We start from the raw sequence: 57,671 nt of genomic DNA, 5'->3' as shown, positions 1-57,671 counted from the left end.
CAGGCCATGCTGATCGCCGCCCGCGCGGTACAGGGTGCGGGTGCGGCGATCGCGGCGCCGACGGCATTCGCGCTGGTGGCAACGACTTTCGCGCCCGGGAAGGCGCGCAATCAGGCGATCGCGATCGTCGGCTCGATGGTGGGCATCGGATCCGTCGGCGGTCTGGTGGTCGGCGGCGCGCTGACCCAGCTGTCCTGGCGCTGGATCTTCCTGATCAATGTGCCGATCGGCACATTGATCATCCTCGGTGCGCTGTCGCAGCTCGCCGACACCGAACACCATCGGTCCGCACTCGATATCCGTGGCGCGGTGCTCGGCACCGTGGCCTGCGCCTCGATCGTGTTCGGCGCGACCGAGGGGCCGGAAATGGGCTGGGGCAGTCCGGCGATCATCGGCGCGCTGGTGGCGGGCGCGGTGCTGCTCATCGTCTTCGTGGTCGTCGAACGCACCGTCGAGGATCCGCTGCTGCCGTGGTCGCTGTTCGACAGCCGCGACCGGGTCACCACCTTCGCGCTGATCTTCCTGGCCGGTGGCGTGCTCGGTGCGATGACGTTCTTCGTCGCGCAGTTCCTGCAGAACGTGCTCGGCTACGGTCCGCTGGTGGCGGGTGTCGCATCGATTCCGTTCACCATCGGCATCGGCGTCGGCGGCGCGCTGGCCTCCAAGGCGGCGCTGCTGATCGCACCGCGCTGGCTGCTGTGCGGTGCGGCGTTCGTGCTGGCCACCGGGCTGTTGGTCGGTTCGCAGCTCAATGGGGGCGTGAGCTATTTGACCACGCTGCTTCCGCTGTTGATCGTGATCGGTTTCGGGGTCGGCGTAGCGATGGTGCTTGCGCCGCTGTGCGTGCTCGTCGGTGTGCCGCCGTCCGATATCGGCCCGCTGTCGGCCGTGGGGCAGATGTTCATGAATCTGGCGACGCCGGTGTTCATCGGTCTGCTCACCCCGATCGCAGCCTCGCGCACCATGTCGATGGGCGGCCGCGCCGGCACTGCCGCGGATATGAACGAGGCCGAGATCTTCGCACTGGGCAGCGGGTACACGCTGGTACTCGCGGTCTGCTCGCTCGTCGCCGTCGCGGCGGGCTTCATCGCGCTGACGTTGCGTTTCACGCCGAAACAGCTGGCCGAGGCCCAGCATGCGCAGGAGGAATCGCAGCGGACCGGATCCATGCCGGTCGTGCCCCGGACCGGGCCGCTCCCGGTCATCCGCCGGTCTGACTACAGTGGCTGACTGTGCCAGACAATCCCGCCGCGACGACGCGCTACCCGGTAACGCGGCGGGCCTTCGGGTTCGCGATCCTCGTGTTGAGCGGGTTGCAGCTGATGGTCGTGCTCGACGGAACCGTGGTGATTCTCGCGCTGCCCCGACTACAGGACGAACTGGGACTATCCAGCTCGGGTAGCGCCTGGATGGTCACCGCCTACGGTCTGCCGTTCGCGGGGTTGATGCTGCTCGGCGGCCGGATCGGCGACTCCTTCGGCCGCAAGCGCATGTTCATCGTGGGAGTCGCGCTGTTCACGCTGGCCTCACTGTTGTGCGGGCTCGCGCAGAACGAGGGAATGCTGATCGCGGCCCGCGCGATCCAGGGCACCGGCGCGGCACTCGCGGCCCCGACCGCACTCGCCTTGGTGGCGACCACCTTCGCACCCGGCCGGGTGCGCAATCAGGCGATCGCGATCTTCGGCTCCATGATGGCGGTCGGCTCGGTTGGCGGGTTGGTGATCGGCGGCGCGCTCACCGAGGTGAGCTGGCGGTGGATCTTCCTGATCAATGTGCCGATCGGTGTGTTGATCCTGTGGGGTGCGCTGTTCCAACTGCGCGACACCACCCACCATCGACTACCCCTGGACGTGCGCGGTGCGGTGCTCGGCACGGCGGCGTGCGCGTCCTTGGTGTTCGGCGCGACCGAAGGACCCGAATTCGGTTGGGACAGTCCAGTTATCATCGGGTCGCTGGTGGCCGGTGTGGTGTTGCTGATCTGCTTCGTCTTCGCCGAGCGGTGGGTGCGCAATCCCTTGCTTCCCTGGTCGCTATTCGATCATCGCGACCGGAACGCGACATTCGGCGCGATCCTGCTGGCCAGCGGAGTGCTCGGCGCGACAACCTATTTCGCGGGTCTGTTCGTGCAGAATGTCGTCGGCTACAGCCCGTTGGTCGCCGGGCTGGCCTTCATCCCGTTCACGATCGGCGCGGGCATCGGCACCGCCCTCGCCTCGAAACTGGCGATGACCGTCGCACCGCGCTGGATATTGAGCGGTGCCGCCGTGGTCATGGTCGCCGGACTGCTGTTCGGCTCGACCTTGGATCGGGGGGTCCAATACGTGCCCACGCTGCTCGTGCTGTTCATCGTGATCGGTTTCGGGATCGGCGTGGCCGTGGTGATGGTCCCGCTATGTGTGCTGGTCGGCGTCCCGCCCGATAACATCGGCCCGCTCACGGCGATCGGCCAGATGTTCATGAATCTGGGCACGCCGATCGCGATCGGACTGCTCGCGCCGGTCGCCGCCTCACGCACCCTTTCGCTCGGCGGCAGCACCGGCAAGCCGACGGATATGACTGCGGCCCAACTCGATGCCCTCGGCAGCGGTTACGCACTGGTGCTCTTCGTCGCCGCGATCGGCGCGCTGCTGGTCGGTCTGGTGGCGCTGACCTTGCGCTACACCGCCGCCGAGGTCGGGCGGGCGCAGCATGCGCAAGAGACGGCCAAGCAGGGGTGAACCTGCTCGGCCGGCAGTTCAGAGGCGGCCTGCGACCTTGCGCGGGGTCACCCGGACGATCACGCGGGGTCCGTCGTTGACGGAGGCGGGGTTGAATTCGACGTACGGGAGTCCGTGGTAGTGGTTCGACAGCTCGTTCGGGAGTGTCTTCTCCGGATCGGGCGTCAGGGTGGCGGTGCCGCGAATCTCCGCGTACACGTAGGGATTCTCGGGCGGATTGATCATTACCGTGATGCGCGGGTCGCGGGCGAGATTCTTGCCCTGCTGCCGATCCACGGTGGTGGAGAACAGCAGGTCGTCGCCGTCGCGCTTGAGCCAGATGACGGTCAGATGCGGTTGTCCGTTCGGCCCGATCGTTGCCGCGGTCGCATACACCTTCGCCTCGTCCAGATACTTCTTCAACTCATCGGAAAGCACAGCACTGGTCATGCCGCAGTGAAACGCCCGGCCGATCAAGAACATTCCCGAGTCATCCGCGGTCGGCGCCGGTCGCGGGTTCGATGATCGACATATCATCGGTCCAGCCCGCGCGGCGTGCACCCGCGATGAATTGCAGCTCGTTACTCAGCTCAACCCACGTGCCCGTCGGCAGTCGTCAGCACCTGGTCGAGGATCGCCAGGCCCTCCTTCGCTTCGGCCTCGCCGATGACGCACGGCGGGACCACATGCAGCCGATTGAAATTGACGAACAGCAGCAGACCCGCCGCCTTCGCCGCGGCGACGGTTTCGGACATCGCATCGCTGGTGCCGCCATATGGGGCGAGCGGTTCGCGAGTTTCCCTGTCCCGCACCAGTTCCAGCGCCCAGAACACGCCCGCGCCGCGCACCTCACCGATGCTGGGATGGCGTTCGGCGAGCTCGCGCAGGCCCGGACCCAGGACTCGGTCACCGATATCGGCGGCGTTCTCCACGATTCGCTCGTCCCGCATCGCGTTGATGGTGGCGACCGCGGCCGCCGTCGCCAGCGGATGACCCGAGTAGGTGAGACCGCCCGGGTACGGGCGATCGTCGAAGGTCGCCGCGATGGCCGGACTGATCGCGACGCCGCCCAGCGGCACGTAGCCGGAGTTCACCCCCTTGGCGAAGGTCAGCAGGTCGGGCATGACACCGTCGAAATGCTCGATGGCGAACCACTTTCCGGTGCGGCCGAAACCCGACATCACTTCATCGGCGATGAAGATGATGCCGTACTTATCGCACAGCGCCCGGACACCGGCCAGGTATCCGGGCGGCGGAACCATGATTCCCGCTGTGCCAGGGATGGATTCGAGCACGATCGCGGCGATCGTGCTCGGCCCCTCGAACACGATGGTCTGCTCGAGATGTGCCAAAGCGCGTTCGGCTTCCTCGGATTCGGTGCTCGCGTGGAATTGCGAGCGATACCGGAACGGGCCGAAGAAGTGGACGATGCCGCTATTGCCGTGGTCATTGGGCCAGCGCCGAGGGTCGCCGGTGAGGTTGATCGCGGTCTCGGTGCCGCCGTGATAGGAGCGGTAGCGCGCGAGCACCTTGTAGCGCCCGGTGTGCAGGCGCGCCATCCGGACCGCATGCTCGACGGCATCGGCGCCGCCATTGGTGAAGAAGATCCTGTTCAGCTCGCCCGGGGTGCGCTCGGCGATGAGCCGGGCGGCCTCGGAACGGGCGTCGTTGACGTGCTGCGGCGCCACGGTGCACAGTTTGGCGGCCTGTTCCTGCACCGCGGCAACGACTTTCGGATGCTGATGACCGATATTGGTGTTCACCAGCTGCGAGGAGAAGTCGAGCAGACGGTTGCCGTCACCGTCCCATACGTAGCAGCCCTGGGCCGCGGTGATGGTCATCGGCGTGAGCTGCGCCTGCGCGGACCAGGAATGGAAGACGTGGCGGCGGTCCAGCTCGTAGGCGCGCGCGGCGGCCTGCCTGGCTTCGTCCGGTGTCAATCCGTTCGGAAGGGTCATCGGCGAGTTCTCCTGCGTAACTTGGGGTCTGGCTACTTGTTCTGGGGGAACCCGAGTTCCAGGCCGCCGTGGCTCGGATCGAGCCAGCGCGTCGTGACGGCCTTGCCGCGGGTGAAGAAGTGCACGCCCTCGGTGCCGTGTGCGTGCGAATCGCCGAACAGCGAGTTCTTCCAGCCGCCGAAGCTGTAGTAGGCCATCGGAACCGGGATCGGCACATTGATGCCGACCATCCCGACCTCCACCTCATTGTGGAAGCGCCGGGCCGCGCCGCCGTCATTGGTGAAGATCGCGGTGCCGTTGCCGTATGGGTTGGCGTTGACGAGATCCAGCGCCTCGTCGTAGCTGTCGACCCGCACGACGGACAGGACCGGGCCGAAGATCTCGTCGGTGTAGACGCTCATCTCGGTACCGACGTGATCGAGAATCGTTGGCCCGAGCCAGAATCCGTCCGCCTCGCCGTCGGCCTGGACGCCGCGTCCATCGAGAACGACACTGGCCCCGGCGGATTCGCCCGCGTCGATATAGGAAGCGACGCGATCGCGGTGCTCACGGGTCACCAGCGGCCCCATATCGGTATTGCGGGTGCCGTCCCCGGTCTTGATGGTCTTGGCGCGCTCGGTGATCTTGGCGACCAGTTCGTCGCCGACGGTGCCGACCGCGAGCACCACGCTGATCGCCATGCAACGCTCACCCGCGGAGCCGAAGCCGGCATTCACGGCGGCGTCGGCGGCCAGATCCAGATCGGCATCGGGCAGCACGACCATATGGTTCTTCGCGCCGCCGAGCGCCTGCACGCGCTTACCGCTGGCGGTTCCGCGCTGGTAGACGTACTTCGCGATCGGCGTCGAACCGACGAACGAGACGGCCTTGATATTCGGATTGTCGAGCAGTTCGTCGACCGCGACCTTATCGCCCTGCAGCACATTGAAAACCCCTGCGGGCAAACCGGCCTCGTGCCACAGCTCGGCCAACCACAGCGACGAGGACGGATCCTTCTCGCTCGGCTTGAGCACCACGGTATTTCCGGCGGCGATCGCGATCGGGAAGAACCACATCGGCACCATCGCCGGGAAATTGAACGGCGATATCACCGCGACCGGGCCGAGCGGCTGGCGGACGGAGAAGATGTCGACCTTCGTCGACGCATTCTCGGTGAACCCGCCCTTGATCAAATGCGGGACACCACAGGCGAATTCGACCACCTCGAGACCGCGGGTCACCTCACCGAGCGCATCGGAGTGCACCTTGCCGTGCTCGGCGGTGATCAGCTCGGCCAGCTCTTGCTTGCGCTCGTTGAGCAGTTCGCGGAACCGGAACAGGATCTGCGTTCGCCGCGCCAGCGAGGTATCGCGCCAGTCCGGAAACGCCGCCCTGGCCGATTCGATCACCGCCCTGGCGTCCTCGACGCTGGCCAGCGCGACCCGTCCGGTCACCACTCCGGTCGCCGGATTCGTCACCGGGGCGGTCGCCGAACTCGCGCCAGCGAAGGGTTTGCCGTCGAGCCAGTGCGCGATTGTCTGCATATCTCCTCGATTCGATGCGTGAGCGTTCGTACCGGTTGGCGTTTTCTACCGCTGAGCTGTTCGGTGCCGATCCACCGTTGTTCCATTGTGGTCCCAACTCTGCACCACGGACCGGCCATTTCACCCCGACGATCTGTACGCGATTTCGGAATTCGTATTACGATTCGTCGGGTGTTGCTCTCCATTGCCGATGTACTGGCCATGCCGGTGGTGCGCGCGGGGGAGCCGCAGGTCGTTGGCGGGGGAACGCTGGAGCGGCCGGTGCGGTGGGTGCACGTCAGTGACCTGCCGGATGTCGCCGAATTGTTGGTCGGCGGCGAGCTGATGCTGACCACCGGATTGGCATTGACCGGTGGTGACGAATCGACGGTCGCGTATCTGCGTTCGCTGGCCGCGGCGGGGGTGGCCGGGCTGGTCGTGGAGCTCGGCGAGGCCGTGCCGGAGTTGCCGCGGGTGGTCGTGGAGATGGCCGATGAGCTCGAGCTGCCGGTGATCGCGCTGCACCGCGTCACTCGGTTCGTGGAGATCACCGAGGCGGTGCACCGGGTGATCGTGGCCGATCAATACGCCGAACTGGAGTTCGCGCGCACCGTGCACGAGACGTTCACCGAGTTGAGCGTGCGCCGGGCCTCGCTGGCCGAGATCGTCAAGACGGCCGCCGGCATGCTCGATTCCTCGGTGGTGCTCGAGGACCTGGCGCACCGGGTGTTGGCGCTCACCGCCCGGCACACCACCACCTCGGCGATCCTGGAGAACTGGGAGACCACCTCGCGCCTGCTGCCCGACGGCTGGGATGTGGTGGCGGTCGGCCCGCATACCCAGCGGTGGGGTCGGCTCATCCTGCGCTCGAGTCGGGTCGCGACGCCCCGCGCCCGGATGGTGCTCGAGCGCGCCGCGCAGACCCTGACCCTGCACCGGATGATCGACAAGGACCGCTTCGGCCTGCATCGACAGGCGCAGACCGGCCTCATCGACGATATGGTCAACGGCCGTGTGCTCGACGAGCGCGATGCCCAGGCCAGGGCCGCCGCGCTCGGTCTGCTGACCCGCCGGGTGAATTACGTTCCGCTCGCGATAGACGTCGCGGCCCTTGCCGAAACCGATCAGGTCGCCAGGCAGCGCCGCAGCGCGGGCGTGCTGGACGCGGTCACCCACGGTCTCGGCCTGTCGAAGGCGACCGCATTGACCGCGGCCGAGCACGGCGATCGGGTCGCCGTGGTGCTCGCGGTCCCGCGCGGCGCCGATCTCGATGACACCCTCCGTGCCGTATGCGCGGCGATCACCGCCGAGGTGCGGCGGGTGGATGGGGTGCATCGCGTGGTCGTCGGCGTTGGCGCCCAAGCGGATTCGCTGCTGGATACCGCGCGCGAATTGGTGCATGCGGCGCACGTCGCCGAGGTCGCGTTATCGCTGGAGTCATCGGTGCCGCGACCGTTCTACCGCAGCGGCGATGTCCGGTTGCGCGGACTGCTCTCGCTGATCCGCAACGAACCCGGAGTGCAGAGTTTCGCCGAAACGGAGCTGAGTGCGTTGCTGCGCTATGACATTCGGCATGCGGCCGATCTGACGCGCACATTGCGCCAGTTCCTCGACGTGGCGGGCAATAAGACCGAACTGGCGAAGCGACTCAATATCAGCAGACCGACCCTCTACGACCGGCTCGCCCGCATCGAGCGGATCCTCGACATCGACCTCGAGGACGGCGAATCGCGCACCTCGCTGCATACCGCACTGCTCATTCGCGACCTGTCCGCCAACTCCGACAAGTTCTAGGCGGTTCTCGAGGAAACCCACGAGCGTTGAAAGGTCTTCTGACGCAAGGGAACCCGAGGGTCTAGCCTACCCTCGGGTTCCTCGGTGCCACCCAATTCGCGCACCGGATCGGTGGGATCGGATCAAACTCACTGCGACGCGTCCTACGTTTGGACCATCTCCGCATGTGGCGCGGAGAACGGGGGTTGAACCCGCATCTCGTCGCTCCGTGTCCTTTCCTCGTGACCGGGTGATCGGCGGCGAATGCTCAATCTGGAGCGAGAGTCTGAGTTTCCGGCTGCCTCTACCACTTGGGCTGATCCTTTCGAGCGACCTGCAAGCAGTCGCTAGCGCTACCGGGCCTGTGCCCGGAGCGGGATTCGAACCCGCACTGACACCGTGTATTCAGGCTTATCTTCAGTTTGAGTTTGCGCTCTTGCGCTTCCCCCGCACACCGGCGGGGGAGTCTGTGGGGTCGAGGGCGATTATTCGCCCCCGACCGGTCTCAGCCGAACAGGTAACGGAAGATCACATCACCGGTATTGCGGTCGGTGACCTGCGCTCCGTTGGCCTCCTCTCGGGCGAATTTGACTGCCTGCTGGAGCTTTTCGATGCGTTCGACCAGCTCGTTGACCCGGCGGGCGGGCAGCGCGCCGGAGAACTTCACCGTGGTCCAGTAGCCGATCGCGATGTCCTCGTAGTACACCTCGACCTGCGCCGGGTGCTTCTCGGTCGCCTCGGCCTTCACGTGGTTGCGCGGCACCTTCTTGGTGCGAATGGTGCGCACGGCATCGGTGCGCCAGGTGTCGGAGGAATCGTCGAACGCCCAGGCCTCGGCGGCGTCGAGTACCGGCAGCTTCTTCACGAAGGTGTGCAGATCGGCCAGCTGCTTCTCCAGGAACAGCAGGTACGAGACCGGAACGGCGGCCAGCAAGGTCTCCTCGTCCACCCGGACGTCGGCCTTGGCCTCGCAGTTCGCCCAGTCCTTGGTCGCGGTCACGTCGAATAGCCGGGTCAGCGTCGCGGCCGTCTGACGCAACACCTCCTCCGACTTCACCTGCACGCGCGTCGACTCGGGCGGAAGCTGCTCGCCCTCTTCATCTTTCGGCTGATACGTGCGCGCGATACCGGCCAGCAACCCCGGCTTCTGCAGCTGATTCTGGGTATCGGCCAACTCGCGCAGCGCGCCGCTCTTGACGCCCTTCTCCACCGCGATGATCTGATTCAGCTTCGTCATCTCTACCTCCCCGGGCGCACTCGTACGCCGTCACATTCGTTGCGCGGCGCCTCTTTTCGGATTTCCCCCGCCGCTCGCGGCAACAGTACAGACCGATCGTCTCGTGCGCATCCGAGTTTCGCGCCCGACGCGTGGACCGGCCGATAACGGTGACGGGAACATCCATGGCGTCGACGGGGTTGGGACGGGCATGACGACACTCGGATTGATCGGTAGCGGCAATATCGGGGGCACGCTGGCGCGACTGGCCGTTGCGGCCGGACTGGACGTGGTGGTGAGCAATTCGCGGGGGCCGGAGACGCTGGCGGACCTGGTGGCAGAACTCGGGCCGCGGGCGCGGGCGGCCACCGCGGCGGAGGCGGCCGCGGCGGGCGACATCGTCGTGGTCACGGTGCCGTTGAAGAACTACCGTCAGGTTCCGGTCGAGCCACTGGCCGGCAAGGTGGTGATCGATACCAACAACTACTACCCGGACCGCGACGGCACCTTCCCCGAGCTCGAGGCCGGGACCGCCACCAGCAGCGAACTGCTGCAACAGCACCTGCCGAGCTCGAAGGTCGTCAAGGCCTTCAACAACATCTACTACCCGCATCTGGCCGCCCTCGCCCGGCCGTCGGGTGCCGACGACCGCACGGCCCTGCCCATCGCGGGTGACGACGCCGATGCGAAAAAGGCCGCCGCCGAACTGCTCGACGCGCTCGGCTACGACATCGTCGACTTCGGTCCACTGAGCGAGAGCTGGCGTTCCCAGGTCAACACCCCGGTATACGGCAACCCCTACGCCGCAGCCCTCCCGTTCTGGGAGCACGAGGCCGCCCCCGCCCCCGCCGCCAAGATCACCGCCGCCCTCGCCGCCGCCGAGCGCTGACCGCGCTCCGAGCGTGGCACATATCCAGTGAACGCCGCACATAGGTCGTAACTTGTGCGCGGCGTTCACTGGGTGTGCGCCAACAAAGTTGGGCGTTATGCACAGGGTGCGTGTTGTCCACAGTTCGGCGGTTGGGGCTTTCGGGGGGAGGGGGTGGTCGGGAGGATCGGGGTGTGGAGTTACCTCGAATTGTTTCTCGGCGGGCGGCGTTGGATGCGGGGTTCACCGGGCGTGAACTCGGTAGGCAACCCTGGCAGCGGGTGTGCCGCGGGCAGTATGTGAGCGAGGTCGATATTGGCGAAATGAGTACTGAGCAACGGCATCTGGTGCTGACCGGTGCTGTCGCCGCGGGCTCCAGCTCCGCCGCCGTCGTGAGTCATATCTCCGCGGCTGTTGTGCACGGGCTCCCGGTATGGTCGATTCCATTGGCCCGAGTTCATTTGACCCGCGATCGAAGAACCGGGGCACGCACGGGGGCGCGGGTCATGGTGCACGCTACGTCCATCGAGTCCGATGAAGTGGTGCAGATCGGCGATATGCGGGTGACAAATGTGGCGCGCACGGTCGTTGACCTGGCCCGGAGCGTCCCCTTCGAACAAGCCGTCGTAGTCGGTGATGCCGCACTGCGCCTCGAGCGAACCACCCGTGCCGAATTGGCGGAACAACTGTTGCGGGCGAACGGTCGTCCTGGTTGCCCGGCCGCCCGCCGTGTCGTCGAATTCCTCGACGGCCGCGCCGAGAGCCCCGGCGAATCGCGAAGCCGGGTTGTTTTGCGCACCGCCGGTCTCCCCGCACCGGAGCTACAGTCGACCATCCTGGATACCACCGGTGGATTCGTTGCCCGAGTCGACTTCTTGTTCCCAACCCTTGGCGTCATCGGCGAATTCGATGGAATGGTCAAGTACCGCAAAGACTTCCAGAGGGGTGGGCCCGAATCCATTGTGATCGCGGAGAAACTTCGCGAGGATGCCCTGCGCGCACTCGGCTGGATTGTCGTCCGCTGGACCTGGCCTGATCTGAACACCCCCGACCGCTGGCTGACCAGGCTGGCCCGAGCCGCCAACATCGCCCACCGCACCCACCGAGGCGGCACCTGGCGCTCCGCCGAACGCATCTGAGTAGGCGCAGTTCGTGGGCGACCATCACCGCAGTGTTGGCCATGAGGCGGCCGAGCATTTCGGCGGTGCGGGCCGGGACCTCCGCCGGATTGGGCAGCGTGTGGTTACGCCGACGGCACATAGTCAGTGCACGCCTCACATAGGTTGCAACCTATGTGAAGCGTGCGCTGGGTCTGTGCTCGCCTCAGGTGATGATGAGCAGTTCGGTGGGGGAGGCGATTTCGGTGCGGAGGCCGGATTTGGTGGCGATGCGGGCTACCGCTCGGATGTCGGTGGGGTCGGCGCGGGTGAGGACGAGGGCGCGGGCGAGTAGCCCCTTGTGGTGCTTGTTGAAGTGGCTGACCACGGTTCGCGAGCCGTCGGGGTGTTCGGTGAGGACATTGGCGGTAATGGCATCGGGGACGCGGCCGAGCTGCTGGTAGGTGCCGGAACGCAGGTCGATGACCAGTTCGCCGGCCGCCTCGGCGTGCAGTGCGTCGGGCAGGACGTCGCGCCAGATGGCGGAGAGAGTTGGGAGGCCGGGCAGTTTGGAACCGCCGGAGAGACGGTAGGCGGGGATGAGGTCGTCGGCGCGGACTGCGCCGAACAGTGCCGAGCCGATGCCGAGTCGGGCATAGGCCTTGGCGCGTTGGACCTTCGTGAACGAGCGAGCGTCGAGGGCGTCGTAGAGGACGCCGGTGTAGCGCTCCAGCGCGGGGCGAGTGGCCGAGGTGCGCAAGGTCGCATTGCGGGCGATCTCGGCATCAGCCCCCTTACCGAGGCCGAGAACCGCACGCGAGGCGTCCGGGTCGGCGGCCAACTTGACGACCTCGTCGATGAGCCGGTCGCGCACCGCCGTGAGCTGCGGCATCGCCAGCGACTCCAGCTCTAACGGCGCATCGGTTCCGCCATCGGACTTGGTTTCGGAAGGGGGCAGCAGCACCAGCACGAGCGGATACGGTAATGCCTTGCAGACATCGCACGGCCAGCGACTACCCTGTCGTTCCGTGATCACCCGCCTCTCCCACCTGTTCCTGCGTACCCTGCGCGACGATCCCGCCGACGCCGAGGTGCCCAGTCACAAACTCCTCGTCCGCGCCGGATATGTGCGGCGCGTCGCCCCGGGCGTGTACTCGTGGCTGCCGCTGGGCCTGCGGGTGCTGCGGCGGGTCGAGGAGGTCGTGCGGGAGGAGATGAACGCCATCGGCGCGCAGGAGATATCGCTGCCCGCGCTGCTGCCGCGCGAGCCGTACGAGACCACCAACCGGTGGACCGAATACGGCGACGGCCTGTTCCGGCTGCAGGACCGCAAGGGTGCGGACTATCTACTCGGCCCGACCCACGAGGAGCTCTTCGCGCTGACCGTGAAGGGTGAATACAACTCGTACAAGGACCTTCCGGTCACGCTGTACCAGATCCAGACCAAATACCGCGATGAGGAGCGTCCTCGCGCGGGCATCCTGCGCGGGCGCGAGTTCATCATGAAGGACTCGTACTCCTTCGACCTCGACGAGGACGGACTCAAGGCCAGCTACAACGCGCACCGCGAGGCCTACCAGCGCATCTTCAACCGGCTCAATGTCAAGTACGTCATTGTCGCGGCCACCTCCGGTGCGATGGGCGGTAGCGCGTCGGAGGAATTCCTCGCGGACAGTCCGGTCGGTGAGGACACCTACGTGGTGTGCCGGGAGTCCGGGTACGCCGCGAATGTGGAAGCGGTGGTCACGCCCGCTGCCGAATCGCGGCCGATCGAGGGCCTGCCCGCGGCGGTCGTACACGACACCCCGAACACCCCGACCATCGCGACCCTGGTGGATTGGGCCAATCAAGCGGGCATCTCCGACCGTCCCGTCACCGCCGCGGACACCCTGAAGAACATCATGGTGAAGCTGCGCCACCCGGACGGTAAGACCGAACTGCTCGGCATCGGCATTCCGGGTGACCGCGAGGTCGACGACAAGCGCCTGGGCGCGTCGGTCGAACCCGCCGAGGTGGAAATGCTCACCGAGGCCGATTTCGCCGCCAACCCGTTCCTGGTGAAGGGCTACATCGGCCCGAAGGCATTGCAGGCCAACGGTGTTCGCTACCTGGTCGACCCGCGCATCGGCACCGGAACCAGCTGGATCACCGGCGCGGACGAGCCGGGCAAGCATGTCGTCGGCCTGGTCGCGGGTCGCGATTTCACCCCTGACGGCACCATCGAGGCCGCCGAGGTGCGCGACGGTGATCCCTCGCCCGACGGGCGTGGCGTCCTGGTGTCCGCGCGCGGCATCGAGATCGGCCACATCTTCCAGCTCGGCAACAAGTACACCGACGCCTTCGAGGTGGACGTGCTCGGTGAGAACGGCAAGCCGGTGCGGCTCACCATGGGCTCCTACGGCGTCGGCGTCTCCCGCATGGTCGCGGTGATCGCCGAACAGCAGCACGATGAGAAGGGCCTGCGCTGGCCGCGCGAGGTCGCGCCGTTCGATGTGCATGTGGTGATCGCGAATAAGGACGAATCCTCGCGCGAGGGCGGCGAGCAGGTCGCCGCGCAGCTGGATTCGGCCGGACTCGACGTCGTACTCGACGACCGCAAGGCCTCGCCCGGTGTGAAGTTCAAGGATTCCGAGCTGATCGGCGTGCCGGTTGTCGTGGTCGTCGGCCGCGGCTGGGCCGAGGGCAAGGTCGAGATCCGCGATCGCTTCACCGGCGAATCCGTCGAGGTCCCGGCCGACTCGGTAGTCGAATCGGTGCTCGCGCAGGTGCGCGGCGGACGGTAGGTTCCGCCCACGGCAACGAGTGGACAGGCCCGGGCGACTGCGGCGATGCTGATGACCACAGCAGCTCAGTCGACCGGGCTTCTCACGTTCGTCCGGACCTACGGTTCCGTAGGCATGATTCGTGGCTATGCGTAATCGCGGACCCGCTCCACGCTGCTGTTACCCGCTGGTAAGTTAGCGGCATGACGAGCACCGACGCGTTGTTGTTCAACCCCGCCACCTATGACCCGAAGCAGTTCGACGCCGAGACGCGGCGGCTGCTGAAGGCGACCATCGAGTGGTTCGAGTCGCGGGGTAAGCGGCAGTTGCTGGCCGATGATGCCGATGCGGTGTGGGTGTCGGAGTTCCTCGAGTTCGTCAAGAAGGAGAAGCTGTTCGCGACCTTCCTGACGCCCGCCGCCTATGCCGACGGCGACGAGAACCGGCGCTGGGACGCGGCCCGCAATGCGGCGCTGTCGGAGATCTTCGGGTTCTACGGCCTGGCGTACTGGTACGCCGAACAGGTCACCATCCTGGGCCTCGGCCCGATCTGGCAGAGCGATAACGAGGCCGCCAAGAAGCGCGCCGCAGACGATCTCGCCGACGGTCAGGTGATGGCATTCGGTCTGTCCGAGCGCGACCACGGCGCCGATATCTACAACACCGACCTGATCCTGACGCCGACCGAACCGGGCAGCGCGGACGCCGAGGCCGGGATTCTGTTCCGCGCCAACGGCGTCAAGTACTACATCGGCAACGGCAATGTGGCGTCGATGGTGTCGGTGTTCTCCCGCCGCGCCGATATCGAGGGCGCGGAGGGCTACGTGTGGTTCGCCGCCGACAGCCGCCACGACAACTACGAGCTCATCGACAATGTCATCCACGGTCAGTTGTACGTCAGCACCTTCGCGCTGCACGACTATCCGGTGACCGCCGCCGACATCCTGTCCACCGGCCCGGAGGCCTTCTCCGCCGCGCTGAACACCGTGAACGTCGGCAAGTTCAACCTGTGCCACGGCAGCATCGGCATGGTCGAGCACTCGTTCTACGAGGCCATCACGCACTCCAACAACCGCATCCTCTACGGCCGGGCCGTCACCGAATTCCCGCATGTGCGAACGAATTTCGTCGATGCATACGTGCGCATCATCGCGATGAAGCTGTTCAGCGACCGGGCCGTCGACTACTTCCGCAGCGCCAGTCTCGAGGACCGCCGCTACCTGCTGTTCAACCCGATGACCAAGTCCAAGGTGACCTCCGAGGGCGAGACCGTCATGACGCTGCTGCTGGATGTGCTGGCCGCCAAGGGGTTCGAGAAGAACACCTACTTCGCGCAGGTCGCCCGTTACATCGGCACGTTGCCCCGGCTCGAGGGCACGGTGCATGTCAATGTCGGCCAGATCCTGAAGTTCATGCCGAACTACCTGTTCAATCCGAAGGACTATCCGGAGGTCGGCACCCGCCTCGACGCGGCCGACGACGAGTTCTTCTTCCGGCAGGGCCCGGCCCGCGGCGCGGGCAAGGTGCAGTTCGCCGACTGGACCCCGGTGTACGACAAGCACACCGACATCCCGAACGTCGCCCGCTTCTACGAGCAGGCCCAGGCCCTGCGCACCCTGCTGACCACGGCCGCCCCCGACGCCGATCAGCAGAAGGACCTGGACTTCATGCTGACCATCGGCCACCTGTTCTCCCTGGTGGTCTACGGCCAGCTGATCCTGGAGCAGGCCGCCATCATCGGCCTGGACCGCGACCTGCTCGACCAGATCTTCGACTTCCAGATCCGCGACTTCAACGGCCACGCCACCACCCTCTACGGCAAGCCCTCCGCCACCCCTGCCCAAGAAGCCTGGGCCGCCTCCTCCCTACGCCCCCCGGTCACCGACCACGCCCGCTTCAACCGCATCTGGACCCAGGTCGCCGCCTACGACGGCACCTACGAAATGCACCCATAGCCCCAACCCCGCCCGGCATGGGTTGGCCTGCCGCGCACGGATTTGCTCGCCGCGCACATATTCGCTGACGAATTGTGCGCGGCGCGCTAGGAAGTGCGCGCGGTGGTGCCAGGCCATGCCAGGGCAGGCGACGGTGGGTCAGTCCAGGAGCGATTGACAGGTCGTCAGGACACGAATGCGCATTTGGTGAGGACGCCGACGCATCGGGCCGAAGGCGCTACGAACTGCGCCGATAGCACCTGCCGCGCCATATTCGCTCGCCACGCACGAGTCTCGACGTGCACGGGGTTCGCTTGCCACGCACGGCTTCGCCCGTCGCGTATGGGTTCGCTCGCCGCGCACGTCTTCGCTGACGAATTGGTGCGCGGCGCGCTAAGGAGTGCGCGGCGGTGTCAGGCCTTGCCGGGGAATGCGATGGTGGGTGGGTTGGCGCCGAGGATTGATTGCCAGGTGGCGAGGCGGAGGGCGCATTCGGTGAGGGCGTCGACGCCCATTCGGCGGAGGGGGTCGGAGTTGCCGTTTTCGACGACCGAGCGCCAGGCGACGGCGGTGTCGGTTTCCACCGTGACGGCCAGGTTCGCCGCGGGAATCGGGTCGTTCACCGGGGACGGCGTGGTGTAGGCCGCGTCCGGTGGCGGCACCGTGACTCCGGCGGCCTTCAGCGCATCGATGGTGCTGTCGCGGCGAGCACGGTGCGCCGCGGTGTCTTCCGCGACCAAGCGAGTGCGCTCGGCGGAGGCGTAGGCCGCGATCACCCCGTAGGCGTAGACCGCCGCGTACTCGGCGCGCAATGCGTCGAGCAATGCTTGGCGTTCGGCTTCGGTCATGCGCGCACTCCTGCCCGAGCGAGGTGAGCCGTGCGCATGGCAGGCATCACGGTTCGGCCTGCGGGGTCGGTCGTTTTCGCGCTCGTACGGTCGAGCAGGGCTTCGCGTTCGGCTTCGGTCATTCGCTCGTCTCTGCCTGGGGGAGTGGTGTCGTGCGCACTTCGGGCAAGGCTCGGCGTCCGGCACGTCTCATGCCAGCAAAACCCCCGCCTGGGCCGCGCAGGCCGCGCTGATGGAGGCCAATAGGCCTGCGCGGTAACCGGATTGGGTGCGGGCGAGATCGCCTGCGGACTGCTGTGACTTGGTGAGCCGGGTGCGGAGCTCATCGATACTCGGTGGCTGGGTGGGTGGTGCTGCCGTACCGGATGCGGCGGGAGCGGCCGCCGAGGCGGATGGGGTGAGTTCGCGGGTGCGGTGGGTCGGGGTGGTGCCGTCGCCGTAAACGCCGATGACGCGGTTGATTTCGGCGCGCAGCGCGTCGGCGTGTGCGGTGCGTTCGTTGGCGATCACGGTCAGCGCGGCGTGCCGCTGCGGCGTCACCGCGATCGCCGCGGTCGCGGCCGCGGCGTCGGAGCGCGCCAGAACCTCTTGTGCGGCAAGCGGATCGGGCTGGTAAACCGTCTTATCCGTACATCCGGCCACCGCGCCGATGGCTAGCGCGCCCACCGTTGTGCCGCCTGCCAGCCGCAACGCGGTCCGGCGGTCGACGATGCTCGGGCGCGCGGCGTCAGCGTTGCTGTGCCGGGATTGGTGCCGGTCGACGGGGATGCCGGAAGTGCACCCGGCGCGCGGCGGGGCGGGGAGGCGGATGGGCACGGCACCATCGTGCCAGATTCGCGCGGCACCGCCGACCAAGCGTCTACCCCGCGACCGTCCGGACGGACGCCGTGCGTCGACCGGACGGTCGGCGCGACACCCGCCGCGCCGTGTCGCAGGCGCGTGGCCAGGAAACTTGCTCGAGGCCGCTGGTCCATTACACTCTCGGAGCGCGTTACGCTAGATCTTCGGTAGAGAAATTTTTCCGCTTGCGACCTGCCTGCAGGTCGCTCGAAGAGATCAGCCGTCTGACAACTGAACCAGGAGCCGCCCCACATGCCCATGCCGACCGAGGAAAGGGTGAGCCAGCTTGTTGCTGGACTCGTCGAGCGCCGAGGATTCGACCTCGAGGGTGTCGAGATCTCGACGACGGGCAAGCATGTGGATGCGCAGGCTCGGGTGAAGGTGATCGTGGACAGCGATGCGGCCTCGGATCTGGACTCCATCGCGAAACTGAGCGCCGATCTATCCGAGGTCCTCGACGAGGCCGGCGATTTCGGTGAAACCCCCTACCTGCTCGAGGTGACCAGTCCGGGCATCGACCGTCCGCTCACCGCCGACCGGCACTGGCGCCGCGCCCAGGGCCGCAAGGTGCGGATCAAGCTACGCGCTGGCGCGCCTTCGCCGGATCCCAAATCGTCGGACAAGTTCGAGGCCAGGGTCGGCGTCCTCGCCGACGATACGGTGGCGCTCGTGCTCGGCGGCAAGAACAAGCCGCACCGGGTGCACATCCCGGTGGCCGATATCGCCGAGGCCGTCGTCCAGGTGGAGTTCAACCCACCCGGCGCGCGGGAACTGGATCTCGCGGGCGGAGTCGCGCCCGGCCGTCCGCAGCCGGGACATGAGGAAGCGGTGGACCCCACCGACGATGTCCGAGGACCAACCGATGCACCAACCGAATCACTAGAAGCGTCCGATTCGCCGACCGAAGGGATCGTGGAATGAACATCGAAATCGAAGCCCTGCGCGCGATTGTCGCCGACAAAGGGATCTCGATCGAGACCGTGATCTCCGCGATCGAGTCGGCACTGCTCACGGCCTACCGCCACACCGAGGGCCACCAGCCCAACGCGCGCATCGATATCAATCAGAAGACCGGCGTGGTCCGGGTGATGGCACGCGAACTCGACGCCGACGGCAACGTGATCTCCGAATGGGATGACACCCCAGAGGGTTTCGGCCGGATCGCGGCGACCACCGCGCGCCAGGTGGTGTTGCAGCGGCTGCGTGATGCCGAGAACGAGAAGTCCTTCGGCGAGTTCTCCACCCACGAGGGAGACATCGTCGGCGGTGTGGTGCAGCGCGATGCCCGCGCCAACGCCCGCGGCACCGTGGTGGTGCGCATCGGCAGCGAACTGCACGGCACCGAGGGCCTGATCCCGCCCGCCGAGCAGGTGCCGGGCGAGAGTTACGAGCACGGCGACCGGATCAAGTGCTACGTCGTCGGCGTATCCCGCGGCCCGCGCGGCCCGCAGATCACCCTCTCGCGCACCCACCCGAATCTGGTGCGCCGACTGTTCGCGCTGGAGGTGCCCGAGATCGCCGACGGCTCGGTGGAGATCGTCGCCGTAGCCCGTGAGGCCGGACACCGCTCCAAGATCGCGGTGCGCACCACCGTGCCCGGCGTCAATGCCAAGGGCGCGTGCATCGGCCCGATGGGACAGCGCGTGCGCAACGTGATGAGCGAACTGGCCGGGGAGAAGATCGACATCATCGATTACGCGGATGATCCGGCGACCTTCGTCGGCAATGCGCTCTCGCCCTCAAAGGTGGTCTCGGTCACTATCGTCGATCCGGAGGCGCGCGCCGCCCGGGTGGTCGTGCCCGACTTCCAGCTGTCGCTCGCCATCGGCAAGGAGGGGCAGAATGCCAGGTTGGCGGCCCGCCTGACCGGCTGGCGGATCGATATCCGCAGCGATGCGGCACCTGATGCGGGCAGCGGCAGCGTGCGGACGGAGGCGCATCGGAGTTGACCGAATCCCGCCAATCGAGCCCACCGGATGACAGGTTCGTAACTTCGAAAGGGGCGGGGTTCGGTGTTCCGAGCGGGACAGCGGTAGAGTGGTCTCAGGTTCAACGCGAGCCTTTGGTTCCTTTGTCCGAACGCACCACCGAGCAGGTCCCGACGCAGCGACGTCGAGCGGCTCCGGTGCGGACGTGCATCGGATGCCGAAAGCGCGAGTTGGCCGTCGATCTGTTACGGATCGTGGCGCAGGACTGTGAGACCGGTGACGGTTCCGAGGTTGTTGCGATAGTTCCCGATCCGTGGCGCAGACTTCCCGGACGGGGTGCCTGGCTGCACCCCGTTTCGGTTTGTTTGCGCACCGCAGAACGACGCCGAGCATTCGGCAGAGCACTACGAGTGTCCGGACATCTGGATATCTCAGCCCTGGAGAAGTACCTCGAGAACAGGCACGAGCACTCATGAGCACACCGTGAAGCACCAACGATGAACGTCCATCGGAGATAACCCGAGGTCGTGCGGGCCCGCCGTCCCTAGGCGGAGGCACTGCTCGACCTCTCAGTGAGGAGAGCAGTGGCAGGCAAGGCCCGCGTGCACGAGTTGGCCAAAGAACTCGGTGTCACGAGCAAAGAACTACTCGCAACGCTCAAGGAGCAGGGCGAGTTCGTGAAGTCGGCGTCCTCGACGGTGGAAGCACCCGTCGCACGTCGGCTGCGCGAGTCGGTGGCAGGCAAGTCCGCCCCGGCGAACGGCACGGCGAAGTCCGGGGCGCGTCCCGGTTCCGCCCCGTCGAGCACCCCGGCCGCGAAGCCCGCCGCAGGTGGCGGTCCGCGTCCGGGACCACGTACCCCAGCGCCCGCACAGGCGGCGACCCCGGCGGCTCCGGCCGCCCGTGAGACGGCGGCTCCGGCTGCCCGTCCGTCCGATGTGGCCCGGCCCGGCCCAGCCGCGCGTCCTGGTCCACCGGCCAGGCCCGCCCCGCGGGAAACCGCCCCGGTCCAGGAGACCCCGGCGGCTCCGGCCGCGAAGGCCGCTCCGGCTCCGAGCGCTCCGGCTCAGGGCGGACCGCGCCCGACGCCGGGTGGCGCACGTCCCGGTCAGCAGCGTCCCGGCGCACCCGCGCACGGCGGTCCGCGTCCCGGTGGTCCGGCCGCGGCCGGACCGAAGCCGGGTCCGAAGACCCCGCGCGTCGGCAACAATCCCTTCTCGTCCGCGCCCGATCGTGAGCGTCCCGCGCCGCGTCCGGCTCCCAGCCAGGGTGGACCCCGTCCGGGGCCCGGCCATGGCCAGGGTCCGCGTCCGGGCCCGGCCCAGGGCGGTGCTCCTCGTCCGGGTGGCGCCCAGGGCGAGCGGCGTCCGGCTCCCGGTCAGGGTGGTCCGCGTCCCGGTGGGCCGCGTCCGAGCCCCGGCTCGATGCCGCCGCGCCCGAACCCGGGTGCCATGCCCGCGCGTTCGGCCCGTCCGGGTCCGGGCGGTGCCGGTGCGGGTCGTCCGGGTCGTCCGGGTGGCGCACCCGGTGGCGCCGGTCGCCCCGGTGGCGGCGGTGGCGGTGGCTACCGCGGCGGCGGTGGCGGCGGCGGCACGGGTGCGCCCGGTGCCGGTGCCGGTGCTCCCGCGGCCGGTGGCTTCCGCGGTCGTCCCGGTGGCGGTGGCGGCGGTCGTCCGGGTGGTCCCGGTGGCCGCGGCGGTGCGGCCGGTGCGTTCGGTCGTCCCGGCGGCGCCCCGCGGCGTGGTCGCAAGTCGAAGCGGCAGAAGCGTCAGGAATACGATTCGATGCAGGCGCCCGCCGTTGGTGGCGTGCGGCTGCCGCGCGGTAACGGCGAGATCATCCGGCTCGCCCGCGGCGCGTCCCTGTCCGACTTCGCCGAGAAGATCGATGCGAACCCGGCCGCCCTGGTGCAGGCCCTGTTCAACCTCGGCGAAATGGTCACCGCGACCCAGTCGGTGAACGACGAGACCCTCGAGCTGCTCGGCAGCGAGATGAACTATGTCGTGCACGTGGTCAGTCCCGAGGACGAGGACCGCGAGCTGCTGGAATCGTTCGACCTGACCTACGGCGAGGACGAGGGCGGCGAGGAAGACCTCGAACAGCGTCCGCCGGTGGTGACCGTCATGGGTCACGTCGACCACGGTAAGACCCGACTGCTCGACACGATCCGTAAGGCCAACGTCCGTGAGGGCGAGGCCGGTGGCATCACCCAGCACATCGGCGCCTACCAGGTGCTCACCCACCTGGGTGACAGCGACCGGCTCATCACCTTCATCGACACCCCGGGTCACGAGGCGTTCACCGCCATGCGTGCCCGTGGTGCGAAGGCCACCGATATCGCGATCCTGGTGGTCGCCGCCGACGACGGCGTCATGCCGCAGACGGTGGAGGCGATCAACCACGCGCAGGCGGCCGATGTGCCGATCGTGGTGGCGGTCAACAAGATCGACAAGGAAGGCGCGAACCCGGACAAGATCCGGCAGCAGCTGACCGAGTACAACCTGGTTGCCGAGGAATACGGTGGCGACACCATGTTCGTCGACATCTCCGCCAAGCAGGGCACCAACATCGAGCAGCTGCTCGAGGCGGTCCTGCTGACCGCGGACGCGGCGCTGGACCTGCGGGCCAACCCGGATATGGACGCTCAGGGTGTCGCCATCGAGGCGCACCTCGACCGCGGCCGTGGTCCGGTGGCCACGGTGCTGGTGCAGCGCGGCACGCTGCGCGTCGGCGACTCGATCGTCGCGGGCGACGCCTACGGCCGCGTGCGCCGCATGGTGGACGAGCACGGCGACGACGTCGAGGCGGCGTTGCCGTCGCGGCCGGTCCAGGTCATCGGCTTCACGTCGGTGCCGGGCGCAGGTGACAACCTGCTCGTCGTCGACGAGGACCGGATCGCTCGCCAGATCGCCGACCGCCGCAATGCGCGCAAGCGCAACGCACTGGCCGCGCGCAGCCGCAAGCGGATCAGCCTGGAAGATCTGGATGCCGCGCTGAAGGAGACTTCGGAGCTCAACCTGATCCTCAAGGGCGACAACTCCGGTACCGTCGAGGCCCTCGAAGAGGCGCTGCTCGGTATCGAGATCGACGACGAGGTGCGCCTGCGGGTCATCGACCGCGGTGTCGGTGGTGTCACCGAGACCAACGTCAACCTGGCATCGGCGTCGAACGCGATCATCATCGGGTTCAACGTCCGGGCCGAGGGCAAGGCGACCGAGCTGGCCAACCGCGAAGGTGTGGACATCCGGTACTACTCGGTGATCTACCAGGCCATCGACGAGATCGAGAAGGCCCTCAAGGGCATGCTCAAGCCGATCTACGAAGAGGTCGAGCTGGGCCGTGCGGAGATCCGCGCGATCTTCCGTTCGTCGAAGGTCGGCAATATCGCCGGCTGCATGGTTACCTCGGGTTCGGTCAAGCGCAACGCCAAGGCGCGCCTGCTCCGCGACAACCTGGTGGTCGCCGAAACGGTCACGATCTCCACCTTGAGGCGGGAGAAGGACGACGTCACCGAGGTCCGCGAGGGCTTCGAATGCGGTATGACGTTGACCTACAACGACATCAAGGAGGGTGACGTGATCGAGGCCTACGAGCTGCGCGAGAAGCCGCGCGACTGATTGTGTACCGGTGGTCCGGCACGGCCATTCACGCCGTGCCGGACCACTGAGACAATCTTTTCGTAGGCGCCGATACAGGAGGCTTGGGTGTACCTGGGTGCACTGGAGTTCGACATCCTGCTGGGAGATGTGCACTCGCTGAAGCAGAAGCGTTCGGTGATCCGGCCAGTGCTGGCCGAATTGCAGCGCTTCGGCGTGAGTGCCGCCGAGGGTGGGGAACAAGACCGCTACCGTCGCTCACTGCTCGGAGTCGCCATGGTCAGTTCCGGTATGGACCATCTGACCGAGGTACTCGACAAATGTGAACGGCACGTCGCGGCACGTCCGGAGTTAGAGTTGCTGGCAGTACGCCGCAGGATCTTCGGACCCGAAGACTGACCCGCGGCGGGAACGACGGGCCCGGAGGCGGTAGCTTGCGTAACCACGCAGGGCCGCGGTCCCGCCGCAAAATGAACACAGCAGTAGTGAGGAGGGTTCAGCCATGGTGGATCAAGCCAGGGCACGCCGACTCGCCAAGCGGATTTCCGCGATCGTGGCGACCGCGATCGAATACGAGGTGAAGGATCCGCGTCTGAATTTCGTGACCGTCACCGATGCGAAGGTGACCGGCGATCTGCGTGAGGCGACGGTGTACTACACGGTGATGGGCGAAACCCTCGACGTGGAACCGGATTACGCGGCCGCGGCCGCGGGCCTGGAGAAGGCGAAGGGTGTGCTGCGTTCCAAGGTGGGCGCCGGCACCGGCGTGAAATTCACTCCAACGCTGGCGTTCGTGCTCGACAAGGTGCCCGACGCCGCGCGGGATATGGAAGAGCTGCTGGCCAGGGCGCGGGCCGCCGATGACGCGGTCGCCAAGGTGGCGGCCACCGCCACCCACGCCGGTGATGCCGACCCGTACAAGGTCGAACGCGAATCCGACGAGTGACGTGCGGTAGGCGATGACGACGATGCCCGCCGACCCGGGTAGCACGGGGGTCGAGCTCGGACCGGCGGTTGCCGCGCTGAATGCGGCCCGCTCGGTCACCATCCTGTGTCATGTGCAGCCCGATGCCGACACCATCGGCAGTGGGCTGGCCCTGGCGTTGGTGTTGCATCGTCGCGGCATCCCGGTGTGGGTGTCGTTCGCCGAACCCGCCGAACTGCCTGCCACGATGCGGACCTTGCCGGGTGTGCAGCATCTGGTGCCGCCCGCCGAGGTACCGGCGGAGGTGGATCTGCTCGTCGCGGTGGACTGTGGTAGCGCCGGTCGGCTCGGTGTGCTCGCCGATCGATTGGCCGGAGCCCGAACGACCTTGGTGCTCGATCATCATCGCTCCAATACCCGGTTCGGGACGATCAATGTCATCGATGCGAGTGCGGAGTCGACGACGAGTTTGATCGCCCGGGTGCTCGATGCCTGGCAGGTGCCGATCGATTCCGAAGTGGCACATTGCCTTTACGCCGGACTGGTTACCGATACCGGATCGTTCCGCTGGGTGCGACCAGGCACGCATCACCTGGCCGAACGGCTGCTGGCCACCGGCATCGACGGTGCCGAAATCACCCGGTCGCTGATGGATACGCATCCGTTCGGCTGGTTGCCGATGCTGTCACGGGTGCTCGGTACCGCGCGGTTGGAGCCGCAAGCGGGCGGCGGGGCCGGACTGGTGTACGCCGTTGTGCGGCGCGAGGATGTCGACGGGGTGCGCTCGGAAGAGGTGGAGAGTGTGGTCGATATCATCCGCACCACCTCCGAGGCCGGAGTAGCCGCGGTGTTCAAGGAATCTCGCACGATTCCGGATCGGTGGACCGTGTCGCTGCGTTCGCGCGACAGTGCGCCCGGTGCGCAGGACGGTGTCGATGTCGCCACGGTCGCAACGTCTTTGGGCGGTGGTGGGCATCGGTTCGCCGCCGGGTACACCACGACCGGCACGTCGGAGTCGATAGTTGCGGCGCTGCTGGCTGAACTGGGGTGAGGATGGGGGCCGCTGGCTGGGCACGGTGCGGGATGTCGGGCGGACTGTCGGCGAGTCCTCGTCACCGGGTGGATGGCGAGATGGTCAGCGCGACTTGCTTTTTCGGGTCTGTCTTGGCGGGGCCTGATGAGTGAGACTCGGTTGGGCTCGTCGCTCGGCCCTGAGGGGGAGGGTGTCGATTCGGTGGCGGATCGGATGCGGGAGTCTGTGACTGCGTCGGAGGTGGGTGGGGTCGCGTCGGATTCGGTTGGCGCGGTGGGGCCTCGGCGGATTCTCGGGCTGGCCTTGCCGACCTTGGGTGTGCTGGTGGCCGAGCCCATCTATCTGCTGTTCGATCTCGCGGTGGTGGGGCGGCTCGGGGCGTTGGCGTTGGCTGGGCTGGCGGTCGGGGGATTGATTCTGGCGCAGGTCAGTTCGCAGCTGACGTTTCTGTCGTATGGGACCACGGCGCGGGCGGCGCGGCGGCATGGGGCGGGGGATGAGCGCGGTGCGATCGGGGAAGGGGTGCAGGCGACTTGGGTCGCCATTTTTGCCGGTGCGCTGATTCTTGCTGTGGGACAGGCGGTTGCGGTTTGGCTGACGAATGTGATCGCAGGTGGTGGGGATATCGCGGGGGAAGCGTTGGTCTGGGTGCGGATCGCGTTGTTCGGCGTGCCATTGATCCTGATCGCGATGGCGGGCAACGGGTGGATGCGCGGGGTACAGCAGACGCGCAGGCCGCTGCTGTTCGTTGTTGCGGGACTGCTGGTTTCGGGGGTGCTGTGCCCGACGCTGGTGCACGGGTTGATGGGTGCGCCGCGGCTGGAATTGGCGGGTTCGGCGGTCGCGAACGCTGCTGGTCAGGCCGTGACGGCTGGGTTGTTCCTGGGTGCGCTGGTGCGCGAACGTGTTTCGCTGGCGCCGCACTGGTCGGTGATGCGAGCGCAACTGGTGCTCGGTCGTGATCTGATCGCCCGCAGCCTCGCGTTCCAGGCCAGCTTCGTCTCCGCCGCGGCCGTCGCCGCCCGATTCGGCGCGGCATCAGTGGCCGCCCATCAACTAGTCCTGCAACTCTGGAATTTCCTTGCCCTGACCCTGGATTCGCTCGCGATCGCCGCCCAAACCCTGGTCGGCGCCGCGCTCGGCGCCGGCGACGCACCGGGTGCGCGCGGACTGGCTCGGCGCATTACCCGCTGGTCGGGCGCGTTCGCTCTCGTCCTCGCGGCAGTTTTCGCCGCAGGCGTCGGCGTCATCCCCAAGCTGTTCACCGATGATCCCGCCGTCCTGGACCGCACCCACGTCGCCTGGTGGTTCTTCGTCGCCATCATCCCGATCGCGGGCATCGTCTTCGCCCTCGACGGCGTCCTGCTCGGCGCAGGCGACGCCGCCTACCTCCGCAACACCACCCTCACCGCGGCCCTCCTGGGCTTCCTCCCCGCCATCTGGCTCTCCCTCGCCTTCACCTGGGGCATCGCCGGAATCTGGACCGGCCTGGTTGCCTTCATGCTCCTGCGCCTGGCCGCAGTCCTCTGGCGCGCAGAATCAGGCCGCTGGGCCCGAGTAGGTGAGGAGATCCCGAGCAGCACCGTGTAGTTCGTGGTCAGCGTGTGCGGTATCTGCGGACGACGACTGCTGCGGGGCGTACGGAGCGGCCCGATACGGTCAGGCCGGGGTGGATTGTGGTGGCTACCGTGCGGTCGGCGTCTGGGGTTTCGGTCGTTGTCACTTCGGCCGCCTCCATGTGGAGTGAGTCGAAGGTGTCGCCCGGACGGGGGCTGATGACGGATCCGCCGCGGCCGACGATGAGGCGTTCGATGCGGGTGGTGATGGCGTCGAAGGCTTCTCGTTCGCGAGGGGATTCGGCGGTGGTCGCGCAGGCGGCGGTGTCAGTATGGAGGGCGAAGAGTTCGATTAGGAGGGGGAGATCGGCACCAGTGCGGTCGCGTTGCGCGCGGGCCTTGGCTTCGTCGGCCAATCGGTCGATCGTCGTGGCTTGACGGGCGATCACTCGGGTGAGGTCTTCGATGCGCTCCGCTAGCTGTGCGAGAAGGGCAGCGGCGGTACTGCCCTGCGGCGCAATCGGGTCGAGGTGGTGCTCGGGCTGCGGCGCGACGGGCTCGGTCATGTTCGCACCTTAACGCGAGTCTTCGGGGGCGCATCGATTGTTTTGTGCGGCATCGGGATCCGCTGAGTAGGAACTGGGCTGGTGTCGGAGTCGGCTGCTACCATCGCGTCTCATGGGGGTCTACGGGATCGACCTGGGCACGACGAACTCGGCAATCGCGCGGATCGACGCTGATGGTCGGCCTGAAGTAATGATCGGGTTGAACGGCGAGGCGACTGTGCCGTCGGTTGTCTTGTTCGCCTCCGCATTCGACCATTTGGTCGGGGAGGGGGCGCGGCGGCAGGCGCGTCTCGATCCGGAGCATGTGTGTGCGCTGGTGAAGCGGCGGATGGGCGATACGGATTGGCGTTTCGCCGCGCACGGGCAGACTTGGTCCGCGCCAGCGGTTTCGGCGCTGATCTTGAAAAGCCTTGCCTCCGATGCGGAATTCGGTGGCGGCGAGCCGGTGAAACGCGTGGTCATCACGGTTCCCGCCTATTTCGGTGACGAGGAGCGGCGCGCGACCATCCAGGCGGGCACCTATGCGGGCTTCGATGTCGCCGGTGTGTTGTCCGAGCCGATCGCCGCCGCGCTCTCCTATGGTTTCGGCAGGCTCGACGGCAGTGTGGATGTTGGCAAGCGGGGACCGCGCGAGACGGTGCTCGTCTACGACCTGGGCGGCGGCACCTTCGACGCCACCGTCATCGAACTCGCCGACCGCCGCATTTCGGTGCTCGCGGTCGAGGGCGATCACCAGCTCGGCGGCGCGGATTGGGACGAGCGCATCGCGCTGTACTTGTCGCAGAAGTTCTGCGAAGCGAATCCGGATGCCGAGGACCCACTGGATGATTCGGCGGGATCGCAGATGCTGGTGCTCGCCGCCGAGCGCGCCAAACGCGAGTTGACCGACGCCGACCGCACCGATGTGGTCATCGCACATGACGGTGCCCGAGCCGTGATCCCGCTGACGCGCGACGAAGTCGACGCGATGACGTCCTCGCTGATGCGCCGCACCATCGACCTCACCCGCGACTGCCTGACCGCGGCGAGTAAGCGCGGCGTCACCTCCGTCGACCGATTACTGCTGGTCGGCGGCTCGTCGCGAATGCCGATGGTGGAGCGCGAACTTCGCAAGGAACTCGGCCTCACGGGCGAGCTGCGTGATCCCGACCTATCGGTGGCGCGCGGCGCGGCGCTCTACGGCGAGAAGCTCGAAATGGAACGCCTGATCCTCGCGGACCTCACCACGCGCGGCCGACTGCGCGACGGCGCGGATATCCACGATGCCGCACCCGCCGATCTGGACCAATCGGTCGCACGAGTCGCCGCATCCTTCGGCCAACCGGTCGGATTGGTGCGCCGAATGCTCGAAATCCAGGTCGATACCGTTGTTTCGCGCGGCTTCGGTGTGCTCGCGCTCGACTACCAGTACGGGCTGGCGGCGACCTGGCTGGTCCACCGCAACTCGACCCTGCCGGTGAAGGTGCGCCGGTCCTTCGGCACCGTGCGCGCGGACCAAGACGAGATCGCCCTGACCATCGTCGAACAGCAGGGCCAGGCGGCGTCGGTGCGGCCCGAGGATACGAAGGTGCTGGTGGAGGGGCGCATTCGCGGCATCCCCGCGGGCTATCCCGAGGGCAGCGAGGTGCGGGTCACCTTCGAGATGGGCTTCGACGGCGTCCTGCGCGTCACCTGCCACCACGTCGACGCCGATATCCCGCTGACCCTGACCGCGCAGACCGGCGCGACCCTCTCGCAAGCGGATGTGGCGCGCGAACTGGATCAGGTCCAGCGCACCCGCCGTCGCGACGGCTGAGCCATGGCCATGCAGGCGTTCAACCCGAACGACTATCGCAAGCGGGTGCTTGCCGATGTCGAGCGCCGCGGCGGGATCGAGGAGTCGGATCCGTTCGAGCTCTACGACATTCCGCTGGACGAGGCCGAGTCGCTGAGCGATGCCGAAGTCGCCGCGCGGGTCGAGGAGGTCTGGGGTTTCTGGCAGCGACAGCGCGACCATCCGAAATATCGTGTGCTGGTAGGGCTGCTGGTCGATGCCCACCCCACGTTGTCGCGCCTGCTGCTGGATTCGGCGGTGCGGCGCGAGGAGACCGCGCGGGTCCGCGAAGTACGCGCGCGGCGGGATGCGGATCGCTACGAGATTCTCGACGCGGCGATATCGCGATTGGTGCAGCGGCACGGCGGGGTTCCGGCCGGGAAGATTCCGGGACTCGAGGAGATCGGCGCGATGGGCGGGCTGAGCGCCGCCGAGGTCGCGATCAGGCTGCGCAGACATCGGGTCATCGATGACGAGCCCACGCCCGCGGCCGTGCTCACCGACCAACGCAGACAACAGATTCGGCAGTTGCTCAGCGAATGGGAACGGCTGATCGACGGCGATCCGACGCCGACGCTGTTCGCGCTGTTGCGCGTCGATCCGTCGGAGGCCGGTCGGTCCCAGGAGATTCGGCTGCGCGCCGAGGCATTGCGCGCGCGGTCGCGTGAGCTGCCGCCGGGGCGGATCCGAGTGGTGTTGGACGAGTTGCTCATTCACATCCACGATGTGCTCGAGTCCGGCGAGTCGACGCTGCGGGAGTATCTGCGCGCGGTGGCCGAGGATGTCGCCAAGGAACTGCGGCCGAAGGTCAGGGCGGCGGTGCTGGTCGAGGACGAACTCGTCGGCGATGACTTCCGGTATCTACTCGACGAGGCGATGCGGTTGGGGCTGGATCGGGCCGACGCCACCCGGGTGCTCACCGAGATCGCCACGGAACTCGGTGCGCGAATCGAGAATTCGCCACACGCGACGCCGACTCATCAGGGACCGGCGGCTGCCAGACTCTGGGAAGCGCCGCTGAAGGCCGCTCGGGCGGCGCTGCGCGGGGGTCGCCCACGGGAAGCCGCGCGCCATGTCGAGGAGGCGCGCAGACTTCTCGGCTCCGATGGGGCGGGACTCACACCGATTCGTTCGGTATCCGACGAGGTGGATCGGATATTGACCGCGGCGGAAGGTCTCTGGCGCGATGCGACGACCGCTTGCGCGGCCAACCGGTACGCCGAGGCGCTTCCACGCCTGGAGCAGCTGCGGCGCACCGCATCCGATCTGCTGCCACCGAATCGAGCGCCGACTATCGACCAGTTGCTCGCCGAAGCCAGCCAGGCGATCGCCGAAGCGGACCGGCTGGTCGCCGCGGCACAAGCCGGGCCCGCCGATGCGCGGATGCGTGGGTTGCTCGCGGCGCTGGCCTTGTGCGCCGATCATGCCGGTGCGGCCGCCGCGCTCGCGGAGACGCCGGTGCAGGCTCCGCAGCGGGTCGATGCCACTCGGCTGGCGAATGGGTCGGTGCTCGTGGCGTGGACGCCATCGTCGACGAATAACGTCGACTACCGGGTGACCAGGTTGCAGCCGGACGGTTCATGGCGGGTTGTCGGCCGCACGCAGGCGACCGAACTCGAGGATGGTGGCGCGCCCGCCGTCGGGCAGCCGGTGTATGCGGTGGCCGCCGCTGCCGCGGGCAGATACTCCGAGATCACCAGATCCGATACCGGCCCGGCCCCGAAACCCCGAGGCGGACAGGCGCAATCGCCACCAGATGATCCGGTGCCGAGCGGCATTCCGGCCGTCAGCGAACTCGCCGAACAGGCGGGCATGCTGGTCTTCACCTGGCCCATGGGAGTCACCGAGGTCATGGCCGTCGTGCGTCCCGACCAACCGCCGATCACCCCGGACGATCCCCAGGCCCGCGCCTGGAAGGTCACCAATATGCGCTACGAAATCGACGGCGGCGTCCGAATACCGCCCGACATCCCGCGGCCCTGCCACATCGCCATCGCATCCTGTCGTCGCGAACCGAACGGGAAACTCACTGTCGCGGTGGGTTTCGCACCGACTGCGAGAATCCGCTGGTCCGGGTAGCCGAGAAGCCGAGCAGTCGGGTGCCGAAGTCGTCGAGTGCGTTGCCAGCCGACCGAGCGGGCGGGTATCCGAGGCCGCGGGTGCCGACATGAATCTGCTGTGCCGGGTCGTGGGCATCTCGACAAGGCTGTCCGGCGTGTGCCGATCAAGGGTGCGTTGATCCGCCTGATTCGCGTCCAAGCGGACGCGCTGGCAGCGTCAACGGAATCCGCCAACCGTCGGTCGCACGCGGCGATATACCGGCGGTGGGGCGCGCGCAACGCGGCGTGATCGTCGACAGACGGGATTTCCCGACCGCACCAGGCAGGATGGGGACGTGCTCGCACAGAACACTGTGAATTCGGTACGGACACGGGTGTCCTCGACGTATGTGCTCGCGGCGCTGATCGTCCTCGGGCTGGTCCTGCATGCGCCGCTGGTGCGGGTGGTGGGGGCGTCGGCGCGATTGCAGACCGCGGTGACGATCTTCGCGGGTGTCTTCGTGCAGGCGGTGCCGTTTCTCGCGCTCGGGGTGCTGGTCAGCGGTGGTATCGCGGCCTTCGTCTCACCGGCCGTGCTGCGAAAGGTGTTGCCGCGCAATGAGCCAGCCGCCATCGGCGTGGCCGGACTCGCCGGTATGGCGCTGCCCGGATGTGAGTGCGGTGTCGTGCCGGTGGCGCGGCGGCTGACCGATCAGGGCGCACCCGGATCGGTCGCGTTGGCCTTCATGCTCTCGGCGCCCGCGATCAACCCCGTGGTGTTGATCGCGACGGCGGTGGCGTTTCCGGGAGAGCCCGGGATGGTTGGCGCGCGGTTCACCGGTTCGCTCGCGACGTCGGTGGTGATGGGACTGATCTGGTCGAGGATCGGGCGTCCGGCCTGGTTGCTGCCGCGCGGCACCGGTCGCGACCATTGCGTGAGCGGGCGAACCCGGTGGGAGGTCTTCACCGAGGCGGCGCGCCACGATCTGTTGCAGGCCAGCGCATTTCTCGTACTCGGTGCGGCGGCCGCCGCCGCGCTGCACGTACTGGTTCCGCCCGCCTGGTACGAGCGGCTGGCCGGGCAGATGGTGATCGCGATCCTGGTCATGGCCGTACTGGCGATCGTGCTCGCGCTGTGCTCGGAGGCCGACGCGTTCGTCGCGGCGAGCATGTCGACGCTGCCTCTGTTGCCGCGGCTGGTGTTCCTGGTGGTCGGCCCCGCGGTCGATGTGAAGCTGTTCGCCATGCAGGCGGGCAGTTTCGGACGGCGGTTCGCCCTGCGGTTCGCACCGTTGACCTTCGTGGTCGCCATAGTCTGTGGCACTGTCGCCGGTTACGTCTTCCTGGGAGGCGCCCGATGAAGCGGGAGACACAGAATCTGCTGTTGCTACTCATCGGCGGCGCGGTGTTGTGGATCGCACTCGACGGCAGCTACCTGCGCTACGTGAAACCGAGCCTGTACCCATTCCTACTGGTCAGCGGCGCCGGTTTCGTACTCCTCGCGCTGGTGGCGATCGTCCGAGATATCAAGCGCGGCAGAGCATCTGACGACCACAACCACGACCACGACCACGACCACGACCACGACTTCGGCCGGGGACATACATTCGACCATGCCGACACACCCGGTCACAGCGATGCGCTCGGCAGCGCCGATGAGTTCGGCCATGCCGAAACCCGCGGTCACAGTGATGTGCTCGGCTGCGGTGACACATTGGGCCGTGCCGACGTTCACGGTCGCGGCGGTGCGCTCGGTCGTGGCGATGCAGATGGCCACAACGATGCGCTCGGCCGTGGCGATGTGCTGGGCGGTAGTGATGCGCACGGCGACCACATCCATGAGCACGACTCCGGTCGCGCGCAATGGCTGCTGCTCGCTCCCATCGCCGCACTTCTGCTGATCGCCCCACCCGCGTTGGGTGCTGGTGCGGCGGTGACCAGTTCACCCGTTCAGGTCGTCCCGCGCGATGCGCCGGTGGCGGAGCCGAAGTTGTGGGCGTTTCCGCCATTGCCTTCGGAGCCCGCACCGACGATTCCGATCGTGGATCTGGTGAATCGGGCGCTGGCGGACTCCAGCCATTCACTGGACGGTCGCGAGGTCACCATCAGGGGATTCATCATTCGGCCCAAGGATCTCGAGCAACAGCATCCGGACACCCGCGATGCCGATCTGGCGCGGGTGGTCATCACCTGCTGTGTCGCCGATGCCCGGTACGTGCTCGTGCATCTGGCCGGGATGCCGGAGGTGATCGAGGACGATGCGTGGCTCGAGGTGCGCGGTGTCGTCGAAACCGGTAGCGCCCAGCGGGATCCGGATCTCACACCCACCTTCGTCGTGCGCGACTATCAGCGGATCGAAGCCCCGGATCGACCGTACGAACGCGGCCGGTAGCGGCGGCGGCGAATCGGCCCTCGCCGATGATCATCGAGCCGAACGGCGGTAACCCGCTCGGATGTGCCAATGTAGGTGTGGTGATACCCAAGTTGATGGCGGTGAGCGACATCCATGTCGGGCACCAGGGGAATCGGCCGGTCGTCGAGCAGATTCGGGCGGATTCGCCCGAGGACTGGCTCATCGTGGCCGGGGACGTCGCAGAGAAGTCCGACGATATCCGCTGGGCGCTCGAGCTGCTGCGCGGCCGCTTCGCCAAGGTGATCTGGGTGCCGGGCAACCACGAATTGTGGACCACGGCGAAGGACCCGGTGCAGATGCACGGCGTCGCGCGCTACGAGTACCTGGTGTCGATCTGCCGGGACCTCGACGTGATCACACCCGAGGATCCGTTCCCGGTGTGGACGGGCGCGGGTTCGGAGCCGTACGGCGGGCGGGTGACGTTGGTCCCGATGTTCCTGCTGTACGACTACTCGTTCCTGCCCAAGGGCACCAAGACCAAGGCCGAGGGACTGGCCCTGGCGCGCGAGCGCAATGTGGTGGCCACCGACGAGTTCCTGCTCTCACCGGATCCGTATCTGACGCGTGACGCCTGGTGCCATGCACGGGTCCAGGTGACCAAGCGGAAGCTGGACGCGCTGGCCCCCGAGACGCCGGTCGTACTGATCAACCACTTCCCGCTGGTCCGCCAGCCCACCGAGGTGCTGTGGTACCCGGAGTTCGCGCTCTGGTGCGGCACCGACCTCACCGCCGACTGGCACACCAGCTACAACGTGGTCTGCTCGGTCTACGGCCACCTGCACATCCCGCGCACCTCCTACTACGACGGAGTCCGCTTCGAAGAGGTGTCGCTCGGCTATCCGCGCGAATGGCAGAAGCGCGGTCTCCCGGACCGTCTGCTCCGCCAAATCCTGCCGACTCCGGACTACCCGCCGGGCTCGCTCAACAAATGGGGCGGTCACTTCAAGGTCACCCCCGAGATGGAGGCCGCAGCGGCCGAGATGCGCGCAAAAGCCGAGCGCCGCCGCGGCGTCTGAGCCGTGTCCGGCGTCGCAGCGGCAATTTGATTCGTGGCGCAACTACTGATTTGGTATGTACATGGGTAACTCGTCGGGTACGGGCAAACTCACCTGCCCTCTGACCGCCGGACGCCAACGCCGCTTGCGTGGCACGCGAGTCTGGCCTAAAGGCGCGGGGAGGCGGACGAGCTGATCGAGAAAATTCTTCCCGCGGGTGTCGCTTCGGCGGAACTGTTGGCGTACCCGGAGGATTTGCAGCCGCATCCGGCGGAGGCGCATCTCATCGAGAAGTCGGTGGAGAAGCGTCGCCGCGACTTCATCGGTGCTCGGCACTGCGCCCGGCTGGCTCTGCAGGAGCTCGGTGAACCCCCGGTCGCGATCGGCAAGGGCGAGCGGGGTGCGCCGGTGTGGCCGCGCGGGATCGTCGGCAGCCTGACGCACTGTGACGGATACCGTGCGGCGGCATTGGCCCACAAGCTGCGGTTCCGCTCGATCGGTATCGACGCCGAACCACACGGCACCCTGCCCGAGGGCGTGCTCGACTCGGTGAGCCTGCAACCCGAACGGGACTGGTTGACCAGCGTCGACGGCTCCGGCCTGCACCTGGACCGATTGCTGTTCTGCGCGAAGGAAGCCACCTACAAGGCGTGGTGGCCATTGACCGCGCGCTGGCTCGGCTTCGAGGATGCCCACATCACCTTCACCATCGATGAGAGCTCCGACGGTGCGGGCTCCGGCACGTTCCACAGTCGGATCCTGGTGCCGGGGCAGGTCAATGACGGTGGCGCGCCACTGATTTCGTTCGACGGCCGCTGGATGATCGGCGACGGGCTCATCCTGACCGCGATCGTGCACGGCTGATGGCCGACGCGCTTGGCGGTCTGCTGATCGTCGACAAGGACGGCGGCTGGACCAGCCACGACGTCGTCGCGAAATGCCGGAAGCTTTTGCGCACCAGGAAGGTCGGGCACGCCGGGACGCTCGACCCGATGGCCACCGGTGTGCTGGTGCTCGGCGTCGAGCGCGCCACCAAACTGCTCGGCCTGCTCACGCTGACCACCAAGGCCTATACCGCGACCATCCGGCTCGGCCAGGCCACCACCACCGACGACGCCGAGGGCGAGGTGCTCTCGACCACGTCGGCGATCCATCTCACCGATGCCGAAATCGCGGCGCACATCGCGAAATTGACCGGTGATATCGAGCAGGTACCGGCCACCGTCAGCGCCATCAAGGTGAACGGTGAACGCGCCTACGCCCGCCACCGGGCCGGTGAGGAGGTGCAGCTCGCCGCTCGCCCCGTCACCGTCTCACGCTTCGATATCCTGGCCTGCCAGAACATTTCGGAGTTCGTCGACCTCGAGGTGGTCGTCGAATGCTCGTCCGGCACCTACATTCGCGCGCTCGCGCGCGATCTCGGCGCCGAGCTGGGCGTCGGCGGGCATCTGACCGCGTTGCGCCGCACCAGGGTCGGGCCGTTCACCCTCGAACACGCCAGGACCCTGGACGAATTGGCCGCGGCGTCCGAATCCGATGACTCGCTGCTGAGTTTGGATATCGACGACGCCATCCGGACCGCCTTCCCGCGCCGCGATATCGACGAGAAGCAGGCCGAGGATCTGCGCAACGGCCGCTGGCTCGAGCCGGTCGGCATATCCGGCGTGCACGCCGCCATCGACCCGTCCGGCCGTGCGATCGCGTTATTGCAGGAGAGCGGTAAGCGCGCGGCCTCGGTCATGGTCGTGCGTCCGTCGAATCTTTAGCCGCGCCAATCGGTTCCAGCGCGCCGAGCAGTGCGCCGACACAGATATCGCGTAGTTCGGTGCGGGTGCAGGTGCGATTTTCCAGCCAGTCGACCGACAGGACGCGGACGAAGGTCAGCCAGCTCATCAGGATCGATGAGGTGAGCTCGCGGACGTGGCCTTGGACCCCCATCACATCGAGCAGGCGCAGGCGTAGTTCGCCGAGTTCGCCCGAGATGATCGCCTGGATGGTCGGATCGCCCGCGAGCAGGCGATTGGCGGCGACCACCGTATTGGCATTGGCCTCGAAATAGTCGAAGTGCTCGTCGAGTCCGGCCGCGAGCTGCTCGGGCAGCGGGGTTTCGGTGTCGAGTTTCGTGGCGACCAGCAGATGATCCGCGGCCAGTTGGTAGACGCCGGCGAAGAGGTCGCGTTTGGTCGGGAAGTGGCGGTACAGCAGCGCCCTGGAAACGCCCGCCGCCGCGGCGACATCCTCCATCAGCACCGCGTCATAGGCGCGTTCGGCGAACAGTTTCGCGCCCGCGTCCAATAGGAGGCGGCGGCGTTCGTCGGGGGCGAGGCGGCGGCGGGTCACCCTTGGCATATTAGTTGACGTTTGTCTACTAAGCGTCGTAGGGTCGAGCTTAGTAGACAAACGTCTACTAGTGAAGGGAGGAATTCATGACCGCGGCACTCAAATGGCTGTCCATGGCGATGGGTGTAGTCATCGTGGGTATCGGCATATTCCATATGGCCGCCGGTATCGACGGCATCCCGGATATGGGCTCCTCCGGCGTCACCGCCGACAGCCAGACCCGCTTCTTCGGCGGCATCTTCATCGGCTACGGCGCCGCCTGGATCTGGGCCGCCCGACAAGTCCCGATCTCGGCACCGGCAGTGCGCTGGCTCGCCGGAATCTTCCTACTCGGCGGCGTCGCCCGCTTGATCTCCGTCGCCGTCTACGGCTGGCCGCACTGGTTCCAAATCGTGCTGACCGCAATAGAATTCGCGCTGCCGCCGATCTTCTACTGGCTCGCGACGGCCGACGAGAAGCGCGCCACGTTCGGCGCCGAGCGCGTCTCCGCCGCGGGCTGACCAGGGTCCGGCCGCGACCCGTACCGGACGTTGGTTGATCCGATCGCCCGCGGCGTCGTTCGCTGGCAAGGCGATTCGCCGCCGGATCAGTCGCTGAGCCAGATGGCTTCGGCCGCAGGGCTGCCGAGATCGATCGTCCGGTCGGCGATGCGAATCGCGATGGTGCCCGCGAAATCTCGCCGTTCCACCACGCCGATCGGCGTATCGAGAGCGATGCCGACCGAATCGAAGTAGCGCAACATATCCGGATCCGCATCGGAAATCCGTGCGACATGGCCGGATTCGCCCGCGCGGAAGTCGCTGAGCTGCCGGGCCGGTGGGGTGGGCACCGCGCCGTCGACCGACGGAATGGGATCACCGTGCGGATCCCGGTCCGGATAGCCGAGTTTCGCGTCGATGCGCGCCATCAGCAGTTCGGAGACCGCATGTTCGAGCACCTCGGCCTCATCGTGCACCTCATCCCAGCCGTAGCCGAGTTCGTTGACGAGGAAGGTCTCGATCAGCCGATGCCGACGCACCATGGCGACGGCGGCGCGGCGGCCGTGCTCGGTCAGGGTGATCGACCCATACCGAGCGTGTTCGACGAGGCCTTGATCGGCCAGCTTGCGAACCGCCTCGGAGACGGTGGAGGCCGAGACGCCGATCCGTTCGGCGAGCAGCTTCGTCGATACCTTTTCCTGCGACCACTCCTGAGCGGTCCAGATCACTTTCAAATAGTCCTGGGCGACCGAGGTGAGCTCCGGCGCGATTGTCGCGGTGCTGCCGTGGGGGCCTGTGGTCTCGGTCGGCTGCGCTGCGGTGTCGGCCAGCTCGCGTCGGGTTGCGATGTCTCGTTTACCGGGCACATGTTCGAGCTTATGCATTCGGCACTCGATTCACACATCACGCCACTCGGCTGAACCCGGCGATTCACCGTGCGTACACACACGGCGTGGACCCGAGTGCGGATCGGCACCTCCGAATACTGTTCGCGACCGGTTTTGCGTAGGCTGCGGACTGTGCAGAGATGGCGAAGTCTCGACGACGTACCCGCGGACTGGGGGCGGTGCGTGCTCACGATCGGCGTATTCGACGGTGTGCATCGCGGCCACGCGCAGCTGATCAGCAGGGCCGTGAAGTCCGCTGCCGCGCGGGGTGTTCCGGCAGTGCTGATGACCTTCGACCCGCACCCGATGGAAGTGGTGCGCCCGGGTTCGCATCCGGCGCAGCTGACCACCCTGACCCGGCGTGCGGAATTGGCCGAGGAACTCGGCGTAGACGTGTTCTGCGTGATGCCTTTCACCCAAGAATTCATGAAGCTGACCCCGGCGCGCTACGTGCACGATCTGCTGGTCGAGCGGCTGCATGTGGCCGAGGTCGTGGTGGGTGACAACTTCACCTTCGGCAAGAAGGCCACCGGCACCATCGACACCATGCGCGAACTGGGTGAGCGTTTCGGCTTCGAGGTCGACGGTGTGAAGCTGCTCGGCGAGCACGCGGTCACCTTCTCCTCCACCTACATCCGGGCCTGCGTCGACGCGGGCGATATGGCTGCGGCCGCCGAGGCGCTGGGTCGTCCGCATCGCGTCGAGGGCGTGGTCGTGCACGGTGACGGCCGCGGCCGCGAACTCGGCTTCCCGACCGCGAATATCGCGCCGCCGATGTACGCCGCCATCCCCGCCGACGGGGTGTACGCGGGCTGGTTCACCGTGCTGGGTCCCGGCCCGAGTATCGGCACCGTGACGCCGGGGGAGCGGGCCATGGCCGCGATCTCGATCGGCACCAACCCCACCTTCTCCGGGCGCGCCCGCACCGTCGAGGCCTATGTCCTCGACGAGGAAGCCGACCTCTACGGCCAGCACGTCGCGGTGGATTTCGTCGAGCACCTGCGCGGGATGCGCAAGTTCGACTCCATCGCCGAACTCCTCGAGGCCATGGCCCGCGACGTGGACAACGCCCGCAAGGTCCTCACCGCCGCCGACTCCTGACCGGATTCGGTGGGCGCGCTGGCGTCGGGTAGGGTGGATCCTCGGGTTTGCTGCGGTCCGCGGCGGCACCCGGCCGGGTAACCGGAAACCTCGAGCGCGGAACTGAGAAATAGGAGTGGATGCCCCATGGCACTGACCACCGAGCAGAAGTCGGCGATTCTGGCCGAGTACGGCCTGCACGAGAAGGACACCGGTTCCCCGGAGGCGCAGATCGCGCTGCTGTCCAAGCGGATCGCCGACATCACCGAGCACCTGAAGAAGCACAAGCACGACCACCACACCCGCCACGGCCTGATGGCGCTGATCGGTCGTCGCAAGCGGCTGTCGAAGTACCTCGCCGACAAGGACATCCAGCGTTACCGTTCGCTGATCGAGCGCCTGGGTCTGCGTCGCTGATCGCTCGACACACCGGCTACCTCGGGTAGTGGACAGACCGGCCAACGGGGAGAAGTACAATCTCCCCGTTGGCTATTTGTGTATGAGGGGTATGGCCGTAGCGACTGCTTCCAGGTCGCTCGAGATGGTCGGCCCCGTTTGCACGACAACATTGCACAGCCGTATGCACCCGCCCGCGTGGCGTCGGTCTTCGGTAGTGGCCTCCCGGCAGGCGAGCAGTCGCCGGCGGGCTTCGATCGATGACCGCCTCCGCGTCGCCGTTTCCAAGGGGATCCGGCCGGGTGTGCGCGTCGCAGCCAGGAGGGTTGCCGCGCGTCCGTATCCGGTACGGCTGACGACAGCTGGATCGCGCCGAGATGGCGCTCGATCCAGCGAAGACGAGAGGTTGAGAACAGAGAAATGTCCGAGACAACTACATCTTCGGCCATCGAGGTCGAACCCGGTGTATTCGAATCCGTCGCGCTGATCGATAACGGCACCTACGGAACCCGCACCGTACGCTTCGAGACCGGCCGTCTGGCCCGCCAGGCCGCCGGATCTGTCGTCGCCTACCTGGACGACGAGACCATGCTGCTGTCCGCCACCACCGCGGGCAAGCACCCCAAGGATCAGTTCGACTTCTTCCCGCTGACGGTCGATGTCGAAGAGCGCATGTACGCCGCGGGTCGCATCCCGGGTTCGTTCTTCCGCCGCGAGGGCCGCCCCTCCACCGACGCGATCCTGACCTGCCGCCTGATCGACCGTCCGCTGCGTCCGTCCTTCGTCGATGGCCTGCGCAACGAGATCCAGGTCGTGGTCACCGTGCTGAGCCTGGATCCGAACGATCTGTACGACGTCGTGGCCATCAACGCCGCGTCCGCATCCACCCAGATCGCGGGCCTGCCGTTCTCCGGCCCGGTCGGCGGCGTGCGCGTCGCGCTGATCGACGGCCAGTGGGTGGCGTTCCCGACCGTCGAGCAGCTCGAGGGCGCGGTCTTCGACATGGTCGTCGCGGGCCGGGTCGTCGAATCCGGTGACGTGGCCATCATGATGGTCGAGGCCGAGGCCACCGAGAAGGTCATCGAACTGGTCGAGGGCGGCGCGCAGGCGCCGACCGAGGCCGTGGTGGCGCAGGGCCTCGAGGCCGCCAAGCCGTTCATCGCCCGCCTGTGCAAGGCGCAGCAGGATCTGGCCTCGCTGGCGTCCAAGCCGACCGAGGAGTTCCCGCTCTTCCCGCCGTACGAGGCCGATGTCTACGAGGCCGTCGAGGGCACCGCCAAGCGTGAGCTGGGCGAGGCGCTGTCGATCGCGGACAAGCAGGAGCGCGAGGCGAAGATCGACGAGATCAAGCTCGCCGTGCTGGACCGGCTGGCCGACGACTTCGCCGGTCGCGAGAAGGAACTGGGCGCGGCCTTCCGCTCGGTCACCAAGAAGCTGGTGCGCCAGCGCATTCTGTCCGACGGCTTCCGCATCGACGGTCGCGGTCTGGCCGATATCCGTGCCCTGTCCGCCGAGGTCGCCGTGATCCCGCGCGCCCACGGTTCGGCGCTGTTCGAGCGTGGCGAGACCCAGATCATGGGCGTCACCACCCTCGACATGGTGAAGATGGCCCAGCAGGTCGACTCGCTCGGCCCGGAGACCTCCAAGCGCTACATGCACCACTACAACTTCCCGCCGTTCTCCACCGGCGAGACCGGTCGCGTCGGTTCGCCGAAGCGTCGCGAGATCGGCCACGGCGCGCTGGCCGAGCGGGCCCTCATCCCGGTTCTCCCGAGCCAGGAGGAGTTCCCCTACGCCATCCGTCAGGTGTCGGAAGCGCTGGGCTCCAACGGTTCCACCTCGATGGGTTCGGTCTGTGCCTCGACCCTGTCGCTGCTGAACGCCGGTGTGCCGCTGAAGGCGCCGGTCGCCGGTATCGCCATGGGCCTGGTGTCGGACACCATCAAGAACGACAACGGCGAGGAAGAGGTCCGCTACGTCGCGCTGACCGACATCCTCGGCGCCGAGGATGCCTTCGGCGACATGGACTTCAAGGTCGCGGGCACCCCGGACTTCGTCACCGCGCTGCAGCTGGACACCAAGCTGGACGGCATCCCCTCGCAGGTGCTGGCCGGTGCGCTGAGCCAGGCGCACGACGCACGCACCACCATCCTGGAGGTCATGGCCGAGGCCATCGCCACCCCGGACGAGATGAGCCCGTACGCACCGCGCGTCACCGCGATCAAGATCCCGGTCGACAAGATCGGTGAGGTCATCGGCCCGAAGGGCAAGGTGATCAACCAGATCACCGAGGAGACCGGCGCCAACATCTCCATCGAGGATGACGGCACCGTCTACGTCGGTGCGACCAACGGCCCCGCGGCGCAGGCGGCGATCGACCAGATCAACGCCATCGCGAACCCGCAGCTGCCGAAGGTCGGCGAGCGCTTCCTTGGCACGGTCGTCAAGACCACTGCCTTCGGCGCGTTCGTCTCGCTGCTGCCCGGCCGCGACGGCCTGGTGCACATCTCCAAGCTGGGCAACGGCAAGCGCGTCGCCAAGGTCGAGGACGTGGTGAACGTCGGCGACAAGCTGCGCGTGGAGATCGCCGATATCGACAACCGCGGCAAGATTTCGCTGGTTCCGGTCGACGAGAGCGCCGACGAGCCCGAGGCGACCGACATCGTTGATGCGGGCACCGCGGAGACCGAGTAGTACTTGTCTCTGTGACGAAGAAGAAGACGGCAACCCCTCTGCTCCGCGGCGAGCAGGGGGGTTCGTCTCTGGAGCTGCGGATGGATCAGATGCGGGGCACCGACGCCGGAGTGCGGCGCACCGTGCTACCCGGCGGGCTGCGCGTGGTCACCGAACATGTGCCCGGCGTGCGCTCGGCATCGATCGGCGTATGGGTCGGGGTCGGCTCGCGCGATGAAGGACCCACTGTCGCGGGCGCGGCGCACTTTCTAGAACACTTGCTGTTCAAGGCGACTCCGACGCGCTCGGCGCTGGATATCGCGCAGGCGATGGACGCGGTCGGCGGGGAGCTCAACGCATTCACCGCGAAGGAGCAGACCTGCTACTACGCCCACGTGCTCGACGAGGATCTGCCGCTGGCCGTCGATATGGTCTCCGATGTCGTACTCAACGGGCTGTGCCGGGCCGAGGATGTGGATGTCGAACGGCAGGTGGTGCTCGAGGAGATCGCCATGCGCGACGACGATCCGGAGGATCTGGTCGGCGACGCGTTCCTGTCCGCGCTCTTCGGTGATCATCCGATCGGGCGTCCGGTGATCGGCTCCATCGAAACCATCGAGGCGATGAATGCCACGCAGCTGCGCAGCTTCCATCTGCGTCGCTACCGGCCGGACCGGATGGTCGTCGCGGTCGCGGGCAATGTGGAGCACGACCACACCGTGGAGCTGGTGCACCATGCCTTCGCCGCTCGGCTCGATCCATCCGCCGAACCCGCACCACGGCGCGAGGGCCGGTTTCGGCCGCACAGCGCGCCGGAATTGCACTGGAGCCACCGCGACAGCGAACAGGCGCACCTGGCCTTCGGTGTGCGCGCCTTCGGGCGGCACGAGGGGGAGCGGCGCTGGCCGCTGTCGGTGCTCAATACCGTTGTCGGCGGCGGTCTGAGTTCGCGTCTGTTCCAACGCATTCGGGAGGAACGCGGGTTGGCGTACTCGGTGTACTCCAGCGTGGACACCTTCGCCGATACCGGTGCGTTCTCGGTATACATCGGCTGCCAGCCGGAAAACCTCGGCAAGGTGGCGACATTGGCGCGCGGCGTGCTGGAAGAGATCGCGGCCAACGGGATCACCGACGCGGAATGCGCGCGCGCCAAGGGTTCGTTGCGCGGCGGACTGGTGCTCGGGCTGGAGGATTCGGCATCGCGGATGAACCGAATCGGTCGCAGCGAACTGAGTTACGGCAATCACCGCAGCGTCTCGGAGACGCTGGCCCGCATCGATGCGGTCACCACCGAAGAGGTTTCGGCGATTGCCCGCACCCTACTGGCACGACCGTTCGCGGCTTCGGTGGCCGGTCCGTATCGACGGACTCGGGAATTGCCCGCCGCGGTGCGGCGATTGGTCGAGGGCTGAGGTAGATCCATTGGCGGCCGGGGCGATTCGCTCCGGCCACCAATTCGCAACGGGGGCAGATGGATATGACGGGGAGGGCGCTCGGTCGCGCCGAGGTGGCGGCCGAACTGGGGCGGCTGGACGAGGCGCGCCGGATCATCGGCGAGGCGCTGGTGCAGCAGCCCGATGACCCGGTGCTGCTCGAACGCATGGCGGACCTCGCCTATCGGCTCGACCGGACCGACGATGCATTGCGCTACGCGACCGCGGCGATCACCGCCGATCCGGCCCGCATCGACGCATATCTGACGGCCGCGTTGGCCTACGACGCCTACGGCATGCGCGAGCAAGCCCAACGGCACGCCCGCCTCGCGACCCGGCTGGCACCCGACAATGTGTCCGCCCTGCTGGTGCTGGCTCGGGTCGTGGCCAATGCGGCGCGGTCGGATAAACCGCGAGCCGAGGCCAGTGCCGCGCTGGAACGGGCGACCCGTCTCGCCCCAGCACATGCGGGCACGCATGCGCATGCGGCGGAAACCTATCGGCGACTGCATGATTCGGATTCCGCACGACGTCACGTCGAGGCCGGTCTGGCCGAGGATCCGGTCCATGCCGAACTGTTGCAGACGCGGGCGCGGCTGGACTTCGAGAACGTCGCGACCAGGGATAAGGCCGTCGCGACACTGCGCGGGCTACTCGGGGCGAGTCCGGAACACGCGAGCGCGCGTCGGCTGCTGGCCGAAATCATGTGGCGGGCCTTGATTCGGCTGGCCTCCTGGGTGTGGTTCTTGGCGGTCGCGGTGGTGGCGCTCTCGATGTGGATCCCGTCGGGCGGGATGCGGGTGCTGACGCCGGTGCTGTTCGTGAGCGTGCTGGGCGCGTGGTTCGGTGTGTTCCGGAAGTTGCGCCGTCAGCTGCCCCCTCGGTACATGCGCACGCGTCTGCTGCGACGTCCCGAAGCGTTGCTGGCGTTGCCGATCGGGCTGATCTCCGGTCTGGTCGCCGATATCGGGGCGCTGATGTTGTGCTCGAACTGGTCGGCCGAGGAAGTGCGCGCCGGATACACCAGCGTGCTGGTCGCAGTGGTGGGTGCGGCGCTGGCGCATCTGTTGCTGTTCGGCGCGTGGGTCCGGCGGCGCGACGGTGAGTCGGATCGGAGTGCGGGGGAGGACTTCGCGCTGAAGAGCGTGATCAGCGCCATCGGTGCTGGGCTGCTGCTCGTCGGAGTGCTTGCGGCGCTGCGGCATTGGGCACGTCAGCCGGCAGCGTTCGGGGCCTTCGTCGCGATCCTGGGCATCGTGGTGCTGACCCTACTGATCGAGGTGCTGCTCGTGCAGGCGCTGGAATCGGGCTGGCGGATATTCGACGCGCACTTCGCCGGTGTGCTGGTGGTCATGGCCTTGGTATTGCTCGGGGTCTGGTGGGGTGTGCACGAGGTGGCGACGCAGACGTTCTGCAGCGATGAGCGGTTTCCGGTGCCGACGATGCCGAAATCGCCGCGGCCAGTTGTTCCGACCTTCCACTTCACGCCGCCGGTGCTGCCCACACCGACTAGGTAGTCAGGCTTGTAGGGCGCGGTTGGCGGCGTCGACGATCGAGGGCAACAGGCCGGGCAGGGCATGGTCGAGATCCTCGGCACGCAGGCGCTGGCAGGTCTGGCCGTCGATAATCAGTCGCTCGATGACACCGGCTTCGCGCAGAATCTTGAAGTGGTGGGTGGCGGTCGACTTGTTGATCACCTCGTAGAGCGCACCGCAGCGGACGGCGGTGCCCGCATTGCTCAGTCGGCGGACCATCTCCAGCCGCACCGGATCCTGTAGTGCCCCGAGCACGGCGGGTAACGAGGCCACCGGCGGCGCCTCGGTGGCCGATTCCTTAGTTTCGGTCATGATCTACCTCACAGTGGTTTGATGACCATCGTACCGGCTGTATCGTCTCTATAAGTTCGATCATCATCAAACTTACCTGATCGGGGTTCCGATGGCAGCGACAATGACGGTGGCGGCCGACCAGCAGACCTCTCAGCGCTGGGCCTACGCGCTGATTCTGGCGGCCAGTGGAGTGGCGCTCGGCGTATCCGGGGTGCCCGCACCGCTCTACGGCATGTACCAGAAGGAGTGGCATTTCTCGCCGCTGACGACGACCTTCGTCTTCGCCGTCTACGCGTTCGCGGCGCTGGCCGCGGTCCTGGTGTCCGGACGGATCTCCGATGTGATCGGCCGCAAACCGGTGCTGCTCGGTGCGTTCGCGACCATGATCGTCGGACTCGTGGTGTTCCTGCTCGCCGATAATGTCGCGATGCTGTTGGTGGCGCGGGCATTGCACGGGCTGGCGGTCGGCTCTACGGTGGTGGCCGGTGCGGCCGCGCTGCTGGACCTGCGGCCGAAGCATGGTGCGCGATCCGGTCAGCTCAGCGGCGTCGCCTTCAATGTCGGTATGGCTGTGGCGATTCTGGGATCGGCGGTGCTGGCGCAGTACGCGCCGCATCCGCTGCGCACGCCGTATGTCGTGATCACCGTGGTGTGCCTGCTCATCGGCCTCGGCGTCGTCGCGCTGCGCGAACCGCATACCGCGCGGGTCGCCGGTCGTATTCGGATCGCGAAACCCGCTGTGCCGCAGGAGATTCGCGGTGACTTCTGGTTCTCGGCGCTGGGCGTGATGGCGGCCTGGTCCGTGCTGGGCGTGCTGCTGTCGCTTTATCCGTCGCTGGCTTCGGCCGAGACGGGCATTCACAACCTGGTCTTCGGTGGCGCCGTCGTCGCGTCGACGGCGGTGGCCGGTGCTGCCGCTCAGCTGTTCGCGACCGGAATTCCGGCGCGGCGCGCGGCGATCGGCGGCGATACCGGCATGGCGGTGGCGCTGGTGCTCACCGTGCCCGCGCTGCATACCGGCAATTGGGTCGTGGTGCTGCTGGCCGGGGTGCTGCTCGGCGCGACCTTCGGGCTCGGATTCGGCGGTTCGCTGCGGCATCTGTCCGAGGTTGTGCCGCAACACAAGCGGGGCGAGACCATGTCGGCGTACTACCTGCTCGCCTACACGGCCATGGCGCTGCCGACGATCCTGGCCGGATGGGCGGCCACCGAGTGGGGATTGAGCGAGGTGTTCCCGTGGTTCGTAGGTGCGGTGGCATTCGCGTGCCTGGTAGCGGCGGGGCTGGGTCTGCGCCGGAATCGGGAAGCGGTGCAGCAGAGCGCGTGATCGGCCTTCGGCACGGATTCCGCCGGACCGGCCGCCGCCGGGTGATCCGCGGGATGCGTCGCTGATCGAGGTCGAGATGGCGGCTCGGGTCGGCGAGCGGACGAAAACGCAAGGGGCACAGACCGATCTTGTTCGGTAGTGGGCGAGCGACAACCCGGCTACCATTCGGTGATGCGATGGGGGCGGTTGGGCGACCGAGTGCACCGCGCGGCATTGTTGCTCGCGGTGCTCGGCGCGGTGCTCGGCGGATTGGTGATTGCCGGGCTGACCTGGTGGTTGTTGTGGTGGCTGCTGGGTGCGAAGTCCGAGACGCCGAATCAGTTGGACCTCACCAAGATCGCGCTGTCGGTGGCGGCGGGAGTTGGCGGAGCGGTCGCGCTGGTGGTGGCATACCGGAGGCAGCGGGATCTGGAGCGTGGGCGGTTCGCGGAGTTGTTCGGGGCGGCGGCGAAGCAGTTGGGGGATGTGGATGCCGCGGTTCGGATTGCCGGGGTGTACGCGATGGCAGGCGTGGCCGATGAGTTCTCGGCGCCGAGTCGCAGGCAGCAGTGCATCGATGTGCTGTGTGGATATCTGCAACTGCCCTACGAGGCGGCCGACGGGGCGAATCACCTTGTCTCACGCGCCGAGTCGACCGAGGAGGCCGGGGCCAAGGTCGAGCGGGTCTATGAATTCCGGCGCAATGACCGGGAGGTGCGTCGCGCGATCGTGCGGGTGATCGCGCAACACCTGCGGCGCTCGGCGGAGATCTCGTGGTCGGACTGCGACTTCACCTTCAATAATGCGGTCATCGAGAAGCCGGATTTCCGGTATGCGGTGTTCCGTGGACAACACACGTCCTTCGCCGGAGCGACATTCATCGGAGCGACCACGTTCGAGTCCGCGGTCTTCGCCGGTCGGCATCTCACCTTCCGTGGCGCGACCTTCCGGGACGGTCCTGCGCTGTTCGATCGAGTGGAGTTCGGGCCTGATCGGATCGACAAGCGGGAACCGGCATTCGTCGTCGGCACCACTTTCGCCGATATCACGTTCGAAGGTCCGGCGTCGTTCGAGAACGCAGTCTTCGGCGGACCACGCACCGACTTCAGTGGCACGCGTTTCCTCGGCGCCCGAACCTCGTTCCAGGACGCGAAGTTCCGGGCCGAGCTGACCTCGTTCGAGCGCGCTGCCTTCGATGGTGCGCACATCGCCTTCGACCGCACCGAATTCGCGAGTACCAGAGTCCTATTCAGAGGTGCGCAGTTCTACGCGACGCTCACCGCCTTCGACGAGGCCAGAGTCGGCGCGCCGAATCGACTGCGGAATAGAGGCACCCGCGAAACGGACTTCGCGCAAGCCGAATTCCACGGTGGCATCAGGTTCCCGCGCACAGTGCTCGGCGGACGCACAGTCGACTTCACCGAGGGTGACTTCTTCGGCGATATCTCCTTCCTCGGCACCCGTTTCGCCGCCCAGGAAATCCATTTCGATCGCCCGAAGGCCTGGGTGGGCACCCATTTCGACTGGGATGACGCGCCAACCCGCAAACCGACCAGTGTCAAACCGAATCCGTGGCCGCCGACCGCCGCCGGATGATGCCCAGCCGACCTGCGCAGACGGCCCTGATCCAGGCCAGGATCGCGCGTTCACGGGGCTCGGCTGCGAAACCAGCCCGTCGGGGCAGCTCCGCTTGGAGACTGCCCCGACGGTGTGCACTACGTCGGCCAACCGCCGTACGGGACGGTGATCAGCTCTAAGAAGTGTCCACTCGGGTCGAGGAAATAAACTCCCCGACCGCCGTCATTGTGGTTGATCTCGTTGACGTCCTGTTGCCGTGGGTCGGCCCAGTGATCCAGTTTGTAGCGCTGGATCTTGGCGTAGGCCGCGTCGAACTCGGCCTCGGAGATCAGGAATGCGTAGTGCTGCGGCTGGATTTCGGTGATGTGCGGTGGCACGTTCGCGAAGTCGAAGGTGACTCCGTTGCCGGTGGGCAGGGGAATGAACGGGCCCCACTCTTTTCCTAGTTCCAAACCTAGGATGTCGGACCAGAATTCGGCGGACACCCGATGATCGCGGCAACCGACGATCGTGTGATTGAACTGTACTGACAGGGGATTTCTCCTTGGGTCGTGACGGTCCCGACCCCGGGCTCGGTACAAGGCGGCCTACGGGAGCACCGTCACGGGCGTCGAGGCTAGCGAATCGGTTTCCACCGTGCCACCCCCAGTGATCGGGACCATGTTTCGCCGACCGCGTTTCTCACTGTGACCCGCTTCGCTGTCTGTGACGCAGCGCGGTAGCGTCGGTGGAATGAAGATTCGAGGGGCGGTCCTGGAGCGGATCGCAGCGCCCGTGCCGTTCGCCGAATCGGCGCCGATCACCGTCTGCGAACTGGACCTCGGCGAGCCCGGTCCGGGGGAGTTGCTGGTGCGGATCGAGGCCGCCGGGCTGTGTCATTCCGACCTGTCGGTAGTGGACGGAAACCGCCTGCGACCGGTGCCGATGCTGCTCGGGCACGAGGCGGCGGGCATCGTCGAGGCGGTCGGTCCCGGTGGCAGTGATCTCGCGCTGGGGCAGCGCGTGGTGATGACCTTCCTGCCGCGCTGCGGGGAGTGCGCGGGCTGTGCCAGTGAGGGACGAACGCCGTGCGGGCCGGGCAGCGTCGCCAATAATGCGGGTGAGCTATTGAACGGTGGTCGCCGGCTGCACCGGGACGGTGCGCAGGTGCACCACCACCTCGGGGTATCCGCTTTCGCCACGCACGCCGTCGTCGATCGCCGATCGGTGGTTCCGGTCGATGCCGATGTGCCGCCGGAGGTGGCGGCGGTGCTGGGTTGTGCGGTGCTGACCGGTGGTGGGGCGCTGCTCAATTCCGCGAAACCCGGTCCGGCCGACCGGATCATGGTGGTTGGGCTCGGCGGTGTCGGCATGGCGGCGGTGCTCGTCGCGGTATCGCTGGGTGAGCACGAAGTGATCGCCGTCGATACCGTTCCGGAAAAGCTCGCTCTCGCAAAGGAGCTCGGCGCGACCGCCGCCTACACGCCCGCCGAACTCGCGGAACAGGGCATCCAAGCCGATGTCGTGGTCGAGGCGGCGGGCAATATCCGTGCCTTCGAAACCGCCGTCGCCGCAACGGCACCCGGTGGTACGACCGTCACCGTCGGCCTGCCCGCCCCCGACGCGCGTGCGAGCATTTCGCCGCTCGCACTGGTCGCCCAGGGCCGCACCATCATCGGCAGCTACCTGGGGTCGGCGGTGCCGTCCCGCGATATCCCGGAGTACGTCCGCATGTGGCGCGAGGGTCGGCTGCCCGTCGAGAAGCTGGTGTCCGCACATATCGGGCTGGACGAAATCAATCACGCGATGGACGAACTCGCCGCTGGGCATGCGCTGCGGCAAGTGATCGTGTTCGACTAGTCCGCTGAGCGGCGGCCGCGCAAAGTATTGCGGCGGTCGTCGAATTGCTCAGGGTTGCCGCCTGTCCGCGTCCAGGGCGTCGACGAATTGTCCCAGCAGGCGGGCGAATTCGGTGCGCTCGCGGTCGGTCCAGTCCGACATCGCGGCGGCCATGGCGGTGCGGCGGCCGTCACGGGCCGCGGCCACGACGGCGCGCCCGGCGGAGGTCAGTCGCAGGACGGCTCGTCTGCCATCCCGCTGATCCGCCGTGCGCTCGAGATGTCCGGATGAAACCGCCTGGGCGACAAGGCGACTCGCGCGCGGCTGGTCGACGCCCAGCGCGGGGGCAAGGGTTCCGACGGTGGCCGCATCGGAACCGGCGACCGCATCCAGGACTCGGAAGACCGCGATGGGCACCGGCGAATCCTTGCCCAGCGCCCCCCGGGTCTGGCGTCGCCGGATCCGCACCATCGCCGCCTCGACGGCCTCGGTGACCCAATCGTGCTCTTCCATCCGACCAACTTTCATGTCATATTACATGTAGTTGTAATTCTACATGTATTGGAGGGACGATGGCAGCGCAACGCCCGATCGGTTACTGGTGCAAGGAACTCGATCGCCTGATCAACGCCTGTTTCGAGGAGGATCTGGCCGCCGCCGGGCTGACTCGCCGACACTGGCAGATGCTCCACTCACTGGCCGAAGGCCCCCGCCCGGCCGCCGATGTCCGCGATGGTCTCGCTCCCTTCTGGAACGACTTGTCGGAGTGGGACATTCAACTCGCCTACCTCATGGCTCGCGGCGACGTGGCCGACGACGCGGGCACCCTCGCCCTCACCGACGCGGGCCACGCCACCCACCGGGAAGCCTTCGCCCTCATCGGCCAGCGTCGCCGCGCGATGCTCGACGGCATCACCGACGAGCAGTACACCGAGACCGTTCGCCTCCTGGAAAAGATGGCTGGAAATGTGGCCCGCACTGGGGCAATGGGAGCGACGGTTGGATAAGTGGGCGGCCCCATCCGTGCTCGATAGGGTCGCCGGGAGCTGACTATCGACGCCGCTACCGCGGACGCGTGCGGCGGGATGGTCGCTCTGTGAGGCGTGGGAGGTCAGGGGAGGGGAAGGTGAGCAGGGTCGATAGGCTTGCGGGGACAGTTGGCGAATGAGGAGGTGCGGTGACCATTCGGGTCGGAGTGCTCGGTGCACGCGGGAAAGTCGGGCAGGCGATCTGCGAGGCGGTGCAGGCGGCGGGCGATCTGGAGTTGGTCGCGACCGTCGATAAGGACGATTCGCTCGAGGCGTTCACCGAGTCCGGGACGCAGGTGGTCGTCGATTTCACCAACCCCGATGTGGTGATGGGGAATCTGAAGTTCCTGGTGGAACGCGGGATTCACGCGGTGGTCGGCACCACCGGATTCGATGCGGCCCGCCTTGACGAGGTGCGCGGCTGGCTGGCCGGTCGGCCGGAGACCGGCGTGCTGATCGCCCCGAACTTCGCCATCGGCGCGGTGCTGTCCATGCGGTTCGCCGAGCAGGCCGCGCGGTTCTTCGATTCGGTCGAGGTCATCGAACTGCACCACCCGAACAAGCTCGACGCCCCCTCGGGCACCGCCTATCGCACCGCGGGCCTGATCGCCGCGGCCCGGGACAAGGCCGGAGTCGGCCGCAGCCCCGACGCCACCACCCAGGAACTCGAGGGTGCGCGCGGCGCCGACGTCGACGGCGTGCGGGTGCATTCGGTGCGCCTGGCCGGACTGGTCGCGCACCAGGAGGTGCTGTTCGGCACCCAGGGCGAAACCCTGACCATCCGGCACGATTCCATCGACCGCTCCTCCTTCGCCCCCGGCGTGCTGCTCGGCGTCCGCGAGATCGCCAACCGCCCCGGCCTGACCGTCGGGCTCGACCCGTTCCTGGATCTGTGAACTCGCCGGAACCGGTCGAGGAGGGGCACGGCACCGACGTCCGCAAGGTCGTCGCGTTCATCGCGGCGCTGGTCGTCGTGCTCGGCTTCTACTTCCTGCTGCTCGGCCGCATCGCAGTCAGCCTGATCGGTTCCGGTGACGCGCCCGCCGTCATCATCGGGATCGGCGTGCTGATCCTGCCGCTGCTCGGTGTCTGGATCGTCGTCGCCACCGTCCGCGCCGCCCTGGCCCACCAGCACCTGGCCCGCCGCATCCACGAGGAGGGCCTGGAACTCGACATCTCCGACCTCCCGCGGCGCCCCTCGGGTCGCATCGAACGCGACGCCGCCGACCAACTCTTCAACCAGGTCAAACAGGAATGGGAGGCCGATCCCGACAACTGGCGCGTCTCCTACCGGCTCGCGCGCGCCTACGACTACGCCGGGGACCGCAGCCGCGCCCGGGAAACCATGCGTCGGGCGGTTGCTTTGGAGAAACTCGAACGCCAGCTTTGACCCCGCCCCCGGACACAGCCTATCGATGGCGTGTGAATCGAAAGACCCCCAACATAGAGCAGTCCCCGGTAGTCTCCATCGAATTCGTGAGTTTCAGTCGTCGCTGACAGCTCCGATATTCGACTGACTTGCCGGGGGCCTGGCCAGATCCTTGGAAAATGTTTCCGATGTCAACAGACGTCTCTGTCCAACAGTTCCACACTTTCCGGTGTTCCGGTGTAAACCTCTATTTTCCTCCTGCTTTGGTCGCCAGTCAATAGCCGGCAGCCTTGAATTCTGCTTCGAGTTCAGAGCGGCAGTACGCTGCTGGATGTGTCTCGCCTGCTGATCATCCATCACACTCCGTCGCCGCATATGCAGGCGATGTTCGAGGCAGTGGTGTCCGGTGCGACGGATCCGGAGATCGAAGGAGTGGAGGTCGAGCGCAGGGCCGCCCTCGCGGTCACGGCGAGCGATGTGCTGGCCGCGGACGGTTATCTGCTCGGTAGCCCGGCGAATCTGGGATATATGTCCGGTGCGCTCAAGCATGCATTCGACACGTTCTACTACCCGTGTCTGGACTCGACGCGCGGTCGGCCGTTCGGTTTCTACCTGCACGGCAATGAGGGCACCGAGGGAGCCGAGCGCGGGGTGGTCAGCGTGACCAACGGCCTGGGCTGGGCGAAGGTGGCGGCGCCGGTGATCGTGATGGGACCGCCGTCGAAGGAGGATATCCAGCGTTGCTGGGAGCTGGGGGCGACCGTCGCCGCCCAGCTCATGGGCTGATCACGGCCCCCCGATTTTTGGTGTCTGACCGGTGGCCGGGTAAGCCGGGCATACTACGAGGCGACGTTGTAGCGGTGGGGATGTGGACGAGTTTGCTCGGGAACGGAGTATCGAGGTGATGTGGGCCGAAGGGGGCGAAACAGCACCGCGCCGCATCGGGCTGGTCGAAGACCACGAATCGGTGGCGATCGGGCTTGCCGCGATGCTGGCGCCGGAACCTGATCTCGATCTGGTGCTGACGGCGGGAACCGTCCCGGAACTGCTTGCCGCGGCGGCGAATAGCGCGCCGCTCGACCTGGTCGTCCTCGATCTGCGGCTGGCCGACGGATCGTCACCGGAGGACAACGTGCGCGCGCTGCGTGACCGCGGCGTCGAGGTGCTGGTGTTCACCGGCGCGGATAACGCGTTCCTGGTGCGCGCCGCGGCGAAGGCCGGTGTGCTCGGCGTGGTGCGCAAATCCGAGGATGTGCCGACGGTGGTCGCGGCGGTGCGCCGCGCGGCCTCCGGCGAACAGGTGGTGACCACCGACTGGGCCGCCGCCATCGATGGTGATCCGCAACTGTCCGACGTGGGCCTGAGCCCGCGTCAGGAAGAGGTGCTCACCCTCTACGCCTCCGGTGAGAAGGCCTCCCGCGTCGCGCGGCTGACCGGACTCTCCGAACAGACCGTCAACGACTATCTGGGGCGCATCCGGCAGAAGTACGCCGACGCGGGTCGTCCGGCTCCCACCAAAACCGATCTCTACAAGCGGGCGGTAGAGGACGGATGGCTACCGGTTCCCGAGCGGCTTCCTCGCGCATGACAGCGTCCAGCATGCTGGACACCGCATCACCAACCGCGAGCTCCGCGTCGCTCGACCCGTTCCGGGCGAGTCGATGGCGCCGTGGGCGGGCCGCGGCGTCCAGGCAGAAGATTATCGAGGCGGCCTCGGATCGCATCCTGCGGCGGTTGGGTCTGGCCGTCGGCATCGCGGGCGTGATCGTCGCGATCGTCGAACTGCCCGATATCGCCGACCAGGCGAAATTCGTCTCCGGCCCGTGGGCGGGCCTGGTGGTCGGCGTGGCGCTGGGGTGGTTCCCGGTGCTCGCGGTCGTATCGATCGCGCTGGGCGCCGGGGCGATTCGCATGGTGGCGGGCGCGGCGGCGGTGAGCTACCTCGCGGCACTGGCGACTATGCCGTTCATCTACGCCGAACCCCTGACCGACACCGCATCGGTCTGGATGTATCGGGTGCTCGCGCTCGGTGTGCTCGCGGCCGTGCTGGCCTGGCGCCCCCCGCTGGCCATCGGCTATCTCCTGGTCGCCGCGGCGACCGCGGCGCTGGCGAACCGATACGTGGTGCCCGACGCGACGGCTTGGTCCCTGATCGGCGACTTCGCCAGGGCCGCTGGCCTGTGCGCGCTATTTCTGTGGTGCTGCATCTACGCACTCGCCGCGGCCGCGCGGGTGGACCGTGAGTCGGTTATCGCGAGTCGACGCGCGGCCGCGGTGGCCGGTGCGGCGGCCCGGGATCGGGAACGCGCCCGATTCGCCGCACTGATTCACGACGGGGTGCTCTCGACCCTGCTCGACGCCTCGCGCGCCGGTGCGGAATCGCCGGTGCTGCGTCGTCAGGCCGAACGCACACTCGAACAACTCGACGAATGTCGCGGCGCCAATACCGAACCCGACCGTCTGGACGCCCAATCGGCCATCGGCTTCCTGCGCTCGGCGGTGTTCGAGGTGAATCCGGGTATCCGGTTCACCGCGCGGCGCTGGGCCGGACTCGATGATCTGCGACTGCCCGTGCACGCCGCCGGCACCATCGCGGCCGCGCTCGCCGAGGCGGCGCGAAATAGCTTGCGCCACGCCACCGTTGCGGGCCGGACCGTGCAGCGCACCGTCACAGTGACGATCAGTGCGGGTGGTATCCGGGTCGTATTCCGTGACGACGGAGCCGGTTTCGATCTGGACCTGGTGCCCGCCGATCGGCTCGGCGTCTCGGTCAGCATCCTGGGCCGGATGCGCCAGCTGGCCGGTGGGGCCGGATTCGTGGAATCCCAACCGGGGGAGGGGACCACGGTGACCTTGGTCTGGGGTGGCGATGGCTGATACCGGTAACGAATTCGGCCTGCGCGACCTGCTCGGGCTGCGGGACCGGTCGGCATGGCTGTTCCTGGTCATCTTCGAGGCGACGATCCTGCTGTACATGATGCGCAATTTCACCGAATCGCCGCTGATTCTGGCCACGATCGCGCTGGTGCTGCTGGTCGGGGCCGGGGTGGTGGTCTTGGTGGTTCCGGTCGATCCGCTGCCCCTGCCCGCCGCCATCGCGGTGGCCGCGGCCGGACCGATCGCGACCGCGCTGACCACCGTCGATATCGACCACGGCATGTCCAAGCAGGTCTGGACCGCATTCGCCTCGTCCTATGTGCTCGCGGTGCTGGTATTGCGCGGCCGATTGGGTGCGGCGTGGTGCGGTGTCGCCGGGATCGCGGTGGTGGTCGCGGTGGTCGGTGCGACAACCGGGCTGCGGGTGGTCGTCGGATCCATCGTGCCGATCGCCACGGTCGCCGGGGTCTCGATCGCCGCGGCGGTCATGCGGCCGATGCAGCGCTCACTGCGGCTGCTGCGCGAGGACGCCACCATGCGCGCGGCCGCCGAGGCGACCATGGCCGCGCAGAACGGTGAGCGCGATCGGCAACTGGCCCGGCTCGACAGGGTGGCCCGCCCGATCCTGGAACGCATCGCGGACGGTGCCGAACTCAACGCGTCCGAGCGGGAGGAGTGCCGACTGCTGGAGGCCGAACTGCGCGACGGATTGCGTGCGCCACAGTTGGTGACCGACGAGTTGAGCAGCGCCGCCCGCGGTGCGCGCTCACGCGGTGTCGAGGTGGTGCTCCTGGACGACGGCGGTTTCGCCGGGGTGCCGAAGTGGGTGCGCCAGCAGGTGATCGAGTCCGCGACCCGGGAATTGGATGCGGCCAATGCCGGTTCGGTGACCGTGCGGGTGCTGCCGATGGGACGACGCGTGCTGGCCACCGTGCTCGCGAACGCACCGGACCGGGATCGGCGCACCGAGATCGATACCGCGGGCGCGGTTTCGGTCTCGACGTAATCTGTCGGACCCCCATGGCAATGTCGTGATCATGCGGAAGATGAGTGCGGCCGCGGCGCGTCGGACGGCGCTGGCCGCGCAGGGGTTCGCGGCGCGTCGGCCCGGCGCGACCACGCGGAAGTCGGTACTCGGTGCGGTGGCGAGAACGCAACTGCTGCAACTGGATTCGGTGTCGGCAGTGGTGCGCGCGCACTATGCGCCGGTCTTCAGCCGGATCGGCGGATATGACCGCACGCTGCTGGATCAGGCCGCCTGGAGCAATGGCGTGCGGCGTCCGCGACGGCTGGTCGAGTACTGGGCGCACGAGGCGGCGTTGATCCCGGTCGAGGATTGGCCCCTGATGCGCTGGCGGATGCGCAGATACGAGCACGGTCGCTGGGATGGCATGCGCCGGGCCAAGGAGCGCAATCCGACCCTCGGTAAGGACATTCTCGATGTGATCACCGAGTTCGGCGCGTCCACCGCGGGTGAGGTGGAGCGTCATCTCGAATTGGACAAGCCGCGCCCCAAGGGTTCCTGGTGGAATCTCAGCGATACCAAGATGATCTGCGAACAGCTCTTCGCGGCCGGTGAACTCTCGGTCGACAAGCGGGTCGGTTTCGCCAGGCACTACGACCTGACCGAACGGGTGATCCCGCCGGATATCTTGGCGCGCAACGTCTCCGAGACCGAGGCCGTGCGGGAGTTGGTGTTGCGGGCGGGCACCGCACTGGGCGTCGCGACCGAGACCGATCTGCGCGACTACTACCGGCTGCACCGATCGCAAACCGAACCGGCGATCGCTGAGCTGGTCGATGCGGGGGAGTTGGAACCGGTCGAGGTGACGGGCTGGGATAAGCCCGCCTATCTACGCGCCGGTGCGTCGACGCCGCGCCGCATCGAGGGCGCTGCCCTGCTGTGCCCGTTCGATCCGCTCATCTTCTTCCGCGCCCGCACGGAGCGGATCTTCGACTTCCACTACCGGATCGAGATCTACACGCCGGAACCCAAACGGGTGCACGGGTACTACGTATTTCCGTTCTTGTTGAACGGGGAGTTGGTCGGTCGCGTCGACCTGCGTGCCGAGCGCGCGGCCGGACGGCTCCTGGTGCCAGGTGCGTTCGCCGAGCCCGGACATCAGACTCCGGAGACGGCGCGAGCCCTTACGGACGCGCTGCGTGAGATGGCGGATTGGCTCGAACTCGATGACGTGGTCATCGGCGAACGCGGCGATC

At 67.2% G+C, this 57,671-nt stretch carries 52 protein-coding genes (2 of these 52 cut by a window edge); 39 read left to right on the top strand and 13 right to left on the bottom strand.

All coding sequences use genetic code 11. The annotated features are described in order from the left end of the window. On the top strand, positions 1-1,230 hold the 3' portion of the coding sequence (locus tag ACHQ4I_RS19300; protein ID WP_420773364.1) for an MFS transporter. 297 nt of this gene lie to the left of the window's left edge; the window shows 1,230 of its 1,527 coding nt (coding positions 298-1,527); its start codon lies off the left edge, out of view; its stop codon occupies positions 1,228-1,230. 2 nt (positions 1,231-1,232) lie between these two features. Beyond that, on the top strand, positions 1,233-2,717 hold the full coding sequence (locus tag ACHQ4I_RS19295) for an MFS transporter (RefSeq protein WP_420773181.1): 1,485 nt from the start codon (positions 1,233-1,235) through the stop codon (positions 2,715-2,717). Positions 2,718-2,735: 18 nt separating this feature from the next. Here ACHQ4I_RS19295 and ACHQ4I_RS19290 read toward each other — a convergent pair whose 3' ends face one another. From ACHQ4I_RS19290 to ACHQ4I_RS19280, 3 genes are all read right to left on the bottom strand, one after another. After that, entirely contained in the window at positions 2,736-3,146 is a 411-nt protein-coding gene (locus tag ACHQ4I_RS19290; RefSeq protein ID WP_420773180.1) for a PPOX class F420-dependent oxidoreductase, read from the bottom strand. A gap of 140 nt (positions 3,147-3,286) precedes the next feature. Next, on the bottom strand, positions 3,287-4,654 hold the full coding sequence (locus ACHQ4I_RS19285; RefSeq protein ID WP_420773179.1) for an aspartate aminotransferase family protein: 1,368 nt from the start codon (positions 4,652-4,654) through the stop codon (positions 3,287-3,289). A 32-nt stretch (positions 4,655-4,686) separates the two neighbouring features. Then, positions 4,687-6,177: a CoA-acylating methylmalonate-semialdehyde dehydrogenase gene (locus tag ACHQ4I_RS19280; RefSeq protein ID WP_420773178.1), complete on the bottom strand. Its 1,491-nt coding sequence runs from the start codon at positions 6,175-6,177 to the stop codon at positions 4,687-4,689. Positions 6,178-6,348: 171 nt separating this feature from the next. Here ACHQ4I_RS19280 and ACHQ4I_RS19275 point away from each other — a divergent pair, with 171 nt between their 5' ends. Then, the gene (locus tag ACHQ4I_RS19275) at positions 6,349-7,950 is read left to right on the top strand and encodes a PucR family transcriptional regulator (protein WP_420773177.1); all 1,602 of its coding nucleotides are present in this window, start codon (positions 6,349-6,351) and stop codon (positions 7,948-7,950) included. A gap of 484 nt (positions 7,951-8,434) precedes the next feature. Here the strand turns inward: ACHQ4I_RS19275 and ACHQ4I_RS19270 are convergent, their stop codons facing one another. Next, positions 8,435-9,166: a DUF7873 family protein gene (locus tag ACHQ4I_RS19270; protein ID WP_420773176.1), complete on the bottom strand. Its 732-nt coding sequence runs from the start codon at positions 9,164-9,166 to the stop codon at positions 8,435-8,437. 190 nt (positions 9,167-9,356) lie between these two features. Between ACHQ4I_RS19270 and ACHQ4I_RS19265 the strand changes: the two genes are divergently transcribed. Both ACHQ4I_RS19265 and ACHQ4I_RS19260 read left to right on the top strand, forming a co-directional pair. After that, a complete protein-coding gene (locus ACHQ4I_RS19265) occupies positions 9,357-10,034 on the top strand; it encodes an NADPH-dependent F420 reductase (RefSeq protein ID WP_420773175.1) in 678 nt (225 codons plus the stop codon). A 302-nt stretch (positions 10,035-10,336) separates the two neighbouring features. Then, complete coding sequence (locus tag ACHQ4I_RS19260; protein ID WP_420773174.1) at positions 10,337-11,152, top strand: hypothetical protein; 816 nt, start codon at positions 10,337-10,339, stop codon at positions 11,150-11,152. A gap of 184 nt (positions 11,153-11,336) precedes the next feature. On the opposite strand, the gene yaaA is transcribed toward ACHQ4I_RS19260, so the two are convergent. Continuing rightward, positions 11,337-12,080 (bottom strand): peroxide stress protein YaaA, encoded by a 744-nt coding sequence (gene yaaA, locus ACHQ4I_RS19255; RefSeq protein WP_420773363.1) that lies wholly within the window; start codon positions 12,078-12,080, stop codon positions 11,337-11,339. 58 nt (positions 12,081-12,138) lie between these two features. Here yaaA and ACHQ4I_RS19250 point away from each other — a divergent pair, with 58 nt between their 5' ends. Both ACHQ4I_RS19250 and ACHQ4I_RS19245 read left to right on the top strand, forming a co-directional pair. After that, a complete protein-coding gene (locus ACHQ4I_RS19250) occupies positions 12,139-13,893 on the top strand; it encodes a proline--tRNA ligase (protein ID WP_420773173.1) in 1,755 nt (584 codons plus the stop codon). Positions 13,894-14,075: 182 nt separating this feature from the next. Beyond that, on the top strand, positions 14,076-15,827 hold the full coding sequence (locus ACHQ4I_RS19245; protein WP_420773172.1) for an acyl-CoA dehydrogenase family protein: 1,752 nt from the start codon (positions 14,076-14,078) through the stop codon (positions 15,825-15,827). A 392-nt stretch (positions 15,828-16,219) separates the two neighbouring features. Here ACHQ4I_RS19245 and ACHQ4I_RS19240 read toward each other — a convergent pair whose 3' ends face one another. Beyond that, positions 16,220-16,654: a ferritin-like domain-containing protein gene (locus ACHQ4I_RS19240; RefSeq protein ID WP_420773171.1), complete on the bottom strand. Its 435-nt coding sequence runs from the start codon at positions 16,652-16,654 to the stop codon at positions 16,220-16,222. Between the two features lie 189 nt (positions 16,655-16,843). Then, positions 16,844-17,470, bottom strand: a complete 627-nt coding sequence (locus ACHQ4I_RS19235; RefSeq protein ID WP_420773170.1) for a hypothetical protein — start codon at positions 17,468-17,470, stop codon at positions 16,844-16,846. A gap of 276 nt (positions 17,471-17,746) precedes the next feature. Between ACHQ4I_RS19235 and rimP the strand changes: the two genes are divergently transcribed. The 8 genes from rimP (at position 17,747) to ACHQ4I_RS19195 (ending at position 26,566) form a co-directional block, all read left to right on the top strand. Continuing rightward, the gene (gene rimP, locus ACHQ4I_RS19230) at positions 17,747-18,415 is read left to right on the top strand and encodes a ribosome maturation factor RimP (RefSeq protein ID WP_420773169.1); all 669 of its coding nucleotides are present in this window, start codon (positions 17,747-17,749) and stop codon (positions 18,413-18,415) included. Next, positions 18,412-19,443, top strand: a complete 1,032-nt coding sequence (nusA, locus tag ACHQ4I_RS19225; RefSeq protein WP_420773168.1) for a transcription termination factor NusA — start codon at positions 18,412-18,414, stop codon at positions 19,441-19,443. Before rimP ends, nusA begins: the two co-directional genes overlap by 4 nt. Before the next feature lie 122 nt (positions 19,444-19,565). Next, complete coding sequence (locus tag ACHQ4I_RS19220; protein WP_420773167.1) at positions 19,566-19,898, top strand: YlxR family protein; 333 nt, start codon at positions 19,566-19,568, stop codon at positions 19,896-19,898. A 108-nt stretch (positions 19,899-20,006) separates the two neighbouring features. Beyond that, positions 20,007-23,039, top strand: a complete 3,033-nt coding sequence (infB, locus tag ACHQ4I_RS19215; protein ID WP_420773166.1) for a translation initiation factor IF-2 — start codon at positions 20,007-20,009, stop codon at positions 23,037-23,039. An 87-nt stretch (positions 23,040-23,126) separates the two neighbouring features. Further along, positions 23,127-23,417 (top strand): DUF503 domain-containing protein, encoded by a 291-nt coding sequence (locus ACHQ4I_RS19210; protein WP_063044509.1) that lies wholly within the window; start codon positions 23,127-23,129, stop codon positions 23,415-23,417. 103 nt (positions 23,418-23,520) lie between these two features. Further along, positions 23,521-23,964 carry a 30S ribosome-binding factor RbfA gene (gene rbfA / locus ACHQ4I_RS19205; protein ID WP_040693060.1) on the top strand — a complete coding sequence of 148 codons (444 nt, stop codon included), beginning with the start codon at positions 23,521-23,523 and terminating at the stop codon, positions 23,962-23,964. A gap of 13 nt (positions 23,965-23,977) precedes the next feature. Continuing rightward, positions 23,978-24,994 carry a DHH family phosphoesterase gene (locus tag ACHQ4I_RS19200; protein WP_420773165.1) on the top strand — a complete coding sequence of 339 codons (1,017 nt, stop codon included), beginning with the start codon at positions 23,978-23,980 and terminating at the stop codon, positions 24,992-24,994. A gap of 195 nt (positions 24,995-25,189) precedes the next feature. Beyond that, positions 25,190-26,566: an MATE family efflux transporter gene (locus ACHQ4I_RS19195; protein WP_420773362.1), complete on the top strand. Its 1,377-nt coding sequence runs from the start codon at positions 25,190-25,192 to the stop codon at positions 26,564-26,566. A gap of 7 nt (positions 26,567-26,573) precedes the next feature. Here the strand turns inward: ACHQ4I_RS19195 and grpE are convergent, their stop codons facing one another. Continuing rightward, complete coding sequence (grpE, locus tag ACHQ4I_RS19190) at positions 26,574-27,098, bottom strand: nucleotide exchange factor GrpE (protein ID WP_420773164.1); 525 nt, start codon at positions 27,096-27,098, stop codon at positions 26,574-26,576. 112 nt (positions 27,099-27,210) lie between these two features. Here grpE and ACHQ4I_RS19185 point away from each other — a divergent pair, with 112 nt between their 5' ends. The 7 genes from ACHQ4I_RS19185 (at position 27,211) to truB (ending at position 36,124) form a co-directional block, all read left to right on the top strand. Continuing rightward, positions 27,211-28,893, top strand: a complete 1,683-nt coding sequence (locus ACHQ4I_RS19185; protein WP_420773163.1) for an Hsp70 family protein — start codon at positions 27,211-27,213, stop codon at positions 28,891-28,893. A gap of 3 nt (positions 28,894-28,896) precedes the next feature. Then, complete coding sequence (locus tag ACHQ4I_RS19180) at positions 28,897-30,990, top strand: SaeA-related protein (protein WP_420773162.1); 2,094 nt, start codon at positions 28,897-28,899, stop codon at positions 30,988-30,990. Between the two features lie 316 nt (positions 30,991-31,306). Further along, positions 31,307-32,311 carry a permease gene (locus tag ACHQ4I_RS19175; RefSeq protein WP_420773161.1) on the top strand — a complete coding sequence of 335 codons (1,005 nt, stop codon included), beginning with the start codon at positions 31,307-31,309 and terminating at the stop codon, positions 32,309-32,311. After that, a complete protein-coding gene (locus ACHQ4I_RS19170) occupies positions 32,308-33,342 on the top strand; it encodes a TIGR03943 family putative permease subunit (RefSeq protein WP_420773160.1) in 1,035 nt (344 codons plus the stop codon). The genes ACHQ4I_RS19175 and ACHQ4I_RS19170 overlap by 4 nt, the downstream gene beginning before the upstream one ends. 80 nt (positions 33,343-33,422) lie before the next feature. After that, positions 33,423-34,379, top strand: coding sequence for a metallophosphoesterase family protein (locus ACHQ4I_RS19165; RefSeq protein ID WP_420773159.1), 957 nt, complete (start codon positions 33,423-33,425; stop codon positions 34,377-34,379). Positions 34,380-34,550: 171 nt separating this feature from the next. Continuing rightward, complete coding sequence (gene npt / locus ACHQ4I_RS19160; protein WP_420773361.1) at positions 34,551-35,222, top strand: 4'-phosphopantetheinyl transferase Npt; 672 nt, start codon at positions 34,551-34,553, stop codon at positions 35,220-35,222. After that, the gene (gene truB, locus ACHQ4I_RS19155; protein WP_420773158.1) at positions 35,222-36,124 is read left to right on the top strand and encodes a tRNA pseudouridine(55) synthase TruB; all 903 of its coding nucleotides are present in this window, start codon (positions 35,222-35,224) and stop codon (positions 36,122-36,124) included. The genes npt and truB overlap by 1 nt, the downstream gene beginning before the upstream one ends. Here the strand turns inward: truB and ACHQ4I_RS19150 are convergent. Continuing rightward, positions 36,096-36,698: a TetR/AcrR family transcriptional regulator gene (locus tag ACHQ4I_RS19150; RefSeq protein ID WP_420773157.1), complete on the bottom strand. Its 603-nt coding sequence runs from the start codon at positions 36,696-36,698 to the stop codon at positions 36,096-36,098. The genes truB and ACHQ4I_RS19150 overlap by 29 nt on opposite strands. An 86-nt stretch (positions 36,699-36,784) precedes the next feature. On the opposite strand from ACHQ4I_RS19150, the gene ACHQ4I_RS19145 reads away from it, so the two are divergent. Then, on the top strand, positions 36,785-37,198 hold the full coding sequence (locus ACHQ4I_RS19145; RefSeq protein WP_420773156.1) for a DUF4345 domain-containing protein: 414 nt from the start codon (positions 36,785-36,787) through the stop codon (positions 37,196-37,198). Positions 37,199-37,284: 86 nt separating this feature from the next. Here the strand turns inward: ACHQ4I_RS19145 and ACHQ4I_RS19140 are convergent, their stop codons facing one another. Continuing rightward, entirely contained in the window at positions 37,285-38,061 is a 777-nt protein-coding gene (locus tag ACHQ4I_RS19140; protein WP_420773155.1) for a metal-dependent transcriptional regulator, read from the bottom strand. A 135-nt stretch (positions 38,062-38,196) separates the two neighbouring features. On the opposite strand from ACHQ4I_RS19140, the gene ACHQ4I_RS19135 reads away from it, so the two are divergent. The 5 genes from ACHQ4I_RS19135 (at position 38,197) to ACHQ4I_RS19115 (ending at position 45,163) form a co-directional block, all read left to right on the top strand. Then, positions 38,197-39,165, top strand: coding sequence for a bifunctional riboflavin kinase/FAD synthetase (locus ACHQ4I_RS19135; RefSeq protein ID WP_420773154.1), 969 nt, complete (start codon positions 38,197-38,199; stop codon positions 39,163-39,165). A 126-nt stretch (positions 39,166-39,291) separates the two neighbouring features. Next, positions 39,292-39,561 carry a 30S ribosomal protein S15 gene (gene rpsO, locus ACHQ4I_RS19130; RefSeq protein WP_062991119.1) on the top strand — a complete coding sequence of 90 codons (270 nt, stop codon included), beginning with the start codon at positions 39,292-39,294 and terminating at the stop codon, positions 39,559-39,561. Between the two features lie 399 nt (positions 39,562-39,960). Further along, positions 39,961-42,234 carry a polyribonucleotide nucleotidyltransferase gene (locus tag ACHQ4I_RS19125; protein ID WP_420773153.1) on the top strand — a complete coding sequence of 758 codons (2,274 nt, stop codon included), beginning with the start codon at positions 39,961-39,963 and terminating at the stop codon, positions 42,232-42,234. 80 nt (positions 42,235-42,314) lie between these two features. Continuing rightward, on the top strand, positions 42,315-43,625 hold the full coding sequence (locus ACHQ4I_RS19120) for a M16 family metallopeptidase (RefSeq protein WP_420773152.1): 1,311 nt from the start codon (positions 42,315-42,317) through the stop codon (positions 43,623-43,625). Between the two features lie 65 nt (positions 43,626-43,690). Then, entirely contained in the window at positions 43,691-45,163 is a 1,473-nt protein-coding gene (locus tag ACHQ4I_RS19115) for a tetratricopeptide repeat protein (protein ID WP_420773151.1), read from the top strand. On the opposite strand, the gene ACHQ4I_RS19110 is transcribed toward ACHQ4I_RS19115, so the two are convergent. Next, on the bottom strand, positions 45,164-45,493 hold the full coding sequence (locus ACHQ4I_RS19110) for an ArsR/SmtB family transcription factor (protein ID WP_420773150.1): 330 nt from the start codon (positions 45,491-45,493) through the stop codon (positions 45,164-45,166). Positions 45,494-45,572: 79 nt separating this feature from the next. Between ACHQ4I_RS19110 and ACHQ4I_RS19105 the strand changes: the two genes are divergently transcribed. Further along, positions 45,573-46,802 (top strand): MFS transporter, encoded by a 1,230-nt coding sequence (locus tag ACHQ4I_RS19105; protein WP_420773360.1) that lies wholly within the window; start codon positions 45,573-45,575, stop codon positions 46,800-46,802. A gap of 171 nt (positions 46,803-46,973) precedes the next feature. After that, complete coding sequence (locus tag ACHQ4I_RS19100) at positions 46,974-48,377, top strand: pentapeptide repeat-containing protein (RefSeq protein WP_420773149.1); 1,404 nt, start codon at positions 46,974-46,976, stop codon at positions 48,375-48,377. A 119-nt stretch (positions 48,378-48,496) separates the two neighbouring features. On the opposite strand, the gene ACHQ4I_RS19095 is transcribed toward ACHQ4I_RS19100, so the two are convergent. Beyond that, entirely contained in the window at positions 48,497-48,892 is a 396-nt protein-coding gene (locus ACHQ4I_RS19095) for a VOC family protein (protein WP_420773359.1), read from the bottom strand. Positions 48,893-49,091: 199 nt separating this feature from the next. On the opposite strand from ACHQ4I_RS19095, the gene ACHQ4I_RS19090 reads away from it, so the two are divergent. After that, positions 49,092-50,198: a zinc-binding dehydrogenase gene (locus ACHQ4I_RS19090; protein WP_420773148.1), complete on the top strand. Its 1,107-nt coding sequence runs from the start codon at positions 49,092-49,094 to the stop codon at positions 50,196-50,198. 48 nt (positions 50,199-50,246) lie between these two features. Here ACHQ4I_RS19090 and ACHQ4I_RS19085 read toward each other — a convergent pair whose 3' ends face one another. Next, entirely contained in the window at positions 50,247-50,690 is a 444-nt protein-coding gene (locus tag ACHQ4I_RS19085) for a MarR family winged helix-turn-helix transcriptional regulator (protein ID WP_420773147.1), read from the bottom strand. 59 nt (positions 50,691-50,749) lie between these two features. On the opposite strand from ACHQ4I_RS19085, the gene ACHQ4I_RS19080 reads away from it, so the two are divergent. From ACHQ4I_RS19080 to ACHQ4I_RS19045, 8 genes are all read left to right on the top strand, one after another. Beyond that, a complete protein-coding gene (locus tag ACHQ4I_RS19080; protein WP_420773146.1) occupies positions 50,750-51,184 on the top strand; it encodes a hypothetical protein in 435 nt (144 codons plus the stop codon). Between the two features lie 170 nt (positions 51,185-51,354). Continuing rightward, positions 51,355-52,101 carry a 4-hydroxy-tetrahydrodipicolinate reductase gene (dapB, locus tag ACHQ4I_RS19075; RefSeq protein ID WP_420773145.1) on the top strand — a complete coding sequence of 249 codons (747 nt, stop codon included), beginning with the start codon at positions 51,355-51,357 and terminating at the stop codon, positions 52,099-52,101. Next, a complete protein-coding gene (locus tag ACHQ4I_RS19070; protein WP_420773144.1) occupies positions 52,098-52,595 on the top strand; it encodes a hypothetical protein in 498 nt (165 codons plus the stop codon). The genes dapB and ACHQ4I_RS19070 overlap by 4 nt, the downstream gene beginning before the upstream one ends. A 312-nt stretch (positions 52,596-52,907) precedes the next feature. Then, positions 52,908-53,360 (top strand): flavodoxin family protein, encoded by a 453-nt coding sequence (locus ACHQ4I_RS19065; protein WP_420773143.1) that lies wholly within the window; start codon positions 52,908-52,910, stop codon positions 53,358-53,360. Between the two features lie 118 nt (positions 53,361-53,478). Continuing rightward, positions 53,479-54,162: a response regulator transcription factor gene (locus ACHQ4I_RS19060; protein ID WP_420773358.1), complete on the top strand. Its 684-nt coding sequence runs from the start codon at positions 53,479-53,481 to the stop codon at positions 54,160-54,162. Continuing rightward, the gene (locus ACHQ4I_RS19055; protein WP_420773142.1) at positions 54,159-55,451 is read left to right on the top strand and encodes an ATP-binding protein; all 1,293 of its coding nucleotides are present in this window, start codon (positions 54,159-54,161) and stop codon (positions 55,449-55,451) included. The genes ACHQ4I_RS19060 and ACHQ4I_RS19055 overlap by 4 nt, the downstream gene beginning before the upstream one ends. Further along, a complete protein-coding gene (locus ACHQ4I_RS19050; protein ID WP_420773141.1) occupies positions 55,444-56,457 on the top strand; it encodes a hypothetical protein in 1,014 nt (337 codons plus the stop codon). Before ACHQ4I_RS19055 ends, ACHQ4I_RS19050 begins: the two co-directional genes overlap by 8 nt. Positions 56,458-56,488: 31 nt before the next feature. Then, on the top strand, positions 56,489-57,671 hold the 5' portion of the coding sequence (locus ACHQ4I_RS19045; protein ID WP_420773140.1) for a winged helix-turn-helix domain-containing protein. Its footprint extends 17 nt past the window's final position; only the first 1,183 of its 1,200 coding nucleotides appear in the window; its start codon is at positions 56,489-56,491; its stop codon lies off the right edge, out of view.

It is taken from the genome of Nocardia nepalensis (genome assembly GCF_048910785.1).
In the GTDB taxonomy this organism is placed as follows: Bacteria; Actinomycetota; Actinomycetes; order Mycobacteriales; family Mycobacteriaceae; genus Nocardia; species Nocardia nepalensis.
Note: the sequence above shows the minus strand (reverse complement) of the source record. Positions and strands in the feature narration are given on the sequence as shown.

Coding starts and splice junctions, on each gene's coding strand:
- ACHQ4I_RS19290 (WP_420773180.1), bottom strand. CDS start 3,146: ATGACCAGTGCTGTGCTTTCCGATGAGTTGAAGAAGTATCTGGACGAG.
- ACHQ4I_RS19285 (WP_420773179.1), bottom strand. CDS start 4,654: ATGACCCTTCCGAACGGATTGACACCGGACGAAGCCAGGCAGGCCGCC.
- ACHQ4I_RS19280 (WP_420773178.1), bottom strand. CDS start 6,177: ATGCAGACAATCGCGCACTGGCTCGACGGCAAACCCTTCGCTGGCGCG.
- ACHQ4I_RS19270 (WP_420773176.1), bottom strand. CDS start 9,166: ATGACGAAGCTGAATCAGATCATCGCGGTGGAGAAGGGCGTCAAGAGC.
- ACHQ4I_RS19265 (WP_420773175.1), top strand. CDS start 9,357: ATGACGACACTCGGATTGATCGGTAGCGGCAATATCGGGGGCACGCTG.
- ACHQ4I_RS19260 (WP_420773174.1), top strand. CDS start 10,337: ATGAGTACTGAGCAACGGCATCTGGTGCTGACCGGTGCTGTCGCCGCG.
- ACHQ4I_RS19245 (WP_420773172.1), top strand. CDS start 14,076: ATGACGAGCACCGACGCGTTGTTGTTCAACCCCGCCACCTATGACCCG.
- ACHQ4I_RS19240 (WP_420773171.1), bottom strand. CDS start 16,654: ATGACCGAAGCCGAACGCCAAGCATTGCTCGACGCATTGCGCGCCGAG.
- rimP (WP_420773169.1), top strand. CDS start 17,747: ATGCCCATGCCGACCGAGGAAAGGGTGAGCCAGCTTGTTGCTGGACTC.
- nusA (WP_420773168.1), top strand. CDS start 18,412: ATGAACATCGAAATCGAAGCCCTGCGCGCGATTGTCGCCGACAAAGGG.
- rbfA (WP_040693060.1), top strand. CDS start 23,521: ATGGTGGATCAAGCCAGGGCACGCCGACTCGCCAAGCGGATTTCCGCG.
- ACHQ4I_RS19200 (WP_420773165.1), top strand. CDS start 23,978: ATGACGACGATGCCCGCCGACCCGGGTAGCACGGGGGTCGAGCTCGGA.
- ACHQ4I_RS19195 (WP_420773362.1), top strand. CDS start 25,190: ATGCGGGAGTCTGTGACTGCGTCGGAGGTGGGTGGGGTCGCGTCGGAT.
- grpE (WP_420773164.1), bottom strand. CDS start 27,098: ATGACCGAGCCCGTCGCGCCGCAGCCCGAGCACCACCTCGACCCGATT.
- ACHQ4I_RS19185 (WP_420773163.1), top strand. CDS start 27,211: ATGGGGGTCTACGGGATCGACCTGGGCACGACGAACTCGGCAATCGCG.
- ACHQ4I_RS19180 (WP_420773162.1), top strand. CDS start 28,897: ATGGCCATGCAGGCGTTCAACCCGAACGACTATCGCAAGCGGGTGCTT.
- ACHQ4I_RS19170 (WP_420773160.1), top strand. CDS start 32,308: ATGAAGCGGGAGACACAGAATCTGCTGTTGCTACTCATCGGCGGCGCG.
- truB (WP_420773158.1), top strand. CDS start 35,222: ATGGCCGACGCGCTTGGCGGTCTGCTGATCGTCGACAAGGACGGCGGC.
- ACHQ4I_RS19145 (WP_420773156.1), top strand. CDS start 36,785: ATGACCGCGGCACTCAAATGGCTGTCCATGGCGATGGGTGTAGTCATC.
- ACHQ4I_RS19140 (WP_420773155.1), bottom strand. CDS start 38,061: ATGCATAAGCTCGAACATGTGCCCGGTAAACGAGACATCGCAACCCGA.
- rpsO (WP_062991119.1), top strand. CDS start 39,292: ATGGCACTGACCACCGAGCAGAAGTCGGCGATTCTGGCCGAGTACGGC.
- ACHQ4I_RS19125 (WP_420773153.1), top strand. CDS start 39,961: ATGTCCGAGACAACTACATCTTCGGCCATCGAGGTCGAACCCGGTGTA.
- ACHQ4I_RS19120 (WP_420773152.1), top strand. CDS start 42,315: ATGGATCAGATGCGGGGCACCGACGCCGGAGTGCGGCGCACCGTGCTA.
- ACHQ4I_RS19115 (WP_420773151.1), top strand. CDS start 43,691: ATGACGGGGAGGGCGCTCGGTCGCGCCGAGGTGGCGGCCGAACTGGGG.
- ACHQ4I_RS19110 (WP_420773150.1), bottom strand. CDS start 45,493: ATGACCGAAACTAAGGAATCGGCCACCGAGGCGCCGCCGGTGGCCTCG.
- ACHQ4I_RS19100 (WP_420773149.1), top strand. CDS start 46,974: ATGCGATGGGGGCGGTTGGGCGACCGAGTGCACCGCGCGGCATTGTTG.
- ACHQ4I_RS19090 (WP_420773148.1), top strand. CDS start 49,092: ATGAAGATTCGAGGGGCGGTCCTGGAGCGGATCGCAGCGCCCGTGCCG.
- ACHQ4I_RS19085 (WP_420773147.1), bottom strand. CDS start 50,690: ATGGAAGAGCACGATTGGGTCACCGAGGCCGTCGAGGCGGCGATGGTG.
- ACHQ4I_RS19080 (WP_420773146.1), top strand. CDS start 50,750: ATGGCAGCGCAACGCCCGATCGGTTACTGGTGCAAGGAACTCGATCGC.
- ACHQ4I_RS19060 (WP_420773358.1), top strand. CDS start 53,479: ATGTGGGCCGAAGGGGGCGAAACAGCACCGCGCCGCATCGGGCTGGTC.
- ACHQ4I_RS19055 (WP_420773142.1), top strand. CDS start 54,159: ATGACAGCGTCCAGCATGCTGGACACCGCATCACCAACCGCGAGCTCC.
- ACHQ4I_RS19050 (WP_420773141.1), top strand. CDS start 55,444: ATGGCTGATACCGGTAACGAATTCGGCCTGCGCGACCTGCTCGGGCTG.